Annotated in this window: 53 protein-coding genes and 3 tRNA genes (2 of these 56 only partly in view); 18 read left to right on the forward strand and 38 right to left on the reverse strand. The window is 51.3% G+C overall.

Annotation, left to right across the window (positions count from 1 at the left end; genetic code table 11):
* Positions 1-75: the 3' end of an MBL fold metallo-hydrolase gene (locus tag BQ7489_RS10185; protein ID WP_072530914.1), read on the forward strand. The gene continues 732 nt to the left of window position 1, outside the view; the window shows 75 of its 807 coding nt (coding positions 733-807); its start codon lies beyond the left edge, outside the window; the stop codon is at positions 73-75.
* A gap of 65 nt (positions 76-140) precedes the next feature.
* Entirely contained in the window at positions 141-1,001 is an 861-nt protein-coding gene (gene thiD / locus BQ7489_RS10190; RefSeq protein ID WP_072530915.1) for a bifunctional hydroxymethylpyrimidine kinase/phosphomethylpyrimidine kinase, read from the forward strand.
* A 62-nt stretch (positions 1,002-1,063) separates the two neighbouring features.
* Here thiD and BQ7489_RS10195 read toward each other — a convergent pair.
* Positions 1,064-1,139, reverse strand: a tRNA-Gly gene (locus BQ7489_RS10195).
* Positions 1,140-1,397: 258 nt separating this feature from the next.
* On the opposite strand from BQ7489_RS10195, the gene ndk reads away from it, so the two are divergent.
* The 6 genes from ndk (at position 1,398) to BQ7489_RS10225 (ending at position 5,793) form a co-directional block, all read left to right on the forward strand.
* Positions 1,398-1,871 carry a nucleoside-diphosphate kinase gene (gene ndk / locus BQ7489_RS10200; RefSeq protein ID WP_072530916.1) on the forward strand — a complete coding sequence of 158 codons (474 nt, stop codon included), beginning with the start codon at positions 1,398-1,400 and terminating at the stop codon, positions 1,869-1,871.
* Between the two features lie 120 nt (positions 1,872-1,991).
* Positions 1,992-2,064: transfer RNA gene (locus BQ7489_RS10205), tRNA-Lys, on the forward strand.
* Between the two features lie 42 nt (positions 2,065-2,106).
* Positions 2,107-2,182 (forward strand) — tRNA-Lys (locus BQ7489_RS10210).
* A gap of 397 nt (positions 2,183-2,579) precedes the next feature.
* The gene (locus BQ7489_RS10215; protein ID WP_072530917.1) at positions 2,580-2,969 is read left to right on the forward strand and encodes a hypothetical protein; all 390 of its coding nucleotides are present in this window, start codon (positions 2,580-2,582) and stop codon (positions 2,967-2,969) included.
* Between the two features lie 125 nt (positions 2,970-3,094).
* Positions 3,095-3,442, forward strand: coding sequence for a hypothetical protein (locus BQ7489_RS17585; protein WP_162617800.1), 348 nt, complete (start codon positions 3,095-3,097; stop codon positions 3,440-3,442).
* Positions 3,443-3,489: 47 nt separating this feature from the next.
* Positions 3,490-5,793: a TonB-dependent receptor gene (locus tag BQ7489_RS10225; RefSeq protein ID WP_072532120.1), complete on the forward strand. Its 2,304-nt coding sequence runs from the start codon at positions 3,490-3,492 to the stop codon at positions 5,791-5,793.
* Positions 5,794-5,960: 167 nt separating this feature from the next.
* Here the strand turns inward: BQ7489_RS10225 and BQ7489_RS10230 are convergent, their stop codons facing one another.
* The 5 genes from BQ7489_RS10230 to BQ7489_RS10250 are packed head-to-tail and all read right to left on the reverse strand — an operon-like array spanning position 5,961 to position 11,861.
* On the reverse strand, positions 5,961-7,019 hold the full coding sequence (locus BQ7489_RS10230; RefSeq protein ID WP_072532121.1) for an ABC transporter permease: 1,059 nt from the start codon (positions 7,017-7,019) through the stop codon (positions 5,961-5,963).
* 23 nt (positions 7,020-7,042) lie between these two features.
* A complete protein-coding gene (locus BQ7489_RS10235; RefSeq protein ID WP_072530919.1) occupies positions 7,043-8,164 on the reverse strand; it encodes an ABC transporter permease in 1,122 nt (373 codons plus the stop codon).
* Between the two features lie 39 nt (positions 8,165-8,203).
* The gene (locus tag BQ7489_RS10240) at positions 8,204-9,661 is read right to left on the reverse strand and encodes an ATP-binding cassette domain-containing protein (RefSeq protein WP_072530920.1); all 1,458 of its coding nucleotides are present in this window, start codon (positions 9,659-9,661) and stop codon (positions 8,204-8,206) included.
* An 11-nt stretch (positions 9,662-9,672) separates the two neighbouring features.
* Positions 9,673-10,560, reverse strand: coding sequence for an HlyD family secretion protein (locus tag BQ7489_RS10245; protein ID WP_072532122.1), 888 nt, complete (start codon positions 10,558-10,560; stop codon positions 9,673-9,675).
* A 41-nt stretch (positions 10,561-10,601) separates the two neighbouring features.
* Positions 10,602-11,861 carry a TolC family protein gene (locus BQ7489_RS10250; protein WP_072532123.1) on the reverse strand — a complete coding sequence of 420 codons (1,260 nt, stop codon included), beginning with the start codon at positions 11,859-11,861 and terminating at the stop codon, positions 10,602-10,604.
* Between the two features lie 159 nt (positions 11,862-12,020).
* On the opposite strand from BQ7489_RS10250, the gene BQ7489_RS10255 reads away from it, so the two are divergent.
* Complete coding sequence (locus BQ7489_RS10255; RefSeq protein WP_072532124.1) at positions 12,021-12,956, forward strand: helix-turn-helix domain-containing protein; 936 nt, start codon at positions 12,021-12,023, stop codon at positions 12,954-12,956.
* 38 nt (positions 12,957-12,994) lie between these two features.
* Here BQ7489_RS10255 and lipB read toward each other — a convergent pair whose 3' ends face one another.
* On the reverse strand, positions 12,995-13,687 hold the full coding sequence (lipB, locus tag BQ7489_RS10260; protein WP_072530921.1) for a lipoyl(octanoyl) transferase LipB: 693 nt from the start codon (positions 13,685-13,687) through the stop codon (positions 12,995-12,997).
* Positions 13,688-13,891: 204 nt separating this feature from the next.
* Here lipB and BQ7489_RS10265 point away from each other — a divergent pair, with 204 nt between their 5' ends.
* From BQ7489_RS10265 to gcvP, 4 genes are all read left to right on the forward strand, one after another.
* Positions 13,892-14,743, forward strand: coding sequence for an RsiV family protein (locus tag BQ7489_RS10265; protein WP_072532125.1), 852 nt, complete (start codon positions 13,892-13,894; stop codon positions 14,741-14,743).
* Between the two features lie 24 nt (positions 14,744-14,767).
* Positions 14,768-15,391, forward strand: a complete 624-nt coding sequence (gene rsmG, locus BQ7489_RS10270; protein WP_072530922.1) for a 16S rRNA (guanine(527)-N(7))-methyltransferase RsmG — start codon at positions 14,768-14,770, stop codon at positions 15,389-15,391.
* 49 nt (positions 15,392-15,440) lie between these two features.
* Positions 15,441-16,076, forward strand: coding sequence for an MBL fold metallo-hydrolase (locus tag BQ7489_RS10275; RefSeq protein ID WP_072530923.1), 636 nt, complete (start codon positions 15,441-15,443; stop codon positions 16,074-16,076).
* Between the two features lie 87 nt (positions 16,077-16,163).
* Complete coding sequence (gene gcvP / locus BQ7489_RS10280) at positions 16,164-19,016, forward strand: aminomethyl-transferring glycine dehydrogenase (protein WP_072530924.1); 2,853 nt, start codon at positions 16,164-16,166, stop codon at positions 19,014-19,016.
* Positions 19,017-19,121: 105 nt separating this feature from the next.
* Here gcvP and BQ7489_RS10285 read toward each other — a convergent pair whose 3' ends face one another.
* A complete protein-coding gene (locus tag BQ7489_RS10285; protein ID WP_072530925.1) occupies positions 19,122-20,792 on the reverse strand; it encodes a formate--tetrahydrofolate ligase in 1,671 nt (556 codons plus the stop codon).
* A gap of 90 nt (positions 20,793-20,882) precedes the next feature.
* On the opposite strand from BQ7489_RS10285, the gene BQ7489_RS10290 reads away from it, so the two are divergent.
* The 4 genes from BQ7489_RS10290 to BQ7489_RS10305 all read left to right on the forward strand — a co-directional run bounded on the left by BQ7489_RS10290 (position 20,883) and on the right by BQ7489_RS10305 (position 24,523).
* Entirely contained in the window at positions 20,883-22,058 is a 1,176-nt protein-coding gene (locus BQ7489_RS10290; protein WP_072530926.1) for an iron-containing alcohol dehydrogenase, read from the forward strand.
* A 44-nt stretch (positions 22,059-22,102) separates the two neighbouring features.
* The gene (locus BQ7489_RS10295; RefSeq protein ID WP_072532127.1) at positions 22,103-22,591 is read left to right on the forward strand and encodes a pyridoxamine 5'-phosphate oxidase family protein; all 489 of its coding nucleotides are present in this window, start codon (positions 22,103-22,105) and stop codon (positions 22,589-22,591) included.
* 10 nt (positions 22,592-22,601) lie between these two features.
* Complete coding sequence (locus tag BQ7489_RS10300; protein ID WP_072532126.1) at positions 22,602-23,939, forward strand: MATE family efflux transporter; 1,338 nt, start codon at positions 22,602-22,604, stop codon at positions 23,937-23,939.
* A gap of 164 nt (positions 23,940-24,103) precedes the next feature.
* The gene (locus BQ7489_RS10305) at positions 24,104-24,523 is read left to right on the forward strand and encodes a hypothetical protein (protein WP_072530927.1); all 420 of its coding nucleotides are present in this window, start codon (positions 24,104-24,106) and stop codon (positions 24,521-24,523) included.
* 121 nt (positions 24,524-24,644) lie between these two features.
* Here BQ7489_RS10305 and BQ7489_RS10310 read toward each other — a convergent pair whose 3' ends face one another.
* From BQ7489_RS10310 to BQ7489_RS10385, 16 genes are all read right to left on the reverse strand, one after another.
* A complete protein-coding gene (locus BQ7489_RS10310; protein WP_072530928.1) occupies positions 24,645-25,523 on the reverse strand; it encodes a F0F1 ATP synthase subunit gamma in 879 nt (292 codons plus the stop codon).
* Positions 25,524-25,528: 5 nt separating this feature from the next.
* Complete coding sequence (atpA, locus tag BQ7489_RS10315) at positions 25,529-27,121, reverse strand: F0F1 ATP synthase subunit alpha (RefSeq protein WP_072530929.1); 1,593 nt, start codon at positions 27,119-27,121, stop codon at positions 25,529-25,531.
* A 16-nt stretch (positions 27,122-27,137) separates the two neighbouring features.
* Positions 27,138-27,692, reverse strand: a complete 555-nt coding sequence (locus BQ7489_RS10320) for a F0F1 ATP synthase subunit delta (protein WP_072530930.1) — start codon at positions 27,690-27,692, stop codon at positions 27,138-27,140.
* A gap of 3 nt (positions 27,693-27,695) precedes the next feature.
* Positions 27,696-28,202, reverse strand: coding sequence for a F0F1 ATP synthase subunit B (gene atpF / locus BQ7489_RS10325; RefSeq protein WP_072530931.1), 507 nt, complete (start codon positions 28,200-28,202; stop codon positions 27,696-27,698).
* 18 nt (positions 28,203-28,220) lie between these two features.
* Complete coding sequence (atpE, locus tag BQ7489_RS10330) at positions 28,221-28,475, reverse strand: ATP synthase F0 subunit C (protein ID WP_072530932.1); 255 nt, start codon at positions 28,473-28,475, stop codon at positions 28,221-28,223.
* 48 nt (positions 28,476-28,523) lie between these two features.
* Positions 28,524-29,642: a F0F1 ATP synthase subunit A gene (atpB, locus tag BQ7489_RS10335; RefSeq protein ID WP_083580554.1), complete on the reverse strand. Its 1,119-nt coding sequence runs from the start codon at positions 29,640-29,642 to the stop codon at positions 28,524-28,526.
* On the reverse strand, positions 29,639-30,052 hold the full coding sequence (locus BQ7489_RS10340) for a hypothetical protein (RefSeq protein ID WP_072530933.1): 414 nt from the start codon (positions 30,050-30,052) through the stop codon (positions 29,639-29,641). Before BQ7489_RS10340 ends, atpB begins: the two co-directional genes overlap by 4 nt.
* Before the next feature lie 41 nt (positions 30,053-30,093).
* On the reverse strand, positions 30,094-30,339 hold the full coding sequence (atpC, locus tag BQ7489_RS10345; protein WP_072530934.1) for an ATP synthase F1 subunit epsilon: 246 nt from the start codon (positions 30,337-30,339) through the stop codon (positions 30,094-30,096).
* Between the two features lie 14 nt (positions 30,340-30,353).
* A complete protein-coding gene (gene atpD / locus BQ7489_RS10350) occupies positions 30,354-31,883 on the reverse strand; it encodes a F0F1 ATP synthase subunit beta (RefSeq protein ID WP_072530935.1) in 1,530 nt (509 codons plus the stop codon).
* 259 nt (positions 31,884-32,142) lie between these two features.
* Entirely contained in the window at positions 32,143-32,553 is a 411-nt protein-coding gene (locus BQ7489_RS10355) for a secondary thiamine-phosphate synthase enzyme YjbQ (protein ID WP_072530936.1), read from the reverse strand.
* A 13-nt stretch (positions 32,554-32,566) separates the two neighbouring features.
* Positions 32,567-33,754 (reverse strand): hypothetical protein, encoded by a 1,188-nt coding sequence (locus BQ7489_RS10360; RefSeq protein WP_072530937.1) that lies wholly within the window; start codon positions 33,752-33,754, stop codon positions 32,567-32,569.
* Positions 33,755-33,773: 19 nt separating this feature from the next.
* Entirely contained in the window at positions 33,774-34,418 is a 645-nt protein-coding gene (locus BQ7489_RS10365) for an ATP-binding cassette domain-containing protein (RefSeq protein ID WP_072530938.1), read from the reverse strand.
* An 18-nt stretch (positions 34,419-34,436) separates the two neighbouring features.
* Entirely contained in the window at positions 34,437-35,984 is a 1,548-nt protein-coding gene (locus tag BQ7489_RS10370) for a DUF4836 family protein (RefSeq protein WP_083580556.1), read from the reverse strand.
* Positions 35,985-35,996: 12 nt separating this feature from the next.
* Positions 35,997-36,695 carry a 16S rRNA (uracil(1498)-N(3))-methyltransferase gene (locus tag BQ7489_RS10375; protein ID WP_072532130.1) on the reverse strand — a complete coding sequence of 233 codons (699 nt, stop codon included), beginning with the start codon at positions 36,693-36,695 and terminating at the stop codon, positions 35,997-35,999.
* Between the two features lie 5 nt (positions 36,696-36,700).
* Positions 36,701-37,420, reverse strand: coding sequence for a bifunctional nuclease family protein (locus BQ7489_RS10380; RefSeq protein ID WP_072530939.1), 720 nt, complete (start codon positions 37,418-37,420; stop codon positions 36,701-36,703).
* A 102-nt stretch (positions 37,421-37,522) separates the two neighbouring features.
* Positions 37,523-38,782 (reverse strand): MFS transporter, encoded by a 1,260-nt coding sequence (locus BQ7489_RS10385; RefSeq protein ID WP_072530940.1) that lies wholly within the window; start codon positions 38,780-38,782, stop codon positions 37,523-37,525.
* A gap of 170 nt (positions 38,783-38,952) precedes the next feature.
* Here BQ7489_RS10385 and tmk point away from each other — a divergent pair, with 170 nt between their 5' ends.
* Entirely contained in the window at positions 38,953-39,633 is a 681-nt protein-coding gene (gene tmk, locus BQ7489_RS10390; RefSeq protein ID WP_072530941.1) for a dTMP kinase, read from the forward strand.
* A 392-nt stretch (positions 39,634-40,025) separates the two neighbouring features.
* On the opposite strand, the gene BQ7489_RS10395 is transcribed toward tmk, so the two are convergent.
* From BQ7489_RS10395 to BQ7489_RS10460, 14 genes are all read right to left on the reverse strand, one after another.
* Positions 40,026-40,490: an HU family DNA-binding protein gene (locus BQ7489_RS10395; protein ID WP_072530942.1), complete on the reverse strand. Its 465-nt coding sequence runs from the start codon at positions 40,488-40,490 to the stop codon at positions 40,026-40,028.
* 152 nt (positions 40,491-40,642) lie between these two features.
* Positions 40,643-41,989 (reverse strand): glycoside hydrolase family 43 protein, encoded by a 1,347-nt coding sequence (locus tag BQ7489_RS10400; protein WP_204352769.1) that lies wholly within the window; start codon positions 41,987-41,989, stop codon positions 40,643-40,645.
* A gap of 120 nt (positions 41,990-42,109) precedes the next feature.
* Positions 42,110-44,056 carry a glycoside hydrolase family 97 protein gene (locus BQ7489_RS10405; protein ID WP_072530943.1) on the reverse strand — a complete coding sequence of 649 codons (1,947 nt, stop codon included), beginning with the start codon at positions 44,054-44,056 and terminating at the stop codon, positions 42,110-42,112.
* Positions 44,057-44,077: 21 nt separating this feature from the next.
* On the reverse strand, positions 44,078-46,699 hold the full coding sequence (locus BQ7489_RS10410) for a glycoside hydrolase family 31 protein (protein WP_083580558.1): 2,622 nt from the start codon (positions 46,697-46,699) through the stop codon (positions 44,078-44,080).
* Positions 46,700-46,941: 242 nt separating this feature from the next.
* Positions 46,942-47,595 carry a BACON domain-containing protein gene (locus BQ7489_RS10415; protein WP_162617801.1) on the reverse strand — a complete coding sequence of 218 codons (654 nt, stop codon included), beginning with the start codon at positions 47,593-47,595 and terminating at the stop codon, positions 46,942-46,944.
* A gap of 5 nt (positions 47,596-47,600) precedes the next feature.
* A complete protein-coding gene (locus tag BQ7489_RS10420) occupies positions 47,601-49,025 on the reverse strand; it encodes a serine/threonine protein kinase (RefSeq protein WP_072530945.1) in 1,425 nt (474 codons plus the stop codon).
* Positions 49,026-49,050: 25 nt separating this feature from the next.
* Entirely contained in the window at positions 49,051-50,523 is a 1,473-nt protein-coding gene (locus tag BQ7489_RS10425) for a PP2C family protein-serine/threonine phosphatase (protein ID WP_072530946.1), read from the reverse strand.
* 14 nt (positions 50,524-50,537) lie between these two features.
* Positions 50,538-51,788, reverse strand: a complete 1,251-nt coding sequence (locus BQ7489_RS10430; RefSeq protein WP_072530947.1) for a hypothetical protein — start codon at positions 51,786-51,788, stop codon at positions 50,538-50,540.
* A 21-nt stretch (positions 51,789-51,809) separates the two neighbouring features.
* Positions 51,810-53,342: an FHA domain-containing protein gene (locus BQ7489_RS10435; protein ID WP_072530948.1), complete on the reverse strand. Its 1,533-nt coding sequence runs from the start codon at positions 53,340-53,342 to the stop codon at positions 51,810-51,812.
* 36 nt (positions 53,343-53,378) lie between these two features.
* On the reverse strand, positions 53,379-53,993 hold the full coding sequence (locus tag BQ7489_RS10440; RefSeq protein ID WP_072530949.1) for an FHA domain-containing protein: 615 nt from the start codon (positions 53,991-53,993) through the stop codon (positions 53,379-53,381).
* Positions 53,994-54,004: 11 nt separating this feature from the next.
* Positions 54,005-55,030: a PP2C family protein-serine/threonine phosphatase gene (locus tag BQ7489_RS10445; protein WP_072530950.1), complete on the reverse strand. Its 1,026-nt coding sequence runs from the start codon at positions 55,028-55,030 to the stop codon at positions 54,005-54,007.
* Positions 55,021-55,938: a serine/threonine-protein kinase gene (locus BQ7489_RS10450; RefSeq protein ID WP_083580560.1), complete on the reverse strand. Its 918-nt coding sequence runs from the start codon at positions 55,936-55,938 to the stop codon at positions 55,021-55,023. The genes BQ7489_RS10445 and BQ7489_RS10450 overlap by 10 nt, the downstream gene beginning before the upstream one ends.
* A gap of 28 nt (positions 55,939-55,966) precedes the next feature.
* Entirely contained in the window at positions 55,967-56,794 is an 828-nt protein-coding gene (locus BQ7489_RS10455; RefSeq protein WP_072530952.1) for an FHA domain-containing protein, read from the reverse strand.
* 240 nt (positions 56,795-57,034) lie between these two features.
* Positions 57,035-57,671, reverse strand: partial view of a hypothetical protein gene (locus BQ7489_RS10460; RefSeq protein WP_072530953.1) — the 3' portion only. 3,461 nt of this gene lie beyond the right edge of the window; 637 of the gene's 4,098 nt are visible here — the last part of the coding sequence; its start codon lies off the right edge, out of view; it ends in the stop codon at positions 57,035-57,037.

Here is a 57,671-nt window from a genome sequence, read left to right on the forward strand (position 1 = left end):
ATCATAGCCGGAAAAGATGTGCAGGTCATTCCTTTGAAACGGACAGTTCCGTCAGATATATATTGCTTTGAATAGAGATTTCCGCCTGTGTACAATCGGGCCATACCTGATACCGGCCAGGACATAAAAAAGAAACAGTCATGACTAAAAAGAAACAGTTTTCTAAAGTTTTTCTCATTGCCGGCAGCGAGCCGCTGGGAAGTGCAGGAATTCAAGCAGATATAAAGGCCGTAGCTGCTTGCGGCGGATATGCGGCAGGGGCTATAACCTGCATTGTCGATGAAGATACCATCCGGGTAAAGGAAATACAGACCATCCCGGTCCGCCTGATAGTCAACCAAGCCAATTCCTTTTTGGAAGACGTAGGTGCCAACTGCATCAAGACCGGTATGCTCTACTCTACCGAACTGATTGAAGGTGTTGCGGGGGTACTTACCCATTACAAACATATTCCGCATGTAATAGATCCGGTCATGGTCAGCTCGGCAGGCGACAAGTTGCTGAAAGACGAAGCTATCCAGGCCTACAAAGACAAGCTTTTCCCGCTGGCCGACATCATCACCCCCAATTACCGTGAAGCCAAGCTGCTGCTGGGAAGAGACATCACATTGGAGACTGTCAGAAACGACCTGAAGGAACTGAGCCGATGGGGAAATGCCGTCATCATCAAATCGGTAGAAAAAGACGGCATCCTTTACGACTGCTTCTACAACCCGCACGACGGCCGCTCCCGGATATTCAGGAAAAAGAAGATCGAGACCAAGAATGTGAACGGTACAGGCGACTCGTTCGCTTCGGCCATTGCGGCCTATCTGGCACGAGGATACACCATGGAAGATGCGATAGGGAAAGCCGAAGCCTTCATCAACAAGGCGATATGGAGAGGTTCGGAATACAGTTTCGGCTCCGGATTCGGACCCGTATACCCTTTCCACCGGGCCAGCCGCCTTTTCCTGTGGGAAGATTTCTGCCACAAGTTCAAGAAAATGTTCGGATTCTGATATCCGGATGTAGTGATACAGAAAAAGGTCTTCATCCGATTCCGGTTGAAGACCTTTTTTCATGGAGCGGTAAGCGGGGCTCGAACCCGTGACCTTCGGCTTGGGAAGCCAACGCTCTACCAACTGAGCTATTACCGCGGTTAAGCGACGACAAATATACGACAAATTCTGAAAACAGAAACATCTTGGAGAAATATTTTTTCAGTAACGGCAAAAAAAGCCAGTCTGGCGACAGACTCTCAACAGGTGGAAACAAAAAAGCGGACAAAGGAATGAAAATATTTGTTCGCCTTCCGATATTTTTCTATATTAGGCCGCATCTGTAATCTTTTTCTACTGCAGTTGATCTATATTATGAAGACGTTTTTATTATTAACCTTAAATTGATATAACTTTATGAGTCTTGAACGTACATTGGTTATCCTGAAACCATCTGCCATCCAGCGTGGCCTGGCTGGAGAAATTACCCACCGGTTTGAACGCAAAGGCCTGCGCCTGGCAGGCATAAAGATGATGCAACTCACAGACGACCTGCTGAACGAACATTATGCCCACCTGAAAGACCGTCCGTTCTTCCAGCGGGTAAAAGATTCCATGATGGCCTCTCCCGTCATCGTATGCTGTTATGAAGGAGTGGATGCAGTCCAGATAGTACGCTCCATGACAGGAGCTACCAACGGACGTGTTGCTGTTCCGGGCACCATCCGCGGAGATTATTGCGTCAGTGCACAGGAAAATATCGTCCACACATCCGATTCCCCGAAAACGGCGGCAGAAGAACTGGCAAGATTTTTCAAGCCTGAAGAAATTTTTGACTATAAACTCTGTACACATCCATTCCTCTATTATTCAGACGAATATCAGTTGTAGACACATAATTGAAGCCATATAACGGTGGGAAAAAAGCAGGCAAACCGAAATATTTGTCTGCTTTTTATTTGGTAAATTCAAATAAAGATTATACATTTGCACCCGCAAACGAAAAGAGACGCACTCTTAGCTCAGTTGGTAGAGCAACTGACTCTTAATCAGTGGGTCCAGGGTTCGAATCCCTGAGGGTGTACTTTTCAGAAGCAAACGGGAAATTTGACAATTTATAGTGGATGCACTCTTAGCTCAGTTGGTAGAGCAACTGACTCTTAATCAGTGGGTCCAGGGTTCGAATCCCTGAGGGTGTACCAAGCTGTGAAGCTAAATTGTGATGAGCTCTGAAAATCAACAGATTTTCAGAGCTTTTTTTATTACAGACCCCACCACTTATCATAACATCTAAAGTTCTGGCTACACCTGTGGTCATAAACCACTATTTATCGCCTATTTCTTTTGCACCTCACGCACACATTTTCATATTCATACTTACATATTTTCATTCTTATTCATAGAATAGTTTCCAATCTGTTGTTTACAGAGTTATTTACTTCATCAAAATTTGTGTTTTTAAAGATCATTCCCTACCTTTAGGGCCTTTCTGCATAGAAGATATACTAAATAGTGAAAGCATAGTGCCGGGGCTGTCATTATGATTAAAAATCCGTGATACCCCGATAATTAATAATCAAGCAAACCAATAAGAACAAAATGAAAAAAGTATTTGTATTAGTCGCTGCAGCCATTACATTTTCATCGTGCTGCACATTATTCAGTAGTTCTAAGCAAGCCATCACCTTTACCGGTCCTGAAGGAACAAAAATTTATGATGCAAGCAACAACATGAAGCTTGGAGAAATAGGATCGGATGAAGTAACAACCATCCAAATCAAGAAAAAACGTGAAGATAAAACCCTTCTTGCAAAGAAAGAAGGATATAAGCCTTCACCTCTAGTGCTTGAATCTACTTTTAATAACGCTTGCCTATGGAATATATTATTCTGGCCAGGCTTCTTGATTGATTTAGGAACACAAAAGATGAATAAATGGGATAATACCGCAATAAACATTGAACTTGAAGAAAAGGCAACGGCCGAATGATTAAAAACAAGCTCCCGGACTATTATTCCGGGAGTTATTACCTAAAAATAATCTCCTTCAAATCGCATATCTAAAAATCAGTCAGAATCCGGACTCGAGCCTGAATCAAAAAACAGACGGTAACTGTGCGAAAGACTCAAACAGACAGATACAGGAAAACGGGAATATTCCTGCTGCTGCTTTTTTCCATGTATTGGTGCAGCATTTCCCTGTTTACCCATTTCCATGTGGTGAACGGAGTCGTTGTGGCCCATTCGCACCCATTCAAGTCCGCACATAACCATACAGAGTCTCAGCTTGAGACAATCTTTTTCCTTTCCTTTTTCTACACCTCGGGAGAAACATACACTGAAAGCATACTGCCCCAATGGCTGGTTCCACTGGCTGTAATCCTGTTTGCATATGTATGTAATCTACCCATCCGCCCGTTACAGGGCGTCCGTTCAAGAGCCCCTCCTGTCTTTTGTTTGTAAACCGGTATAAAACTACTTTTTATTTTACAGACAAAACCTATATCAAGATGAAAACAATCTATATCTTTTTATTGGGGGCAATCGGTATGTTGCTCCCCCAATACGCGTCTGCCTATGAACAGAAGGAAACGGACGCCAATATTATCGGACATGTAATAGACAAACATACCCGTGAGCACCTGGCTTATGTTACGGTAGCCTTGAAAGGAACAACTATCGGTACTACCACTGACGCAACCGGACATTATTTCCTGAAGAATCTGCCCGAAGGAGACTTCACACTGGAAGTGGCGTCCGTCGGATACAAGACGGTACGGCAGGAAGTCAGACTGACAAGAGGGAAAAGCCTTGAAATGAACTTCGAGATAGAAGAAGACATGGTGGCCCTGGACGGAGTGGTGGTTTCGGCCAACCGTAACGAGACTACCCGCCGTACTGCCCCTACCCTTGTCAATGTCGTTTCGGTAAAGACTTTCGAAAACACCAATTCCTCGTGCCTGGCGCAAGGCCTGAATTTCCAGCCGGGTGTCCGTGTGGAAAACAACTGTCAGAACTGCGGATTCCAGCAGGTACGTATCAACGGACTGGACGGACCGTATACACAGATTCTGATCGATTCACGCCCTGTATTCAGCGCATTGTCGGGCGTATACGGACTGGAACAGATTCCAGCCAACATGATAGACCGGGTGGAAGTGATGCGCGGAGGAGGTTCTGCCCTCTTTGGATCGTCGGCCATTGCCGGAACCGTCAACATCATCACAAAAGAACCGATACGGAACTCGGCACAGTTTACACATACACTGACCGGTATAGGCGGTTTCAATGATTTCGAAAACAATACCACATTTAACGCTTCACTGGTTACAGACAACCAGAAACTGGGCCTGGCCGTTTTCGGACAGAACCGGGAACGCAGCGGGTACGACCATGACGGCGACGGATATACCGAACTTCCCAAACTGGAGAACCAGACGATAGGATTCCGGTCGTACATCAAGACCGGGAATTACTCGAAACTGACTTTCGAATATCATCATCTGCAGGAATTCCGCCGGGGAGGTGACATGCTGGACCGTCCTGCGCATGAAGCGAACATCGCCGAACAGGTAGAGCACAGCATCAATACGGGAGGCTTGAAATTCGACTACTTCTCACCCGATGAAAAGCACCGTCTAGGCATCTACGCATCGGCACAGCACATCAAGCGCGACAGTTATTACGGAGGGGGACAGGACCTGAACGCCTATGGAGCCACAACCGACCTGACATGGGTAGCAGGAACACAGTACAGCTACCGCTTCGGCCGCTGTCTGTTCATGCCTGCCGATCTGACTGCAGGGATAGAATACAACCAGGACAATCTGAAAGACAACATGTGGGGCTACCAGCGTTACACCCATCAGGAGGTGCGCATCATCAGCGCCTTCGCACAGAACGAGTGGAAGAATGAACAATGGAGCTTCCTCATCGGAGGACGCCTGGACAAACACAACCTGCTGGACCATCCGGTATTCAGTCCCCGTGTCAACCTGCGCTACAACCCTACCGAAAACATCAACCTACGCGCCAGCTACTCGTTCGGGTTCCGGGCTCCCCAGGCCTTCGACGAAGACCTCCACATAGCGAATGTAGGCGGAAACGTATCCATGATACGGCTGGCAGACGACCTGAAAGAAGAGAAGTCACAGAGTTTCAGCCTTTCGGCCGACATGTACCGCAGCTGGGGCGATTGGCAGGGAAATCTGCTGGTTGAGGGCTTCTATACCGACCTGTCGGATGTATTTGCCCTGACCGATCTGGGTGTGGAAAACGGAGTGCTGGTCATCGAACGCGGAAACGAAGAAGGAGCGGCAGTCTACGGGCTCACCCTCGAAGGGAAACTGGCATGGCGCAATGTCTGGCAGTTCCAGGGAGGATTCACATTCCAGAAGGCTGAATACAAGAAAGCCCGTTCCTGGAGTGAAGGCGACCCGAACGTTCCGCTCGAAAAACGTATGTTCCGTACACCGGATGCCTACGGATACTTTACGATGACCTATAACCCGATACGTCCCCTTACATTTGCCCTGTCCGGAACCTATACAGGCAGTATGCTGGTGGAACACCACTCCGGATATATAGCGGAGAACCGTACGGAAACCACTCCCCATTTCATGGATGTGGGGCTTAAAGTAAGCTATGACTTCAAACTCTACAAAAACATAGACCTGCAGATCAACGCCGGAGTGCAGAACCTGTTCAATTCCTACCAGAAGAATTTCGACCAGGGTCCTAAACGGGATTCCGGCTATATCTATGGCCCGGGAATGCCACGCTCCGCCTTTGCAGGAATAAGACTGAGCTATTGAGGGTAAAAAAACTGCGCATTCTGTTCTGAAATCCATGGTAAGAACGGTGAAAGAAGAAGTATTCCGGCCGAAAGATGAAGGCATTTTGTAAAAGGCTTTCATCTTCCGGCCGGAACAGTTTATATTAATATTCGGATGAAGCTTTCAGAAAATATTTCTGAACATTGCTATTTCTGTTTCCGGTAACTGACTATCGCCCAGAAATAGCACACAGCCGCCATACCCGACAATACATACAGACGGACCGCAATATCGGCTATACCGCTTCCTTTCAGGTACACCATCCTCATCGATTCCACAAAATAACGGAGAGGATTCAGGCTGGTTATATACTGTGCCCATCCGGGCATACTTCCTATCGGCGTAAACAGTCCGCTCATCAGAATAAAGATCAGCATGCAGAACCACATCACGAACATGGCCTGCTGCATGGTAGCCGAATAGTTGGATATAACCAGTCCCAAGCCAGACATGACCAGTGAAAATACAACCGTTATCAGATAAATGAGCAGCAGGTTGCCCTGTGGCCAGAAGCCGTATATGAAGCCTGTCAGTACCAGACAAAGGTTCAATACCAAAAAACCGACAATCCAATAAGGGATCAGCTTGGCCAGTGTAAACTGGAAGCGGCTCACAGGGGTTACGTTAAGTTGCTCGATGGTTCCCTTTTCCTTCTCTCCCACTACATTCAGCGATGGCAGGAACCCGCAAAACATCACAATCAGAATTGTCATCAATGCCGGTATCATGAAAATCTTGTAATCGAGATACGGGTTATAGAGGTATCTCAGCGATATGTCCGGCTGGTCCTGCCTGATAATCTGCTGCAGGTAATTGCTTCCCAGCCCTCCTTTAGTACCGTTGACTGCATTGACGGCCACCAAAGTCTGTACCCTACGACCGTTTGTCACTTCTTTCTCGAATCCATAAGGAATTTCCAGCAGCAGATCGGCTTCATCCTTTTCTATCGACTCCAATCCCTGACGGTAGGAATCGGGCCACGAGGTCAGCTTGAAATACGGTGATGCCTCTATCCGGTGCACCAGTCTTTCCGATAAGGCCGAACGGTCATGGTCTATTACGGCAATGCGCAGATCATCAATCTCAAGCGTAGCCGCCCATGGCATGACCAGAATCATTACAATGGGATATATCACAATGAGCCGGGGAAGAAAACCGTTCCTCCAGATTTGCCTGAACTCCTTTTCCAACAGATATCGCAACAGCATAGCCTTATCCTCCTTTTACATTACTCCAACTTATTCTTGAACTTTACAACCGTCAGCACCATAAACGCCACAGCCATAGCCAGAAGAACGGCAGCTTCATTCCATACGTAGACAAACGGAACCCCTTCTATCATCAGCTTACGCACGATATCAATGTACCAACGGGCCGGTATCAGGCAGGAAACAGCCTGCAGGATACCCGGCATACTTTCTACCGGAAAGATCAGTCCCGACAGGAGCATGGTAGGAATCAGCAGTCCCATGGCCGAAATGAGAAGGGCAGCCACCTGTGTACGTGTGATGCACGATATGAAAAGTCCGAAAGCCAGAGAGACGAAAATAAACAGAAATGAAATTCCCAACAGGGCAGCCAGATTTCCGGCTATCGGAACATCCATCACATAAACAGACAGAAGCAGGATAGACGTCAGATTGACCAGTGAAAGGAACAGATACGGAACTGTTTTTGCAATGACCATCAGAAACGGATGTACCGGAGAGATCAGAAGCACTTCCATCGTACCCGTCTCCTTTTCACGCACAATGGAAACAGACGTCATCATGGCACAGATCATCATCAGTATCAACCCCATGACACCCGGCACAAAATTATAGGAGCTCCTCATCTGAGGATTATACAGCAGCTTGTTCGATACGACTACAGCATCCAATCCGCCTGTGTCCGGAACATTATGACTGCCGGTTCCACGGATTTCTGAAAAGACAGCCGACAATACATTTCCCGCATAGGCCGCACGTGTAACCGCCAGATTGGGATCGGTAGCATCTGCTATCAGCTGGATCTGTTCCGAGCCGTAACGCCGGAGGTTCCAGTCGGCAGCGCAGACTACCGCGAGCTCTATCCTGTTCTGCCGGAACAGCCGGTCTATCTCTTTTGGCGTACGGACTATGGCCCTGACTGTAAAGTATTCGCTCGCATCCAGGCGGTCAACCAGTTTCCGGGTATCCATATCCATAGACGGGGCCAGTACGGCTGTGTTTACATCCTTCACCTCGGTCGAAATGGCAAAGCCGAACATAATAATCTGTATGACAGGCATTGCTACCAATATCAGCAGCGTCCTTCTGTCACGCAGGATATGTAAAAACTCTTTCTTTATGAATACAACAAAGGACTTCATCTTTCCAGATTCCTTTCCATTTTTCTTTACTATTTTCTTTTATCCTTTCCGTCGGGCTCCGGCCGCCAGTCTACGGAACACTTCATCCATATTTTCCGCCTGATAACGCCGCTTCAGGGCTTCAAGAGTATCAAGTGCTGCAATACGTCCGTCTACCATCATGGAAATACGGTCGCAATACTCCGCTTCATCCATATAGTGTGTAGTCACGAAAACAGTTATCCCTTCCCGCGCTGCTTCATAGATCAGTTTCCAGAACTGCCGGCGGGTCACAGGATCGACACCTCCGGTAGGTTCATCCAGAAACACCAGTTTCGGACGGTGGAAGATAGCCACCGAAAAAGCCAGACGTTGTTTCCATCCCAACGGCAGGTCGGCTACCAGTGTATCTCGTTCCCCATACAGTCCGATCCGTTCCAGCATGGTTTCGGTCCGTAAAGCGATTTCCGATTCGGGAACCCGGTAGATACCTGCAAACAGCCGGACATTCTCACGCACGGTCAGATCTTCATACAAGGAGAACTTCTGGCTCATATACCCGATGCACCGTTTTATCTCTTCACTCTGCGTACGGACATCGAAACCGCAAACAGTCGCTTCCCCTTCCGTGGGCAGACTCAAACCGCACAGAATCCGCATGGCGGTAGTCTTACCGGCTCCGTTGGCTCCCAGGAAACCGAATATTTCACCTTTCCGCACCTCAAAGGAGATATGGTCTACTGCCGTAAAGCTGCCGAAACGCTTCACCAGGTCCTTCACTTGCACCAATACCTCAGATGCAACTTCCTTTCCCTCATGCTCCAAAGGAGGCGGACACAGGATATCTCTGAACCTCTCCAGAATATCTCTCGGAGCTCCTATACCCAATATACTGCCTTCCTGAAGCAAGGCTATACGGTCACACCGGCTGGCTTCATCCATAAAGGGAGTGGAGACCACCAGTGTCATTCCTTCTTCCTTCAGCATCTGCAGAATATCCCAGAACTCTTTCCTCGAAACCGGATCGACCCCGGTAGTGGGTTCATCTAGAAACAATATCCGGGGAGCGTGAATCAAGGAGCAGCATAAGGCCAGTTTCTGTTTCATACCTCCCGACAGAGCCCCAGCCCTACGGGTAGCGAAAGGAGCTATCTGTTCATAAATCTCACGGATGTATTCATAGTGTTCTGATATAGACGTACCGAAAACGGTGGCAAAGAACTGCAGGTTCTCTTCTACAGAAAGATCCTGATAAAGCGAAAAGCGGCCAGGCATGTATCCTATCCGGGCCCGGATTTTCCGGAATTCTTTCCGGGTATCGAAGCCGAGTACAGAAACGTTCCCTTTGTCGGCATCCAGCAAGGTAGCCATTATACGGAAAAGTGTACTTTTCCCCGAGCCGTCGGGACCGACAAACCCGAAAAGTTCCCCTTTACCGATAGAAAACGAAACATCCTTTAAGGCTGCCACCTTTCCATAACTCCGGTATAACCCGCCTACTTCTATCACTGTATCCATAAGACTCACACTTAAAAGACTACACCGCCATACATTCCCAGTTTGATGAAGCCGTCATTCTCTACGGCAATCTTGACCGCATAGACCTGATTGGCCCGTTCGTCGGCTGTCAGAATTGTCTTGGGGGTGAATTCCGCCTTGTCGGCTATCCAGGTTATCTTCCCCGCATACTCTCTCCGGGTATCATCACCGAAATCGGCCATCACCTTTACCTGCTGGCCCAGCTTCACGTCGGCCAGCTGTTCCGAAGTGACATAGGCACGCAGAAAAAGATGTTCCATATCCGCTACCTTAAACAGCGGCTTACCTACCGATGTCATCTCACCCTGTTCTGTATATTTGGCCAGAACCGTACCGCCGATGGGAGAAGCAATGTGGCACTTGGCCAGCTGGTCTTCCACCTGGGCTATCTGAATGGCGACCGACGAACTTTGTCCGTCCAGACTTGAGGTGCTGTTGGCCAGTGAAGACAATTGGGCATCCCGCTCACGCTCCAGCACTTCCAGCCGTGAATTCCAGTCGTCCAACTGCTGCCTGTTGGCTGCATTGGCCTCCAGCAGCCTGGCCACACGATCCCGCTCCCGTACCGCTGCATCAATCTGGGCCTTGGTCGCGGCAATCTGCTTGCCTATATCCGGCCGCCGGCTGTCCACCGATTTCATCGTCGATTCCAGCTCCAGCTTCTTCAGGTAAAGCTGTACCGTATCGATCACACCTATTCCTTCCCCCTGCCTGAGCAGGTCTCCTTCCTCCAGACGGAAACCGACCAGCCGCCCGTTCGCTTCTGCCGACACAATCACTTCCGTCGACTCAAACGTACCTGTAGCGTCATAGTCACTGTTCGGGCTGCAAGCCGGTAATGTCAATGCAGCCGCTATCAACCAATAATCCAATTTCATATAGCCGATCATTTCATTATTAATTCCATGTATAATCACCGTTACTCACCGCTGTTTGTCAGATGCCGTTGCCGGTACAGATGCATCAGCCACTCAATCCGGTGGGCTGCCTTCGACTGCATCGCCAGACTCTCGGCCGTCACTTCACGAAGCATCTCGGTAACCGATATCGTACCGTTTACTGCCTTCACTTCGGCAGCCTTCCGTATATTCGTACGTAAACGGATAATCTCATCATCTTCCTTCATCTGCTGTTCCAATGCCTGGATCGTCCCGTCCTGTTCGGTCAGTTGCAACCGTGTATTGAACAGAAACACATCACGGTCTGTCTCTATCTGCCGCTGCTCTGCATCAATTTTCCTGCGGTCGTTTCCCAACGTATACAATGACCCGAAGTTCCAGTTCAGCCTGACTCCGGCCAAATAAAAGAAAGAGGCTTTGTTTTCCAGCATATTCAATCCGGGATTTCCGAAACCTCCTTGTACGAAAAAGCTGAACTTGGGAAGGTATCCGGTCTTCAGTCCGGCTCTGCGGATATCCAGCTGATGCTGCCGGGCTTCATACCACGAAAGTTCCGGACGCCGTATGAGCAGCGGGTCGGATTCCAGTTCGGGCGGACAGACAAAAGAGGTCTGTTCGTTCCACTCCTTTCCTGCAAGTAAAGACAGCATCCTGATGTATGCCTTCCGCATCGTCTGTATCTGTACGGCCTCTTGCCGGGTATGCAGAATCTCTACCCGTACGGCATCCACATCGGCGTCGCTGGCTGTCCCGTTCAACCTACAAGCATCAATGGCCGCCAGGTTACGTTCCAGGTTTTCCATGAGCAAACGGTTCTGGCGCAACTGCTCATCCATCAGCAGGATACTGAAGAAAAGCTGGTCTACCCGCTCATTGACAGCATACATGTCCACCTCAACCTGTTTCTGCCTTTCCATGGTAGAAGCCTGTACCTGTTTCTTCTGCTGGCTGGTCTCTCCACCGTCCCAGATTCGCTGGTCCAGTTCCAGAACCGTCTGGTACTGGGTATTCGGTACTCCGTCAAAATCAATGCCGGGTATATCAAACGGAATATGGGTCACTTCACTCTGGTAAGTCGCCTTTGCCGACAAAGACAACTGTGGCAGATACTTCTTCATTGTATTCTCCAACGTATATTGTCCGGACAGTTCAATCCACCGGTACTGTCTCGCCAACGGATAGTTGAGCTGTGCTGCAGTCCTACATTCATCCAAGGTCACTTGCCCGGACAGGTCAAAAGCCAGCAACAGCCAGAAAGCAGTCAGAAAGAAATGTTTCATAAAACAAGGATATATAAATGATATATGCAAATATACGGTATCACATACCTACATCCACGTTCCAACATGAGAAAAAAATGTTCTGATATTCCGGAAACAACCGCCAGGTATCATTCCATATGGATATTTTATTATCTTTGCGGGAAGAAACAATCCGTTATGAAACATTCCACCATTCCATTTTTCGCCATTGACCAGATCCAGCAGATGCCTATCATCAAATGCAATGGATCACGCTTCATCTCACCCCAGCTGGCTGTACTGAAATCGGTACAGGGCATGAAGGAGATCATACGCCTTGCCAACATGAAGAACGCCTTCAACCAGCCTTACCGTATGAAGGAAGGACGTATCGCCATAGTCCTTTCCGGTACAGGGAAAATACGCATAAACCTGATAGAACACATATTGAAAAGAAATGACCTGGTAATCGTTTCGTCGGGAGTCATAGGAGAATTCACCAACCTCTCTCCCGACTTCGACTGGTGTCTGATAGCCTGTAGCGACCAGCTCCTGCAGGAACTTCCCCGTCAGGGAATGGTACAGAGATACCTGCAGGGAAGAATGATTGTCCATCTCCCGCTCAAAGAAAAAGAATGCAGACGGATCCTCCAGATATTCGACCTTTTATGGGAAATCCTGCACGATGAAGACAGATCCCTCGATCTGGCGGTAAGCGTTATACATACACTATTCAAACAGACTGAAATCTATGAACTGCACAATACCATCGACAGAGAAACATCACCCAGACTGCGGCAGGAAGAAGTGTTCGACCGTTTCATCGAACTGGTCAACAACCATGCTGTCCATGAAAGGAACATCGGGTTTTATGCCGACAAGCTCTGTATCACGCCCCGCTACATGAGTACCCTTATCCGTCAGGCAAGCGGACGGACTATCATGGAATGGATCAACGAAGCTGTTATCCAGGAGGCGAAAATCCAACTGCGGTACAGTGACAAACCGATCTATCAGCTTGCCGAAGAGCTCCATTTCGCCAATGTATCCTTTTTCTGCAAATTCTTCCGGCAAAAGACAGGCTATACCCCGACAGGATACCGCCAGGCCCGACACGGACACACATCCGGATAATTTCCAGGCAGCAGAAATTCCGCTGTACAGATATGTTTTCAGGAAACAGACTTACGCCCGTCTGCCTTCTCGTCCAGCAGCTCACGGAGATACATTTCCAGACGGTCGGTAACCTCCCGCATCGGAATCTGGCGGCCGGTTTCCTTTGCCAGGGAAGTGACTCCCTTGTCGATAAAGCCGCAAGGATGGATATAGCTGAAATACCGGAGATCGGTATTCACATTCAGCGCCAGGCCGTGCATCGTGATGAAATGGGTGCTGCGCACTCCGATCGCACAGATCTTGCGCTCGTCGGGAGTCCCTTCATCCAGCCATACGCCGGTAGCCTTCTCTACTCTCCCCGCCTTCACGCCGTATGAGGCGCATACGCGGATTACAGCTTCTTCCAGGATGTGGATATATTCTTTCAGTCCCAGATGGAAATCTTCCAGATTCAGGATCGGATAGCACACCAACTGCCCCGGTCCGTGATAAGTGATATCACCCCCGCGGTCAACATGGAACAGTTCGGCTCCTACCGCCGCCAGCTGCCGTTCGTCGAGCAGCATATTCGCATCCTTCCCGTGTCTGCCTAATGTGTATACATGCGGATGTTCACAAAATATCAAGCGGTTCTTGCAGCTTTGTCCGGCTGCACGTGTCGAAATCATGCTGTTGAAATATTCTATCTGTTTTCCCCAAGCCTCCTTGTAAGGAGTAACCCCCCAATGTTCACATTTCAAGTGTTTCATAGTTCTATTCAGTCAGGTTGTAATTTGTACGGATGCAAAGATAGGTATTTTTTGTTCCCGATGTTCTTCCGGTTCCGTATTTTCAACAAGATAAACAAACAAAAAGGCAGAAAGCTTTCTTTTTTTATCCGTAATTCAGGAACTTATACTATATTTGTCACTACAACTATAACTATTTTACTAGAACTGATAAAAATTAGCGACATGAAGGCACAGAAATTACTGATTCCGGCTTTACTGTTCAGCCTGACAGCCGGCACCGCATTTACGGGATGCTCAATGAAAGAACATGACAACACTTCATCTACCGACAGTCTGGATATAGATACTGTAGTATATCTCAACCCAGGCAGTGAAAAGCCTTCATGCAAGATCAACATAGCCTATACATTCCTGAAACCTGCATCCGACAAGGATTCCATTTCCCGAAGGATCAATTCCCAGATCCAGTCTGTCATATTCGGAGAGCAATATGCGAAGCTCTCCCCTCAGGATTTCATCAGGACCATCTCGACCGATATGATCGACAACTATAATACCGACGTGAAGAGCCTGTTTGTAGCCGATCAAAAAAACGGGATGGAAGAAAAAGACATTCCTGCATGGTATAATTATGAGTATCAGATATCAACCGTCATGGAAGAGGGACTTAACGGCATATGGAACTATACCGTTACGAATTTCGCCTATACCGGCGGAGCACATCCCAATACATTGATCAGGATGCTGAATTTCGATAAGAATGACAGCCGTCTGCTTACCGCCAGAGACATCATCCTGGCCGGAAAGGAAGATGACGTCTGCAAGGAAATACTCAAGTCGCTTATCCAGACAGCCAACACCAAACTGGAGACCGATACCATTACCTGCCTGGCAGGACTGCAGGAAAACGGGATTCTGCAGGACGGCAACCTGTACATTCCTGAGAACTTCCAACTGGGAAAAGACGCTGTCACTTTCCTTTACAACCAGTATGACATCGCCCCGTATTACCTCGGTTCATTCATACTTCCGGTTCCGTACGAAAGCATCAAAGATTATTTAAAGATCAAATAACTTCCAGCAAGATATAGAAGAGATATGGATATTATATTGAAATATTTTCCGGGACTGACCGATATGCAGAAAGAACAGTTTGGTGCCCTATACGACCTGTACACCGACTGGAACAGCAAGATAAATGTCATTTCACGCAAAGATATAGCCAACCTCTACGAGCACCATGTACTCCATTCGTTGGGAATAGCCAAGATTATCAACTTCAAGCCCGGAACCGGTGTCATGGACCTGGGTACGGGAGGCGGATTCCCTGGAATCCCTCTGGCTATCCTTTTCCCGGAAGTGACATTCCACCTGGTCGACAGCATCGGCAAGAAGGTAAAGGTGGCTACCGAGGTTGCAAACGCCATCGGACTGAAGAACGTCACCACCCGTCATTGCCGCGCCGAAGAAGAGAAACAGCAGTTCGACTTTGTTGTGAGCCGCGCCGTGATGCCTCTGGCCGACCTGCTGAAGATTATCCGTAAGAATATCAGGAAAGAACAGCACAACGCATTGCCCAACGGACTTATCTGCCTCAAGGGAGGCGAACTGGACAAAGAAGTGATGCCGGTAAGAAACCAGGCTCTCATTACAGACCTGAAGGATTTCTTCAATGAAGAATATTTCGAGACAAAGAAAGTGGTCTATGTACCCGTCCATTGATAGTTATAGATAAAATCCAAATAGCCGAATCAAAAGAATTGATCAGAATATGAATATCAAACGCTTCGAATTTAATATGTTTCCGGTGAACTGTTACGTACTTTGTGACAACGGGGAAGCGGTCATCATCGATGCCGGATGCTATTATCCGGAAGAACAGCAGAAGCTGAAAAGTTACATAACCGACAATCAGCTTACCGTCAAGTATCTGCTTGACACCCACGCCCATCTCGACCACATATTCGGTAATCCGTTCCTGCTCCGTGAATTCGGACTCCGTGCCTGCGCTTCACATAAGGATGAATTCTGGATTCCCAGAACCGGTGAAATGGCCAGGATGTTCGGCTTCCAGCTGAATGAAGAACCGGTTGCCCTGGGCGATTCCATCAATGACGGCGACGAGTTCTGTTTCGGGAACTCCTGCCTGAAAGCCATCGCCACTCCCGGACATTCGCCCGGAAGCATGACCTTCTATTGTGAAAAGGACAAATGCCTTTTCTGCGGAGACGCCCTCTTCAAGGGAAGCATCGGAAGAACCGACCTGCCGGGCGGCGATTTCGACGAGCTGCGTGAAAGTATCTGCAGCCGCCTGTTCACCCTGCCCGAAGATACGGTTGTCTATCCAGGACATGGCGACCCCACTACCATCGGCCGTGAAAAGATGAACAACCCTTATTTCAGATAACGATTAAGTAGAAGTTCCGGTAGACGGAGGAACTTCAATGAAGCTCTCTGTCTGGTGGGGCTTCACTAGCTTTAAATAACATTTTATATGAAAACTGACCTTTTTGAAAACCGCCACATTGGCATCAATGAAACCGATCTTCCTGAGATGCTGGAAAAGATCGGCGTAAAAAGTCTTGATGAGCTTATCCAGAAGACGATACCTGAAAAGATACGTCTGAAAGCTCCGCTGGCACTGGCTCCTGCCATGACAGAACATGAGTTTGCCGTACATATCGCAAAACTGGCAGCCAAGAACCAGATATTCAAATCCTACATCGGTACAGGATGGTATGACACCGTCACTCCGGCTGTCATCCAGCGCAATGTATTCGAGAATCCGGTATGGTATACTTCCTATACGCCGTACCAGACAGAAATTTCCCAGGGACGTCTGGAGGCCCTGTTGAATTTCCAGACTGTCATCAGTGACCTGACTGCCATGCCGCTGGCCAACTGCTCCCTGCTCGACGAGGCTACCGCCGCTGCCGAAGCCGCTACCATGATGCACAACCTGCGTACCCGGGCCCAGCAGAAAGCCGGAGCAAACACCCTGTTTGTCGATGCAGAGATCTTCCCGCAGAACCTGGCTGTGCTGCAGACACGTACAGCCCCGCAAGGCATTGAAATCAAGCTGGGAAGCTACAAGGACGTGGAACTTACTCCCGACATCTTCGGATGCATCCTGCAGTACCCGAACAACAGCGGAAACATTGAAGACTACCGCGACTTCACCGCACGGGCACATGCCGCAGGCTGCAAGGTAGCTGTAGACGCCGACATCATGAGTCTGGTCATGCTTGTACCTCCCGGCGAATGGGATGCCGACATCGTATTCGGAAGCACCCAACGGCTGGGTATCCCTATGTTCTACGGAGGACCGTCGGCCGCTTACTTCGCTACACGCGACGAATACAAGCGTAACATGCCGGGACGTATCATCGGCCTGTCCAAAGACAAGTACGGACATGTTTGTTACCGTATGGCCCTGCAGACCCGCGAACAGCACATCAAACGTGAGAAGGCTACATCAAACATCTGTACCGCACAGGCCCTGCTGGCTACCATGGCAGGATTCTATGCCGTATACCACGGACCCGAAGGGATCAAGGATATAGCCAAACGGATCCACAGCATTGCCAACTGGCTCAACAAGCAGATGCTCAAGCTGGGATATGTCCAGAAAAACGAACTTTATTTCGATACACTGCGTTTCGGACTGCCGGACAACGTAAGTGCACAGCAGATTCGTACCATTGCATTGAGCAAGAAAACCAACCTCCGCTATTTCGATAATGGAGACGTAGGGTTCAGCATCGATGAAACCACTACCGTAGCCGATGCCAACCACCTGCTGCAAATCTTTGCCATCGCCGCCGAAACTACGGTCAGTGAAGTCGATGATATCCCCGAAAGCTCTACCATCAGCCGGGAACTGCGCCGCCGCTCTTCTTTCCTGACACACGAAGTGTTCAACCGCTACCACACGGAAACGGAAATGATGCGTTACATCAAACGGCTCGACCGCAAGGATATTTCACTGGCACACTCCATGATTTCACTGGGTTCATGTACCATGAAGCTGAACGCCGCATCCGAAATGCTTCCGCTCAGCAACGCCCAATGGATGAATATCCACCCGCTGGTTCCCGAAGACCAGGCACAGGGTTATCAGGAACTGATCCATAACCTGGGACAGCAGCTGTTGACCATCACCGGATTCGACGGCATCACTTTCCAGCCCAACTCCGGAGCGGCAGGCGAATATACCGGTCTGCGCATTATCCGCAGTTACCTGGAAAGCATCGGACAGGGACACCGTAACATCGTACTGATTCCTGCTTCCGCACACGGAACGAATCCGGCATCGGCGGTCCAGGCCGGCTATGAGCCGCTTACCTGCGCCTGCAACGAACAGGGCGACGTAGATATAGAAGATCTCCGCGCAAAGGCTGAAGCCAACAAAGACAACCTGGCTGCCCTGATGATCACTTATCCTTCTACCCACGGAATATTCGAATCGGACATAGCCGAAATATGCGATATTATCCATAAGTGTGGTGCACAGGTATACATGGACGGCGCCAACATGAACGCTCAGGTAGGACTGACCAACCCGGCTACCATCGGGGCCGACCTGTGCCACCTGAACCTGCACAAGACCTTCGCCAGCCCTCACGGAGGAGGTGGTCCGGGTGTTGGTCCGGTATGTGTAAGCAAGCACCTGCTACCCTTCCTGCCGGGACATGACATCTTCGGAAACAGCCGGAATGAAGTGGCTGCCGCTCCCTACGGAAGCGCCGGTATCCTGCCCATTACCTATGCCTATATCTGCATGATGGGTGAACCGGGCCTGAAACGTGCCACCATGACGGCTATCCTGAACGCCAACTACCTGGCTGCATGCCTGAAAGATACTTACGGAACCGTCTACAAAGGCGACAACGGATTTGTAGGCCATGAAATGATTCTGGAATGCCGCAAGATCCATGAAGAAAGCGGAATCACTGAAAACGATATCGCAAAACGTCTGATGGATTACGGATACCATGCACCTACGCTGTCCTTCCCTGTTCACGGAACCCTGATGGTGGAACCTACCGAAAGTGAAAGTAAGTATGAGCTCGACAATTTCGTGGAGACCATGCAGACTATCTACAAGGAGATTGAGGAAGTCAGGACCGGTGATGCCGACAAGAACGACAATGTCCTGATAAACGCACCGCATCCTGAATATGAAGCGATCGATTCCAACTGGAACCACTCCTATTCACGTGAGAAGGCATATTATCCTATCGAAAGTGTACGTGAGAATAAGTTCTGGATCAATGTAGCCCGCGTAGACAATACATTGGGCGACCGTAAACTGATTCCTACCCGCTACGGAAACTTCGACGAATGATAAATGCACAACCGCATAAACAAGAAAGGGATGCCCCAACGGGTATCCCTTTCTCTTTTTTATATCATTTATGTTATAGATCTACTACAAGTCTTTCCGCTTTTATCAGGACAGACCTTCTATCTCACCGTTCACGATATCAATGTGCAATGCCTGCGGTTCTTTCGGCAGTCCCGGCATACGCATGATATCACCGGCTACGGCCACTACCATTTCGGCACCTCCGTTCAACACGATGTCACGCACATTGACCGTAAAGCCGTTCTCGGCTGCACCGTACAGTTTCGGATCGGTAGAGAATGAATATTGGGTCTTGGCTATGCACACCGGGAACTTGTCGTATCCCAGCTCTTCGGCCATCTTGATCTTCTTCTTGGCTACGGCACTGAAAGTGACGGAAGTGGCGCCATACAGGTTGCACGCTATCTTGGTGACCTTCTCTTCAATGCTGTCGTTGTCGTCGTAGGCCATACGGAGCGGAGCCGACGGCCGCTTCTCGATGGTATCTACCACCAGATTAGCCAGTTCTACGGCACCGGCACCTCCTTCGGCAAAGGCGTTGTTAACGGCGAAACCGACTCCCATTTCCTCACAGTGGCGACGTACCATTTCAATTTCCTCGTCCACATCGTTCGCATAACGGTTGAAAGCCACCACAACCGTCTGCCCGAACGAACGCATGTTGCGGATGTGCTTGTCAAGATTGGCCAGACCGTGTTTCAGACCTTCCATATTCGGTTCCTTGATGGCATCCACACTCACGCCACCGTGCATCTTCAGTCCCTGGGCGGTGGCCACAATCACTGTAAGCTTCGGCTGCAGACCGGCCTTACGGCATTTGATGTCAAAGAATTTCTCGGCTCCCAGATCGGCACCGAATCCGGCTTCCGTAATGACGTAATCACCGAAGGTCATCGCCATCTTGGTGGCCAGGATGGAATTACAGCCGTGTGCGATGTTGGCAAACGGACCTCCATGCACAAATGCCGGAGTATGTTCCGTAGTCTGCACCAGATTAGGAGCAATCGCATCTTTCAGGAGCACCGTAATGGCTCCCGCAACACCCAGGTCCTTGACCGTGAAAGGTTTGTTGTCTATGGTATACCCCAGCAGGATATTCTCGATACGGCGGCGCAGGTCGTTCTCGTCGGTAGCCAGACAAAGGATTGCCATGATTTCGGAAGCCGGCGTAATGTCGAAGGCCGATTCACGGGTAATGCCGTTCGTCTTGCCGCCCAGACCGGTCACGATGTAACGCAGGCCGCGGTCGTTCACGTCCATCACACGGTTCCACAAGACTTCTTTCATGGCGAAGCCTTTATCCTGGTTCTGGTACATGTAATTGTCCAGCAGTGCTGTAATCATGTTATGTGCAGACGTGATGGCATGGAAGTCGCCGGTAAAATGGAGGTTGATCTTGTCCATCGGAAGGACTTGGGCGTAACCTCCTCCTGCCGCTCCGCCCTTCATTCCGAAACAGGGGCCCAGCGAAGGTTCACGGAGGGCACATATCGCGTTCTTGCCTATCTTGTTCAACCCTAAAGCCAGTCCCACCGATACCGTGGTCTTTCCGATGCCGGCCTTCGTCGGGGTAATGGCGGTTACCAGGATCAGGTTGCTCTTGTCCACTTTTGTACGGTCAATGAGCTTAACAGGTACTTTGGCTATGTAATGCCCGTAATGTTCCAATTCGGACGTCGGCATGCCGCATTTGGCTGCCACCTCGTCAATCTCTGCAAGCTTGATGCTGCGCGCAATTTCAATATCAGATTTCATAATCGTTTTTATAATTGAGGCACAAAGATACTATTTTTTTATAACTTTGTATTTGTCTAACTATGTTAATATAAATAACGGAATTCTACCATGAACAATTTTACATTTTACAGTCCGACCGAATTCGTTTTCGGTAAAGAAACCGAACAGAAAGTAGGTGAACTGGTCAAGGAATATCACGGAAACAAGGTTTTGATTGTATACGGAGGAGGTTCGGTCATCCGGAGCGGACTCCTGGCACGGGTCATGGAAGCCCTCGACAAGGAAGGTATCAAACACGTGGAGATGGGTGGGGTACAACCTAATCCTACCGACCCGAAGGTATACGAAGGTATCGCGCTGGGACGCCGGGAGCAGGTCGACTTCATTCTTCCCGTAGGCGGCGGATCGGTCATCGATACGGCCAAGGCCATTGCCGCCGGAATCCTGTACGACGGCGATTTCTGGGATTTCTACATCGGAAAGGCTGTCGTACAGAAAGCGCTTCCTGTAGGCGTGGTGCTCACCATCCCGGCAGCCGGCAGTGAAGGGTCGGGCAACTCTGTCATCACCCGTCTCGACGGACTGAAGAAACTCAGTCTCCGCACCCCGAAGGCACTCCGCCCTGTATTCGCTGTCATGAACCCGGAAATTACCTATACGCTTCCGGCCTGGCAGACCGCTGCCGGCATTACCGACATGATGGCGCATATCATGGAACGTTATTTCACCAATACCGAAAATGTGGAGATTGCCGACCGCCTATGCGAAGGGGTACTGAAGGCCATCATCACGGAAGCGCCGAAGGTCATGGCCGACCCTCACGACTATGGGGCACGCGCCAACATCATGTGGTCGGGTATGGTGGCACATAACGGCACATGCGGTGTCGGCTGTGAAGAGGACTGGGCCTCTCATTTCATGGAACATGAGGTCAGCGCCATCTATGACGTCACTCACGGAGCGGGACTGGCGGTTATCTTCCCGGCATGGCTCACCTACATGGCTTCCCATCATGTAGAGAAGGTGGCACAGTGGGCCGAACGGGTATGGGATGTACCGGCCGGCAGCGACAGGAAAGCGGTCGCCACCGAAGGGATCGAACGCTTCAAGAAATTCCTCAAGGGCATCGGCATGCCCGTCACCTTCAAGGAACTTGGTATCGAAAACCCGGACATCGACCTGCTGGTAAAGAAACTGCACGAAAACAAGGGTGAGTTCGTGGGCAACTATGTCCGGCTCGACAGGAACGCTACCCGTGAAATATTCGAAATAGCCAACCGATGATTCTGACACAAGACATTTTTACACAGACTTTTTTATACAGATATATGGAATTCAACAACAGCAAGATAAGAAGACAGGACAGGACTCTCGACAGGCAGCGGGCCTTCGAGATCCTCAAGGAGGGGGAATACGGAATCCTCTCCATGCAGGCCGAAGACGGTAACGGTGCCTACGGAATCCCGCTGAGCTATGTATGGGACCGTGGCAACTCCATCTACATCCATTGCGCTCCCGTAGGGCGCAAACTGGACTGCATAGACCGCTGCCACAACGTCTCGTTCTGTGTGGTGGGACGCACCAAGGTGATTCCCGACCATTTCACTACTGCATACGAAAGCATCGTACTCCGCTGTACGGCACACCGCAGTCTGCATGAAGCCGAACGCATGTCGGCCCTCTCCCTCTTCCTGAGCAAATACTGCCCTAACGACAAGATAGTGGGCCTGAAGTATGCCGAGAAATCGTTCACCCGTACCGAAATCATCCGCCTGGACATTGAAGAGGTAAGCGGAAAGACAAAGAATGTTTTCTGACAGGCGGCCCATGGAACAGAAGAATCCTTATACATACCGGCAGATAGTGCATATCGCCTTCCCCATCATGGTCAGCCTGATCATGGAGCAGCTCATAGGAATAACCGATACGGCCTTCCTCGGACGGGTGGGCGAAGTGGAACTGGGGGCATCGGCCATCGCCGGCGTATATTACCTGGCCATCTTCATGATCGGCTTCGGGTTTACGGTAGGTTCCCAGATCCTCATGGCACGGCGCAACGGCGAAGGGAACTACAAAGCCATCGGAAATATCTTCTACCAGGGTACGTATTTCCTGCTGGTCATGAGCCTGGTCATCTTTACGCTCTCGCAGTTCTTCTCGGAAAAGATCCTGGGTTTCCTGGTCTCTTCCGACCATATTGTTGCAGCGGCCGACGACTATATCCGCTGGCGGGTATACGGATTCTTCTTTTCTTTCGTAGGGGCCATGTTCCGCGCCTTTTATGTAGGGACTACACAGACCCGCACACTTACCCTGAACTCCATCGTCATGGTTCTGTCCAATGTGGTGTTCAACTATACCCTGATTTTCGGGAAGTTCGGATTCCCCGCCCTGGGCATTGCCGGAGCGGCCATCGGCTCTTCCCTGGCCGAACTGGTGTCTGTACTGTTCTTCATCGGATATACGCTCAAACGGATCGATTACCGTAAATACGGACTGAACCGTGTACCGGGATTCCGGTGGAAGGAACTGCACCAGATCATGGACCTCTCCCTGTGGACCATGATACAGAACTTCATCTCGCTCTCCACATGGTTCCTGTTCTTCATCTTCATCGAACACCTGGGAGAACGGCCGCTGGCCATCTCCAACATCATCCGAAGCGTCTCCAGCGCTCCGTTCATGATTGTCATGGCTTTCGCCTCTACCTGCAGTTCTCTGGTAAGCAACCAGATAGGTGCCGGAAACATCGGGTGTGTACAGGCATTGGTCAACAAGCACATAAAGCTGTGCGCATGCATCGTGCTGCCCATCATCGCACTCATCGCCCTGTTCCCGGTTCCGGTTCTCCGCATCTACACCGATATCCCCCAGCTCGTTACGGCCAGCATACCGGCCCTGCTGGTGCTCTGCTCGCACTACGTCGTGTCCATCCCCGGAAACATCTATTTCCAGTCGGTTTCGGCCACCGGAAATACCCGGGCCGCCTTTACCCTCGAACTGGGAGCGCTGGCCGCCTATATCGTCTATGTATTTGTACTCATCATCGTCTTCAAGGCCGATGTGGCCGTGTGCTGGACGGCCGAACACCTCTATGCCCTGTACATCGGAGTGGCAAGCTATATCTACCTGCGGAAGGGGAAGTGGCGGGAAAAACGGATCTGACGTCTCCCTTCCTCCCTGCGGCCGGGGATTTTCCCTACCGCCCGTAGGATAAATCCCCCCGAACCTTAGGAATAATCATTGGTTTGTATGATATTCCCGGCCTATCTTTGTGGCATAAGAAAAGAAAAAGAAAGACAAACTGAAAAAGATAAGGAGGAACGGTTATGAAGACAACAAGAAAATTCTACGGCATATTTCTGGTACTGCTTGTTTCGGCACTGACATTCAGTTCATGCGACGGACTGGAGGTCTATTGGGATAACGGCAACCATTACGAATATTCGGAACGGCTCTGCAGCCGTACCTGGACCGACAGCTGGTACGACGGCTACGACGGCACCAGCTATTACCAGGAACTCCGGTTCTACGGCGACTATACCGGTTGCGACTACCTCGAATCAGTAGACCGTTACGGAAACCGCCGTACCTCCACCCTCTACTTCAACTGGGACTGGAGATCGTATGACAGCCTTGTACTCGACTACGGGAACAGCCGCAGCTACATCGACGATATTTCCTGGAGCGGATGGGACCGTATGGACTGTGTCTTCGACGGAGAATGGGTCAGCTTCACGGCTTACTGACGTTTTTCATTAGGTGTCAATATATAAAAAATCCGGTACGGCTGGAGTCTCACCTCCCGGCCCTACCGGATTTCTATCTGTAAAAGCTTTATGCTTCAATGCTTCACTTCTGCTCTTTCTGCTATGCCATCGTACCGCCGATGATATCCAGCAACTCGTTGGTAATGGCCTGCTGACGGCTCTTGTTGTATAACAAGGTCAGTTCCTGTATCAGGTCATTCGCATTGTCGGTCGCTATCTGCATTGCCATGGTACGTGCAGCGTGTTCAGCCGCATTCGAATCAAGCAATACCGTATAGATCTTCATCCGCAATACCTTGGGAAGCAGTTCCTGCATCACTTTCTGTGCCGACGGCTCTATGATATAGTCGGCTTCCATTCCGCCTTTCCCTCCTTCGGCGCTCTCCTCTTTCGAAAGGTCGATAGGCAGATAGGTTTCATGGGTCAGTATCTGGGTAGATGTCGATTTGAAATGGTTGTAAAGCAGGTCTACCTTCTGGATCTCACCTTTCACGAAACGGTCCATCAGTTCGGCGGCCAGGTCGGCTGCTTCCTGATAGTTCGGTTTCCCGCTCATGTGTACATAGTCTCCCATCGGGGTAAATCCCAGCTTCTTCACCGCATCGGCCACCTTACGGCCTACCGGATACACCAGAATGTTATCCTTGCCGTAGTCGTGGGTATACTTATCGAGCAACTCCTGCAGATGACGTATCACGTTCGAATTGAAACCGCCGCACAGACTGCTGTTCGACGCAAAAACAACTATCGCAATCTTCGTCACATCACGATTCACAATGAAAGGTGACTCCACACTAAGCTCCGTACTCAAGAAGTTGGTAAGCATGTGGTGCAGTCTTCGTTCATAAGGAAGCATGTTCTCTATAGCCTCCTGAGCCTTATGCAGCTTTGAAGAGGCTACCATCTTCATAGCCGAAGTGATCTTCAGCGTTCCGTTAATGGAATTGATTCTTCCTTTTATTTCTTTCAGTGATGCCATGACGATTATTTTGCTTTAAACTGTCTTGCTGTTTCTGCCGCTATTTTTTCGATGATACCTGTCACTTCGTCGTTGATCTGTCCGCTTGCCAGCACATCGAGCACATCCTTCTGGTGGTTGGCGCGCATGGTTGTCAGGAATGCATCCTGGAACGCACGTACCTTGCTGATAGGAATATCACGCATCAGGCTGTGTGTACCGCAATACAGGATGGCGATCTGTTCACCTACCGGCATCGGAGAATACTGGGGCTGGATAAGCAGCTGGTTGTTCTTACGTCCGCGGTCGATGGCCATCGCCGTTACAGGGTCCATATCGCTAGAGAACTTGGAGAAAGCCTCCAGTTCACGGTACTGTGCCTGGTCGATCTTCAACGTACCGGCCACCTTCTTCATACTCTTCACCTGTGCACTACCACCTACACGTGATACCGAAATACCTACGTTGATGGCAGGACGGAAACCTTGGTTGAACAGGTCGGTCTCCAGGAAGATCTGACCGTCGGTGATGGAGATCACGTTGGTCGGGATGTAGGCTGATACGTCACCTGCCTGGGTCTCGATGATAGGCAGGGCTGTCAGTGAACCGCCTGCCTTTACCTTGCCTTTCAGACTGGGTGGAAGGTCGTTCATCTGTTCGGCCACTTCCTGCTGGCTGATGATCTTTGCGGCACGTTCAAGCAGACGTGAATGCAGGTAGAAGATATCACCCGGATAAGCTTCACGTCCGGAAGGACGACGCAGAATCAGAGATACCTCACGGTAGGCTACCGCCTGCTTTGACAGGTCGTCGTATACCACCAGGGCATGACGGCCGGTATCACGGAAGTATTCACCGATAGCGGCACCCGCAAACGGAGCGAAATACTGCAGGGCGGCAGGGTCGGAAGCCGTAGCGGCTACCACGATGGTATAGTCCATCGCACCCTTTTCACGCAATGCGTTTACCAGGCTGGCTACCGTAGAACCTTTCTGTCCTACAGCTACATAAATACAGTATACCGGATTACCGGCTTCATAATTCGCACGCTGGTTGATGATCGTATCGATTGCAATGGCAGTCTTACCGGTCTGACGGTCGCCGATAATCAGCTCACGCTGTCCGCGGCCGATAGGGATCATGGCGTCGATTGCCTTCAGACCTGTCTGCAACGGTTCGGTTACCGGCTGACGGAAGATGACTCCCGGCGCCTTGCGTTCCAGCGGCATTTCGCAAAGTTCACCACCTATTGCGCCTTTTCCGTCAAGAGGATTGCCCAGCGGGTCGATTACACGTCCCAGCATGCTCTCGCTCACACGGATGGAAGCGATACGCTTGGTACGCTTTACAATCATACCCTCCTTGATCTGGTCGGTAGGACCCAACAATACGGCTCCCACATTGTCCTCTTCCAGATTCATCACGGTACCCATGATACCGTTCTCAAATTCCAGAAGCTCGTTGGCTTCTGCATTGCGCAAGCCATAGATACGGGCCACACCATCACTCACCTGTAGCACGGTACCCACTTCATCGAATTTCAGTGAGGTATCGATGCCCTGCAACTGTTGGAGCAGCACTTCAGAGACTTCGCTGGGTTTTATTGTATTTTCTGGCATAATTACTTTTTTTCAATTAAACTATTCTTCTGTTTCTCGCAATGAACTGATCCTTGATGCTCTTGAGCTGGGTAACCACGCTGGCATCCAGCCGGTTGCCCGCCAGTTCAATGATATAGCCGCCTATCAGGGAAGGGTCGATCTTCTGTTCCAGCTCTACGGTGCCGTGAGTCAGCAGATGCGCCATTCTCTCCAGGTAGCTCACCAGTTTGGGAGAAGGAACTGCAGTTGTCAGGCGTCCCATCAGAATCTTCTTGTCGTCCCTGTACAAGTCTATGTACGACCAAGCCATGAATTGCAAGAAATCTTCACGTTTGTCTTCCAGCACCAGTTCGAAGAAACGCCTGGTTTCCTTGCTCACACCGTCCCCGCCGGCAGCTTCCTGAAGCAATGTCAGCTTCTTGGATCTCGCCAGTACCGGGTTGCCGATGGCCTGACGCAGGGCAGGCACTTCGGCATAGTGTGCACTCAGAGTCTTCATCTCCTCATACACCTTGTCTTCGACCTTGTCTGCCTTCGCGTATTCCAGCAGTGCCTTGGCAAAACGTCTAGAAACAACACCTGTATTCATAACTTATTGTTTTTTAGCAGATTCCAACATGTCATCAAGCATATGGTCGATCAGTTCCTCCTGAACCTTTTCATCGGCAAGCTTGCTGCGCAATACCTTTTCGGCTATGCCCACAGAAAGTACGGCCACCTGACGGCGGATGTCGCGGATGGCACATTCCTTCTCCACTTCCACCTGGCGCTTCATCTCTTCCATCAGACGGGCACCTTCGGCCAGTGCCTTGTCCTGGGCGTCCTTGATGATGCGGTCACGGGTAGCGGCTGCCTCGTTCAGGATACGGGCCTGCTCTTCATGAGCCTCTGTCAGAATCTTCTCACTTTCGGCCTTGATGTTGGCCAACTGCTCGTTGGCTGCACGTGCCGATTTAAGCGATTCGTCAATATATGCTTTCCGGTCCTCTACCATCTTGATGACCACCGGAAAGCCGTACTTCGCCAACACGAAGAAAACGACTGCAAAGACGACGATCATCCAGAACAGCAGACCCGGATCCGGAGTTAATAATCCCATATCTTAAATTTAAATTTATTACAAGAACAATGTCAACAAACAAACTACGATGGCAATCAGCGCAACACCTTCAACCAGTGCGGCTGCGATAATCATGTTCATACGCAGGTCGCCTGTTGCTTCCGGCTGGCGTGCCATAGCTTCCATAGCAGAACCACCGATCTTACCGATACCGATACCTGCACCCAAAACTGCGATACCTGCGCCGATAGCAGCGCCTAATTTACTAATACCTACACCTGCAGCAGCCTGCAATAAAACTGACAATAACATAATCTTTAAATTTTAAATGGTTATACTTTTTGTTTTTTCTCTTTTTGTTTATTTGGCTTCATGTCCCTTTACACGCGACAGACCGATGAATACGGCCGACAACATGGTGAACACATAGGCCTGGATGAATGCCACCAGTACTTCCAGGGCATCCATGAATATACCGAACAGCACGGCAACTACCGTCATGGAGCCGTTTATCACTGCACCGGCCTTCACTGTAATGAAGATAATGGCTATCAGACTCAATACAGCGGCATGGCCTGCCATGATATTGGCGAAAAGACGGATCATCAATGCGAACGGTTTTGTGAATATACCGAAGAATTCTATCAACGGCATCATAGGTATCGGAGCCTTCAGCCAGGTAGGAACCTCAGGCCAGAAAATCTCCTTCCAGTATTCCTTTGTACCGAACAGGTTGGTGAGCACGAAGGTACAGATGGCCAGTACCATGGTAATGGCTATGTTACCTGTAACGTTGGCACCACCCGGGAAGATAGGGATCAGCCCCATCAGGTTGTTTACCAGTACAAAGAAGAACGCGGTCAGCAGGTAAGGGGCGTAACGCTTGTAGTCCTCGCCGATACAGCCTTTGATCACATCGTCGTAGATCATCAGGATCAGCGCTTCCATCATCCCCACTCCCCCTTTCGGGGCACCTTGCTCTACCGGGTGTTTCTTGTACCAGCGCACGCAGCTCATCATGATGACCAGCAGCACGGCGCTGTTGATGAACAGTCCCAGTACGTTCTTGGTGATGGAGATGTCCAGCGGACGTACCTCCTCGCCGGCAGCATTGCGCTCTACTATCTTGCCGTCGTAAGTGCCGCCCTTGGCGATATACAGGCCTTCATACTCCTGCCCTTCGGTTATCTTCGAGGAGCAGAACACATGCCAGCCTGTACTGCTGTGGACAATGACAGGCAACGGAATGCTCACGCGTGTGTCACCCAGCGTGGCGATATGCCATTCGTACGAGTCGCCGATGTGTCCGAACACCAGTTCGTTCACATTCACCTCGCCTTCCCCGCCGTTTCCGGCAGCGGTCGAATCGGCAGGTACCGCTCCGCCCGGGACGGCTGTCGTATCAGCCTCCTGCGCATACATCCCTGCCGCGCTTACCAGCAGTAGCAGAAATAGTGCTATGTACCGTAATCTTTTCATTTCTTATTCTTTTTCTGTAATTTCAGTTTCGTCTCAAAACGAAGGAAAAATTGGGTCTCGAAAATCAGGAACGCAAAGAAGAAAAATACGAAGGTAAGCATGAACGCCACAATCTCATGTCCCACTATGAAGGCGTAGGCTGTGATCATGAGCACACTCAGCACGAACTTCACCACTTTGCAGATCATGTAACAGATAACCAGCTTCTCCAGTCCCATGCGGTAGTAGAACGAGAACAACGCTATGTAGAACAGACCGACCAGATAAAAGAATACCGGAATCGACGGATACCACAGGAAATACCTCTCCGGAATGAACAGGTGAAACACTATGGCTACCAGAGCCGTCAATACAATCCCCACTACTGTGAGTTCCTTGATAAACTTTTTTCTTACGGTTAACAAAAACATAGTATTATACAGTTATTTACTACCACTGTACGTCACTTTTCTCAAAGTTCGGCACAGACTGAAACCTGGTTATTGTTGACATCCACGAAACCACCCTTGATTTCCAGTGTGGTCTCTTCTTTTCCTGCCTTGTACCTCACCTTTCCCGCCACGAGCGACGAAATGATCGGAGCGTGGTCCGGAAGTACCTGGAATTCTCCCAGCTCTCCCGGCAGGGTCACTGACACCGCCTTTCCGTCGAACACCATGCGTTCGGGTGAAACGATAACTAAATGCAATTCTTTCATAATCGTTGAGTTTATTATCCTTTGGCCGCTTCAAGCAGCTTCTTTCCCTTCTCGATTGCATCCTCAATCGTACCTACGTTCAGGAAGGCCTGTTCCGGAAGGTAATCCACTTCACCGTCCAGAATCATCTTGAAGCCCTTGATGGTGTCTTCGATGGATACCATCACACCCGGAACGCCCGTAAACTGTTCGGCTACGGCGAACGGCTGGGAAAGGAAACGCTGTACACGACGGGCACGGTTCACGGTCAGACGGTCTTCATCCGACAGTTCGTCCATACCCAGAATGGAGATAATATCCTGCAACTCCTTGTTACGCTGGAGGATCTGCTTTACGCGCTGGGCTGTCTCGTAGTGTTCCTTACCTACAATCAGCGGATCCAGAATACGTGAAGTGGATTCCAACGGGTCTACGGCCGGATAGATACCGAGCTCGGTAATCTTACGGCTCAATACGGTGGTCGCATCCAGGTGGGTGAATGTGGTGGCCGGAGCCGGGTCGGTCAAGTCGTCGGCAGGCACATATACGGCCTGTACTGACGTGATGGAACCGTTCTTCGTAGAAGTGATTCGTTCCTGCATCTGACCCATTTCCGTTGCCAGTGTAGGCTGGTAACCTACGGCCGACGGCATACGTCCCAACAAGGCCGAAACCTCGGAACCTGCCTGGGTGAAACGGAAGATATTATCAATAAAGAAAAGGATATCACGCGGACCGTTCTCGCCGCTCTGGCGGTCACGGAAGGATTCGGCAAGGGTCAGTCCTGAAAGGGCTACCGACTGACGTGCGCCGGGAGGCTCGTTCATCTGCCCGAACACCATGGCTACCTGCGATTTCTCCACTTCGTTGTAATCCACCTTCGACAAATCCCACTTGCCTTCTTCCATGCTCTTGAGGAATTCGTCGCCGTAACGGATAACACCCGATTCAATCATTTCACGGAGCAGGTCGTTACCTTCACGGGTACGCTCACCTACACCGGCAAACACAGAGAAACCGTTGTGCTTCTTGGCGATGTTGTTGATCAACTCCTTGATAAGTACGGTCTTTCCTACACCCGCACCACCAAACAATCCGATTTTACCTCCCTTCAGATAAGGCTCCAGAAGGTCGATAACCTTAATACCTGTAAACAGGACTTCCTGAGTAGTGGCCAAGTCTTCAAACTTCGGCGGCTCGCGGTGGATAGGGAAACCTCCCTTCTTGTCCAGCGGTTTCATGCCGTCGATGGTTTCACCGACTACGTTCATTACCCGTCCCTTAATCTGCGCTCCGACAGGCATTGTAATGGCCTGACCGGTCGGCACGACTTCCATTCCGCGCTGTAATCCGTCCGTACTGTCCATAGCTACGGTACGTACAGTGTCTTCACCGATGTGCTGCTGCACTTCCACAACCAGCGTACGGCCATCATTTCTCAGGATGGTCAACGCATCGTGGATCTTCGGCAAAGCCTGCTCTACGTCCTGCCCCTCTTCAAACTTGAAGTGGACATCGACAACCGGACCGATGACTTGCGAAATGTGTCCAACGATTTTTGACATAAGCTCTAATCTTTTATAATGAAATAAATAAAAGTATTCTATTTTTATATATACCGTCCCCTTGGATTCCGGTTACGCAAAATTAAACCATAATGCCGCTAAAGTGTACTCTGAAATAACATTTTTTAGCCCGGAAATGTAAAAATGAGACATAAATCAACTAAAATAGGCTAAGGATGTTTAACCTTCATTACATAAATAAACAATAATTCACAGAACAACTGTTACATATGCACCGGGTACGTACACAAAATATACTTTATCCTATCACGGTGGCCACAATTCTACGCGGACCGCCGTAATCGCGGAACTCGCACAGGTAGATCCCCTGCCATGTACCCAGGTTCAGCCGCCCTCCCGTAACCGGAATGGTCACCGACACGCCTGTCAGGCTCGACTTTGCGTGGCTGGGCATGTCGTCGGCCCCCTCTTCGGTATGCATGTAATAGGGCTCGTTCTCCTTCACCAGCCGGTTATAGATCTGCTCCATGTCGCTACGCACGCTGGGGTCGTAGTTCTCGTTGATGCTCAAGGCGCAGCTGGTGTGCTTCACGAAAAGGTTCAGCAGTCCTTTTTCGGGAAGCTCCGGCAAATGCGACTTCACTTCTTCCGTTATCAGATGGAAGCCTCTGCGACGGGGCTTCAAGGTAAATTCCACTTGTTCTGTCATATCTTTCCTTTCCTTATTTTCTCAGCCAGATGGCATTGATTTTCCTGCGTATCACAATCATGTTGAGTGCCGATACTACGGCAAAGATGAGGAAGCCTGTAAGCAGTGCTCCCAGCAGGGTGGCTCCTTCAGCCGCCGGATAGAGGTTGCCTATCACTTCCATATACGAACCGCGCACCGCTACCACGGCCAGCATGCCCAGGGCATAGACCAGCAGGTTCAGGACAACGGTCAGCAGCTGGTACGGACGGGCTACCCTGGCGGGACTGTACCCTATCAGCAGCAGGTTCTCCAGCTTGGTGGTGTTCTTCTGCAGCAGCAGGTAGATGCTCAGCATCAGGATGTAGAATGAAAGGGCGCTTATCAGCAGACCTACCGAAAGCACGATGCCGGTTATCACTTTCAGGAACCAGGCGGTCTTGCCCGCATCCAGCTGGTTGCCTTCGGTCTCATACCCCTTGCTGTCGAAATACCGGGCTATGCGGTCGTCGGTCGGGTTGTTCACCTCCACGATCAGCCGCGAAGGCTCTACCCGCTCTCCTGTCCCGTACTTGCCGTTGGCCCATTCTATAAACGATTCGGGCACCAGGATGGTGTTCAGACGGTTCGAGAAGCCCACAATGTTTCCCCGCATCCGGGCTGCCTGCCCGTTCCCCATGATGCGGATGTCCAGATTGACCATCCCCATCACACCTTCCGACAGCTGCGGAAGGTTACGGCTCTGGGCGAACCCGAAGTTGTACAGGTTCAGGTAGTTTCTCGGGATGATGATCGGTATCTCGCCCGATGCCGGATCGAAATGCCACTTGTCGAGCTTCACGTCTACATAGGCGTCGGGAACCGATTCGAAGAACATGTCGGTCGACATGTTGATGCCCTGCATACCCATTCCCGCCGATACCTTGAACTGTGAGGGCAGGAAACGTCCCACGCTCTTCGTGAACGGCTGGTCTTCGATGTCGGCTATGTCGCCCTCACTGAAGGTGCTGCTCTTGCCCACAAACGAGCCCAGGGTACTCACCTTCTTGCTCACTATCACAAAGTCTTTCTTGATGAAGCTGTCGCCTTGCGTGAATACCGGCAGGACGTCACGGTAGAACTGCACGCTCAACAGCACAATGACCATACCGCACAGGTTGGCGAAGAAGAACCCCGCCAGCTGTGCCACACTGATATGTTGTCTCAATAGTTTCCAGATCATAACTTCTTTCTTTTTTAGGTTACAGTGACAGTACCCGGTCGTAGTCCAGACCGAGGTGCCTGCCTATCGAGGTGACTATCACTCCGGCTCCCTGCCTGCCGGCCTCTTCCTTCAGGATCTCCGACATGACACGCCCGTTGCCTTCGTCCAGGTGGCTCACCGGCTCGTCCAGGAAGATGAAGTCGAACGGCTGGCATAACGCACGGATAAACGCCACACGCTGCTGCTGCCCGAACGACATGCGCCCTGTCTTCTGGTCCCACTTGTCGGCTATTCCCAGCCGCTCGAACCATTCCTTCACCTGGCTTTTCCGGCAGTGGCCGGTCAGCTGGTTCTTCAGCTGGATGTTCTCCCACGAGGTCAGCTCCGGAAACAGGCGGAGTTCCTGGAACAGCATGCTCAGTGAACGCTTCCTGAGCTCAACCCAGCGGGCTACCGTATAGTTGCGTATGTTCTCACCGTCGAAGCTGATGATCCCCTGGTAATCTTTCCTGTACCCGTATATATAGCTGCAAAGAGAAGACTTGCCCGTGCCCGAAGCGGCCTCTATCAGGTAAGTCTTCCCTTTCTGGAACGCCACCTGCCTGTGCCATACATCCGAGGTGACGCTGTCCCTTCCCGCAAATACTTCGGGAAGGGTCTGCTGTAATTCAATCGTATCCACTGTTGTCTGCTTTATTTTTTAGTTGGACGGAGCGGTCAGCGAGCGGAGCACATTCCGGTTCCGGTCCTTCATCACCAGCTCTATCCGTCCTTTTTTCTCGTCAAATGTCTCGACTGTCAGGTAGTCGAATCCCCCCAGTACGGCCATTACCGGTGCCAGCTGGCTGCTGCCTCTCATGAAGGTACCGGCTACAGCCACCGCCGGAGCGAAATTCACGCCCATGAAGAAACGCTTGCCTTTCACCTGTCCGGCCCAGGGCGTACTTTCCAGCGTGGTCCCTTTCGGGGCTTCCAACAGCGCCACATCGTTGGTCAGGTAAAAACGGTTGTCCTTTACCCCGAACCACAGCGAAGCCGGACCCGGACGCATGCCCAGAATCCGTCCGTCCAGCATCTGGAAACGGTAGGCGTCCTTGCCCTCGTTTCTCAGTACCATCTGTCCGCCTGTCAGCGCCAGCAAGGGTTTCAGTCCCTCGAAGGTCTGCAAGAAACCGGCGTCCGTCACATCGGCATAAGCCACGAAACCGCCCGTCAGCGGATTGGGCGAAACCACGGCCACATCGCCTTTCACGGCATTGAATATCGCCTCGAAGTCGATCGGCATCATGGAGTTCTCCAGTTCCTGACTGATGGTGGCGTTCCCGTTCAGCAGGCTGTACAGCTTGCTACCGTCCACATTGGCGCTCATCCACACCACGGTGTTCTCCGCGAAGGTAGGCAGATAGCTGCCCTTCACCGGCGAAGTAGCCTGATAAAGCTGTTTCGAAAGTTCATTGAAGGTCTTGTCAGTGCTCAGGTTCTCGATGTCGGCCACCACCTTGCCGTTCTCGAAGTTCACGGTGGCCATCATCTTCACGTCCTGAAGCTTCATGTCGGCCGAACCTCCCATGGTCAGCATGGCCGAATACTGCATCGGTAGCATGTCGAGCGAAGTCATCGCCACGATGTCTCCCTTCGCTTCCTTCATCCGCTTGAACCCGTCGGTGCCGCAGAAGCCCTCGTTTTCTTTCTGGCGGAGTATCATGGCCGCCGTATGCTGCATGTCGGATGCCGCCCCGCCCTTCGGGTCGGCTATGGCCAGGAAGGTATCCCCGTTATAGGCCACCAGCACCCTGCCCATCACAGTCCACGTGCAGCCTTCGCTCTCGCGGGGCTCCTCACACAACTGCTGTTTCCGCAGCTCGTCCAGCAGGTCTTCCACCTTCCCGTCGTCACGCACGGAAGCCACCAGTCCCGCCGACGTACTCTGCGACTCCACGAAGAAATAGACATTCTTGCGCAGGTCCAGTCCGCTTTCCGACGGATCCTTTACTATCTTATCTATCAGTTGTTCAGAACCTTTCATGCCGCTCTTTAAAGCATCGCTCAACCTGTTGAGGGCATCTTTCCCCTCATCGCCTCCCAGGCCGCTCTTGTCGGCCATCGAAGCCAGGTCTGCCGAAACCACCACGGCAGCGTCCTTCGGCAACGCCTGTTCATACTCGTTACCCTTCTGGCAGGAGGTAACGAACAAGGCAGCCACCACCAGGTAGCCGCCCCATTTTGTCAGTTTATTATCCGGTCTCATATCTTTCTCTTATCAGGAATTTAACAGATTCATAATGTGCACAGCCACCAGGGCAGCCGTTTCCGTACGCAGGCGCGACTTTCCCAGACTCACGGGGCGGAATCCCAGCGACTCGGCCTTCTCCACCTCTTCCCGGCTGAAATCCCCTTCCGGACCTATCAGCACCAGAGCGTCTTCACCGGGCACCAGCACATCCTTCAGCAAGGGCTTCTCCCCTTCGTAGCAATGGGCTATGAACTTCTGTCCCGTAAAGCCGCGCTCCATGAACCGGCCGAAATCCGTCATTTCATTCACCACAGGCTTACGTGCCTTGAGCGACTGCTTGACGGCCGACACCACAATCTTCTCGATCCGTTCGGTCTTGAGGACCTTCCGCTCCGAGAAACGGCAGTTCAGGAAACTCAGCTCGTCGAAACCTATTTCGGTAGCCTTTTCGGCAAACCATTCCGTCCGGTCCATGTTCTTGGTGGGGGCCATCGCCAGATGCAGATGCCCCGTCCAGAACGGTTCCTGCCTGATGGTTTCCGTCACCTTCACCTGGCAGCGCTTGCCGGTAGCCGCACTGATCACCGCCTTGTAGAAACAGCCTTTCCCGTCGGTCAGCATCACCTCGTCACCCACAGTCAGACGCAGCACACGCAGACAATGCCCCGCTTCCTCTTCCGGAAGTTCGGGGTCTGTCTCTATGTCAGGAGTATAAAACACATGCATAGGCGTCATTTTTTGAAAAGGTCCTTCAGGAAATCGTCCAGATCATCCAGATTGTCCAGATCATCGTCCGGAAAATCCTGCCCCGGAGTGTTTCCGCCACCTGCTTCTCCAGCCTTCCGGCCTGTAACCTCATTGCCCGGAGCGTCGTCCGCATTCCCCAGACTCTCACGGTAACGTATCTCGTCACGCAGTTCCGAAGCCCTTTCATAATTCTCGCAGTCGATGGCCTGCTGCAGGGCAATCCGTAAGGTAGGAAGGTCTACCGAATTTACCGGCATCGTGAACTTGGACCCGTCTTCCGATACATTGCGGATCTTTTCGTCTTCCAGCAGATTCTCGTAAATGTAGAGCGGGAATCCGGCCCGCAGCGACAGTGCCAGTGCATCCGACGTGCGTGAGTCCACTTCATATTCCCGGCCCGTCTTGTCGGTAAAATGGATCATTGACGAATAGATCCCATCCGTCACGTCATAAATCAGCGCCTTTACAGGAGTCAGTCCAGCCTTCTTCATCATGTCCAGCATCAGGTCGTGTGTAAACGGACGCGGCGGCGTATACTGGATACGCGCCATCTGTATCACCTGCGCTTCCATAGGCCCTATAATCACGGCCAATTTTCTTTTTCCTCCACCAACTTCTTCCAGTACCAGTGCATGTGAGGTCGAAGGTTTAAGAACAGCCGACATGTCTAAAAGTTTCAATTCTATCTCTTTCGGAATTCTCATAGTTCATTTATTTTATGTTTAGTCTAATCTATAAAAACAATGACTGTTGTTTTTTATCTACTATATAAACGCAGAGTTTCCGCTTTTTTTTCATAAAAAATATTATTTCTTTTCATGTTTGTATTTGAAGACCACGGCAAACACCAGCGCCACCACCAGGGCATAAGCGGAAAAGATGAACCAGGCATGGCTCCATCCGGCCACCTGCGGCTCTGTGCTTCCGAAATCCACGAAACGGTTCACGATGGCCTGGGCCGACAGGGTACCGATGGTGGCACCCAGACCGTTGGTCATGATAATGAAAAGTCCCTGCGCACTTGAACGTACCGATATGTCGGTCTCCTTGTCGACAAACAATGACCCCGACACATTGAAAAAATCGAACGCCACACCATATACCAGCATGGAGAGCACAAACATCCACACGCCGCTTCCCGGATTGCCCAGACCGAACAGGCCGAAACGCAGCACCCACGCGAACATGGCTATCAGCATCACCTTCTTGATTCCGAAACGTCCCAGGAAAAACGGGATGAGCAGGATACAGCAGGTCTCGCTGATCTGCGACAGTGAAATCAGCAGGTTGGCGTGCTGCACGCCGAAGGTGCCGGCGTATTCCGGTATGGCCTCGAAACTGGTGATGAACGGATTGGCGAATCCGTTGGTAATCTGGAGGGAAACGCCCAGCAGCATCGAAAAGATGAAGAAGATGCACATCTTCCGCTGGCGGAAAAGCAGGAAGGCCTTCAGGCCCAGGGCTTCTACCAGCGATTTCTTTCCGCCTCCACTCTTGTTTACCGGGCACTTGGGCAACGTGTTGGCATATACGGCCAGCAGCAGCCCGATCACGGCACACACAAAGAACTGCATGTAGCTGGCCTGGAATCCCAGCAGGTCTACCAGCCACATCGAACAGATAAACCCGATGGTCCCGAATGTCCGGATGGGAGGAAAGGCCTTGATCGTATCCAGCTTGGCCTGGTCAAGTGCATTGTAGGCCACCGAGTTCGACAGCGCCAGGGTAGGCATATAGAAGGCCACGCTCAGCGAATAGAAGGTGAACAGCACCGGGAAAGACACTGCCTCGCCCGCCGTCATGCCGTAATACCCTGCCCCCGCAATGAAGAGTGCGGCCAGCAGATGGCTCATCCCCAACAGGCGTTGGGCCGGAATCCACCGGTCGGCTATGATACCCAGAATGGCGGGCATGAAAAGTGAAACGATTCCCTGCATCGCATAGAATATGCCGATATGGCTTCCTAATCCGTTGCTTGCCAGATAGGTACCCATCGAGGTCAGGTAAGCTCCCCACACACCGAACTGCAGGAAGTTCATGATGATCAGCCGGAATTTGATGTTCATAGGTTCTTTCTGTTTGCTTTATGAAAAGCAAATATAGGTAAAATACTTGGAATAATCCAACAAATAAACTTCATTATTCCCGACAAAATTGACTAAGTTTGCAGGTGAATCGCATGATTCGGTCGGATAACGACCCACCGTTTAATTTACATTTAACAGAAAGGAACAAGATGAAAGGCCGATTTTGGGTAATCGAAGGACTGGACGGATGCGGAAAATCCACCCAGCTCGAACTGCTGAAAGAGAAACTTGACCGCAAGGGTATCACACATAAGTACATTCATTTCCCCATGCTCAACCAGGGGATATACGGCACGCTCGTGGCCGAATTCCTGAGGGGCGAATACGGACCGGTGGGAGCGGTACACCCCAAACTGGTGGCGCTGCTCTTCGCCAATGACCGCATGGAACACATCGCTACCATCAACCGGTGGCTCGATGAGGGGTATGACGTGCTGGCCGACCGCTATGTGTACTCCAACATAGCTTTCCAGTGTGCCAAACTCAAGGATGAAGAAGAGAAGAAAAGGCTCAAGGAGTGGATCCTCGATTTCGAATTCAATACCAACCGCCTGCCACGGCCCGACCGCTGCTTCTTCCTGAACGTACCTTTCGAAGCGGTACGGAGGTCGCTCACGACCAAAAGGGAAGGCGACGACCGCAATTACCTCAACGGGAAGGAGGATATCCATGAGCAGTCGCTCGAACTCCAGCGGAACGTGTACGCGGAATACCTCAAGCTGGTGAAGGAACAGCCCGACTTCCGCTGCATCGAATGTGCCGGCAGTGACGGAAGCTTCCTCTCCAGAGAGGCCATCCATGAACGGATTGTGGAGCAGATGGGGATGTAAACGCCGGAATGGCGGGCCCCAGGGGCCTAAAACGAAAAAAGGGAATCTTCCCAGATTCCCAATCTCATTAACCTTAAATCTAATACCATGAAAAACACAGTGCAAAGGTAAGGATTTTATGTTATGTAACATGCTTCTATATAAAAAATTTGCTTGCTATTAACATTATTTAAGCATAAGGAAGCCGGATCGGATAAACGGTACGTTGCGTACCGGCTTCCGTCCGGCTTTATTGTCTGGGTACAGTCTTCATTACATTACCCCGATAACCTTTCGTTATCACCTGGTGTGTTCCGGTCCTCTTTACCGCCGCTGCCCTTGAGCAGGCAGAACAGGCATTTCAGGAGCCGGAAAAGAAAAAGTTTCCACCTTACTTTCATCCCTCACAGAGATTAGTTGCCCTGTACACCGGTTTCATCCTCTCCGCTTCCGGCCGTATCCACCGTATCTTCCTCTTCGCCCGACTTGGCTGCCACACGCTGGTACGACAGGCCGCTGATGGCGGCTATCAGGTCGGCTCCCGGACGGAAGTTGATGCGCACCTTTTCTATCTGGCTGGCGCTGTACTCGTCCTTCGTCACCGCTCCTGTCCCGCTCAGACCTATCTGGAACGAGCCCAGATCGCCCAGACGGACAATCTCGCCGTTCTGCAGCCCTTCGGTCACCACTTCACTCAGGGCTACCAGCACCGCCATGATGTCGGCGCGGGTCACTGTACACGATTTCTGGATACGTTCCGCCATCATGCGGATGCTCATCACGCCGCGGGCCTGTGCCTGTGCGTAATATTTCACTTCACCTTCAGGGTCTCTGGGGTTCTTTCTCGGTACTACCGAGTAGGTCACTGCTCTGTCCATAATAAAACTCTACTTTTTAAACGTTAAACATCTGTCGAAGACCTGGGGGTTGCAACCTTTCATCTTACACTGCAAAGGTAACATCCCCCGCATGGTCCATGTAGAGTTTTGTCGGATAGGCCTGTGTTAGGTAGAAATTATTTTTCAGCCGTTCATTCGGCAGCCGTAAATTTCCACCAGTCCAGCATGAACAGGTTACGCTGCTGCTTCTTGCAGCCGTGGAACACCAGGTACAGGTCGTGCACTCCCTTCACCGGCTGTACGTCGGTCTTGAAGGTCTTGAGCTGGGTCTTGGTGTTCGCAATCTGTACGGTACCTATCTTTGTTCCGTCTTCCGCGTCCAGCACGATGTCTATTGATCCTCCGTACAGATGGCACGAAGCCGAAATCTCGAAGCTTCCGGCACCGTTGCCGAAGTCCACGCCTTTCACCAGGATGTATTCGCCGTCGTCAACACCGGTCACCAGCTGGTTCCAGCGGTCGCGTGCCCATTCGTTCTTCGGGGTGGTCTTGAGTCCGTATCCCCACGCCATGGTCTCGGCTTCCACCTGGCGGTACGGATTGAAATTCTCTATCTGGTTCAGCGTACAGTCATGGAAGTACGGAAGTTCCTGGATGGTTCCGTCGGGGTTGTAGGTCATCTCGGCGGCCGATACGGAACGGCGTTCGGCATGGCGGCTGGTCTCCAGGCGGAAAATGTCGTAGTTCAGGCCGAAGCAGTACGACTTGCCCTTGTAGTCGATGATGCCCGGGTGGTTACCGCGGGTACGCACCGTATGGTCCATGATGTGTCCCTTGTATTCCCACGGTCCCAGCGGCTTGTCGCTCATGGCGTAGCCGATGCCTTCCGGACAACAGGTCGAAGCGAAGGCCAGGTAATAATGTCCGTTGCGCTTGTAGAACCACGGCCCTTCCTGGTAGTCTTCTATGTGGGGCATCTTCATGATCTCGCCCGAATAGGATATCATGTCTTTATTCAGCTTCACGCAGTAGATGTTCGGGTTTCCCCAGTACATGTAGGCCTGGCCGTCATCGTCTATGAATACGGTCGGGTCGATGTCGTCCCAGTGTTCCTTCTGCCATACCAGCGGCTTGCCCAGCGGGTCCTTGAACGGACCGTAAGGCGAGTCGGCCACCAGCACTCCTATTCCGTGGCCGTGTATCGGGCAGTACATGTACCACTTGCCGTCACGTTCCACCACGCACTCGGCCCATGCGCCGTTGTCGCCCTTGTACCATTCGAAATCTTTCAGTGAGGCCACCGCACCGCGGTCCTGCCAGTTCACCATGTCGGTCGAGGTATACAGCAGCCAGTCGCGCATCTTGAATCCTTCGGCATCGTCCTCGTCGTGGGTGGTATACAGATATACGGTATCGTTATATACCATCGGAGCCGGGTCGGCCGTGTATTTGGTCTGTATGATAGGCATGTTCAGTTTCACGTCGTCGGCGGTATTCTGTCCGAAAGCCGCACCTGGAACCAGAATGGCCAGTGCCATGGAGGCGGCGCAGGTTCCGATTGTCTTTTTCAGGTTTTCCATAATGCTAACAAATTATCATTTATATATTATAAAGGTATATTCTTTCCTGTTGCCATAGGGCATCGCTCCGTCCGGCACTCATTCGGGCTGTACCACAGCCACGAATCCGCCGCGGGGCTGTCCGTCCAGCGTGCCGGGCAGCGAACCCTTGTCGACCGTCACTTCCGTTATCTTCCACGGACTGGCCTTGTCGCCGCTGTCCTCGAACAGGGTAAGGCGGTAACGGCCCTCCTTCAGGAACGACCAGTCCATCTGGAAGCTGCAGGCCGTATCTTTCCCGTTCAGCGCCCCCACATACCATTGCTTCCCGCTTCTGCGGGCCATGATCACGTGGTCGCCCGGATAGCCCGATACCAGCCGTGTCTCATCCCACGCCACAGGCAGCTGTCCCATGAATGTCTTCACCGCTTCCGGCTGTGCCAGGTAGCTCTCGGGCTTGTCGGCCCAGTGCTGCAGTCCCGATTCGAACACCACCGGAAGGGCCAGCTCGTGCGCATGACTGGTGATATGCGGATGCTGGGAGTCGGAGAAGGTACACGGCGTATAGTCCATCGGACCCACCACGTTACGGGTAAACGGCAGGGTGGCGTTATGCGCGGCGGCCTTGTCGGTCAGCACCGGAGCGTTGTTGTACCATTCGGCCCCGTACACGGCTTCCACACTCATCAGGTTCGGATAGGTACGTTGCCATCCGCGCGGAATGGTAGCCCCGTGGAAGTTCACCATCAGCTTGTGGCGTGCGGCCGATTCCAGCAAATCCTGGCAGTATTCCATGGTAGGCTCGGTATCGCCCTCAAAGAAATCGATCTTCACGCCGGCCACTCCGTGCTCTTCCAGCCAGGCGAATTCCTTCTCGCGGTTCTCGGGAGCATTCAGCTTGAACAGCGGTCCCCCCGCCCCGTTGGTAGTCCACGCCGTAGAAGAATTGTACCACAGCAGGGTACGCACATTCCGTTCGGCGGCATACTTCAGGGCATCTTCTATGGTACCTCCGTTGCCCATGATGTCCCATTCCCAGTCTATCAACACATAAGGCAGCTTCAGCTCGGCTGCCATGTCAATGTACTGCTTTACCAGCTGGTAGTCTCTCGAACCCCGGTTATAGGCCCAGTATATCCACGATACACTTCCCGGACGGATCCAGGAGGTATCCTTCAGGCGGTTCGGACGGCTCACGTCGGTAACCAGCGTCGATTCCGTCACATCCTTCAACGATCCTACGATGGCCACCCGCCACGGCGTGTGCCAGTCGCCGGTTATCTCCCGGTCATTTTCGGCCGGAACCACCCGGTAGTCGGTAGCCAGCACGTCGTTCATCAGTGACGAAGCGCTCTGCATCCGGTCTATGTCGGCTTCCGAGAGCAGGGCCCACACATCTTCTCCGGCCTGTATCAGCGCCGGATAGCCCCAGTGACGGTTCTCGCCCTCACCGGTTTCGCTCATCGGGAAGAAATCTTCATAAGAAAGGTTGAACTTCTGCATCCAGCGTCGGGTGCCCTCCGCAATCCGGTAGGTGGTCAGTTCACTGGCCGGTGTATCCTTGTCCAGTCCCGGCAGTTCATAGCGAAAAGCGATCCCGTCGTCATACAGGCGCACCCGCATGTCGAAAGGCTTGCCCAGCGAATCGGTGAAATGGAAAAGATACTCTTCCGCCTCGCTGCTGCACACCTTCCGCTTGCCGGTCAGCATGGTATAGTTTTCCGAAATATGTACGGGTTTGTCCACACGCTCCAGCCTGAGCCCCGCCCCTCTTCCCTTGCGGGTCTGCATGCCGGTATACGGCAGGGTCATCACTTCCGTCTGTCCCTGTTTACCGGTATAGCTGAGGTTGAAGGAAATTCCGTTCCCCTGTACTTCACTGTATGTAAGGCATATCCTGCCGTCGGGCGACAGGAGTTTTTCTGCGGCGGCTCCCGGCTGCAGGCAGGCTGTTGTCATCACAGTACCTTCCATCCCTGCAGCCTGCATGGGCACCAGGCCCAGCAGCGGCAGGAATGCGATGGGTACAATCCATCGGTTCTTCATAACATTTCTATTTTATCAAATTTATTTCAAGGTTAAAAAATCAAGTGTCATCTTCTTTCCGTCGTATACCACTTCCTTCATCTCTTTCCGGAGGCTTGTACGACCGGATACCACAACCACCTTCATCCGGCGTTTCTCAGGCATTCCGTCATAACTGCCCTTACGTCCTTCTATGGTGAGCTGTTTCCGGGCGTCATCCCATACCATGCGTGTCTCCGCGCAGGCTCCTTTTTCGTAGTTGTAGTTGTCGCCTTCGTCTTCATAGAGGCGGAACGTACCGTCGCTTCCCGCATAGATACGTATCTCGAGGTCCGATGCCAGGGCTTCGGCCACACCGCCGGTCTTCGAAGCCATCGGGACGATGCTTCCGGCCTTCACGTACACAGGAATGGTCTCCATCGATACACCGGCACTGATACGGCCTCCGTTTCCGGCATAGCGGCCGCTGTTGAAGTCATACCATCCGCCTTGTGTCTGCGGCAGGTACACTTCCATCGACTTGATTCCCGGTTCCACTACCGGCGCAATCAGGAGCGACGGCCCGAACATGTACTGGTACTTCAGGGCCAGGGCTGCGGTATCGGCAGGGAAATCCATCACCAGCGGACGCATCAGCGTACCTCCGTCCATCGTCACTCCGGCAGCTCCGGAATAGATGTAGGGCAGCAGGCGGTAACGCTGTTCGAGCGACTTGCGGGCCAGGCGGGTCACCTCTTCCCCGTAGTTCCAGAATTCGGTATCGGTCATGTATCCGTGCACACGCATCAGCGGCAGGTAGACCGATGTCTGCAGCCATCTCAGGAAACGTTCGTGGTAAGCCTTGTCGGTATACTGGCCGTTGCCCGGACGGAAGAAACCTCCGGCGTCATAGGTCCACCAGGGTATACCGCATACGGAAATTCCCAGACCGGCCACAATCTGGCGGCGGAAAGTCTCCCAGTCGTTACCTACGTCGCCCGACCATGTGGCGAATCCGTAACGCTGCATGCCGGTGTAGGCGCACCGGGTAAGAATCATCGCGCGGCGGTCGCCCAGGTCTTTCCTCAGCCCGTCAGATACGGTACGGTTCACCACCATCGGGTAGATGTTGCGGAACACCTCGCCTGGATAGCGGCCCGCGTCCACACGGCGTCCCAGCAGGTCGTCGTTCTCGGGTTCGGTGGCATCCAGCCACAGGGCGTCTATGCCGCAAGGCTTCAGCAGACTGTCGCGCATGTTCTGCCAGTAGTAGGCTGCCGCATCACGGTTGAAGAAGTCAATCCATTGGGTATCCTTTATATAATAGGAACGGGCGGCCATCCGCTTGCCCAGTTCCGAGTTGGGATCAACCTTCGACCATACCGAAAGCATGAACTTCATGTCCATGGCATGGAGGCTGTCGGTCATCGCCTTGGGCGACGGGTAGAACTCCTCGTCGAACTTCATGGCATTCCAGCCGTACTTGCCCCAGTACTGCCAGTCCTGAACAATCATGTCTACAGGCAGCTTTTCGCTTCTGAACCGTGCGGCAGTACCCAGCAGCTCGTCCTGCGAGTGGAAGCGCTCCCGGCAGTGGATGTATCCCAGGGCCCAGGCAGGCATCAGGGGACATCCGCCCGTCACCTGGCGGTAGGAAGCGATCACGTCATCGGCCTTGCCCGCAAAGAAGGTATAGTCGATGCCGTCCGATACCGGCGAACGGAACACCGTGGTGTCGTCCACCTTCCGGTAATATACGGTAGGGTTGTCGTCCTTGGTCAGTTCCGATTCCAGCCGGTGCTTCCCCGCGCTCAGGTCTACGATGACCGAAGCTGTAGGCGGCAGCCACAGATTGTTCATCTCGATCACGGTCTTCCCGTCCACCTTCAGGTTGTGGCGGCGTGCCATCCGGCTGCCCACATCCAGCAGCAGGGCGTACTGTCCGCCCGTAGGCACGTCAATCTCGGCCGTGAACACATTGCTCTGGCGCACTTCGGTCACCCCGCCCGTAGTGGAAGTCACGTTCACCGTCGTCGTGCTCCCGCCTGCGGCGCTCCGCTGCATGGCCACCTTGTCCGATGCCGGATTGAACTCCGTCATGCCGTAGTTGTTCCACAGCACCCCGTATCCCTTGCTCGAGATCACGAAGGGGATGGATATCTGGGTGTTCACCTGCGTCAGCCGGCGGCTCAGTCCCCGCACGTTCAGGTAATTGTCCTGGAACTGTCCCAGTCCGTACAGGTACTCGTCCTTATCGGTGTGAAATCCCTGTTCGGCAATGCAGGTCTTCTCGCCCTGCACCTCCGACGGGGTGATGCTGCACCCCTCTTCGGCCAGCAGCAGCCTGCCGTCGGGCGACAGGAAGCGGATACCTCCGGCCGATACTTCCACGCTCAGCCCTTTCAGTTCCACCACATCCTTCCCGTCGGCCTTCCTTACCTTGTACTTCGGATGTTCCGTTTCCACATATACCATTTCGGGGAGGTCATGTCCGCCTTCTCCCGGCTTGATGATCCGTACGGCGTTATCGGCCAGCGGCACGATCCGTGTGGTCTGTCCGCCCGCAGTGTAGCGGTATCCGTAGTCCCCGTCCTGCTGGGGAAGACCCCGGTCTGCAGCCGCTACATCAGCAACCGACATGCCGCAACCCAATAAAAAAGAAAATAACAGCAATTGCTTTTTCATAGTTCAAATTATTTTGTGTTTTTCATTATTAATATCTATGTGTAATAAAAGTATCTTCAAAAAGCTTCCTATCTCACAAAATTATCCACATATACAGAACGGAAGAAAAAATCATGTTACATGTATCACCCACGCATGTTACATAGATAAGAAAAAAGCCCCCGGGAATTCCTCCCGGGGGCTTTTCCATCTATCATTTTTCATTTTGTCCTGATCACCGGACGACAGGAACCGGCATGCCGTCATTTCTTTTTCTTGAAGAAACCGCCTACTTTGTCCATCACCTTTTCAACATTTTTTCTCTTGTCCTGGTTCACCACGAGATTCACTTCCTTGTCACCGCATTTCACCACAATGACTCCCGAACGGTCTTCCTCCCCGGTATTCTCTTCGGCTTCTACCGTAAACTTCTTCTCGCTCAGGTAAACCGTAACCCACTCCGGATTGGAAGCGATTTCCCAGTCGTCATAGTTACACTCCACCTCCACACTCTGGGTAGCCCCTTCCTTGGGCTTCGACTTGAAGTCCAGACGGGTTTCCGACAGACTCAGTTCCACATTCTTATGAGTTTTCTTTTTTGAAGTCACAGCTGGTTCCGACTGTGTGGTATTCTGGGATTTACTTCCTGAACTGTTTTTCGCACGGATTGCCCTGATATTATTGTTACAAATCGCAATCTGATTGTCACATATCTTCTTTTTTTCCGCCGTAGTATAAACAACCTTTGCTGCACGGAATTTCTTGATGGCGGCATTCTGCGATGCTATTGTCTGCACCTGTTGCAACTGCTGCCCTTCCATAAACAGTTTGTCCCCGTTCGACTGTGCCACCATACCTGCCGGCACGCAAAGCATCAGGACAAAAACCAACATTCTGCAAAATTTCACTAAACTCATAACCTTCATCTATTTTTTTTAAATTCACCTATTGATTCGGCACGCTGGCGGCACGAACCCGCCATTTCACTTTCACCCAATACTTCAAGTTGGTCGGCCTGATCCAGCAAATCCAACCGGATGGTATCCAACGCCAGTGAAACCGACGTCATCTTCTCTTCCAGATCGGGATATGACACTCCGTACACCGAATCCTGCTCCAGCTTCTGGCGGATGGACTCATAAATGGTATAGGCACTCATCAGTATCTGTTCATAATCGTCCGTTTCCTTCTTCAGCCCCAGCACCAGCTTCTTGTCGGCTTCATCCTTCAATTCGTTGATGTCAGCCTCGAATTGGGTCTTCTGCTGTTCGAATTCAGCCTGTCGCGCCAGCTGCTCGGCCTCGTCCTGCCTGCTGTTTACGGCTACCAGGACACCTGCTATCACTACCACCACCACAACGGCCGCCGCCAGTAATATTTTTTTCTTCTTTGCCGGCATACCCATGCCTCCCGCATTCATGGTTTCCAGCGCCACACGCATCTGGGCACAGGTCTGATAACGCTGCTCCTGCTTCTTCGCACAGGCTATGCCTATAATCTCACGCAGGTTCTTGTCTTTGATTACCTTCAGGGGCAGCTTTTCCTTCAGCTGTTTTTCCAGAATCTCATGGCAGGCTCCCTCAAACGGCGTATGCCCTACAATACACTGGTACAGCAGGATTCCCACGGCATAAATGTCGGTTGTCTGGTTCTGAGCCTTCACATCCCCTATCGCCAGTTCGGGAGCGGCATATTCAGGCTTTCCCATAAAGCGGCCCGAAACGGTAAGCGGCCTGTCGTTTGTAGTCAGGTTGTTCATCTGCTTGCATATACCGAAATCTATCAGTTTGATGTGCCCGTCGGCAGTCACCATGATATTCGACGGATCTATGTCACGATGAATGTATCCGGCGTCATGCAAGGCCATCAGTCCCGAAAGCACGTTCACCACCACAATCTTGGCAAAATGTTCCGGATCGTTCCTGAAATCCTGCAGTAACTTCACGGCATAAGCCACCTCTTCACCGTTCCGGTCCTTGGTCTTCCCTTCCAGTATATCCGAAAGCGAAACGCCGGTAAGCAGTTCACTCACCACATGATAATGTTTCACCACCGCACCGTTCTGAATGGTTTCAGATATCTCGATAAAGCCCAGCATTTCCACCAGATTATCGTTCCGCAGACGGATGGAAGCCTCTCTCCGCGCCCGTTCGATGGCCTGCGGCGGCAGGTCGTCATACAGGAATTTAATAGCTACCGGACGCGTGGAACCAGTCTTCTCGTTCACACAGATACCTTTGAACACCTGCCCCATACCGCCCACACCTATCGGCTGGTCGTCCGAATCCACCTGATAGCAGATCCCGTTACGTCTTTCCGTCTCTCCTTGTATTCTTATCAAAGACATAATACTCCTCTCTTTAATTTATATGTTATAACTTTTCCTTTATCTTCTTTAATGTCGCCTGAATTTCCGTCAATACCTCCTGAGCCTTCCGGGTACTTCTGTACAGGCCGTCAGAACCGGGACGGTCTACCAGCATGGCCATACCCTCATCGCCAAGCTGATTCCTTATCTTTGCCGTCTCGGAGGCGTATTGCCCTCCGGTCCGTTCATCAAACTGTTCCAACAGCTCCAGAATCTTGTTACGGCACTGAAGCTTGGCTTTCGAAATATCCTGCTGTGACGAACGGGCTATTGTCTTCATCTGTTCCAGATGTCCCAGAATCTTATCCAGTATCACGGCGGGTGTTTCGGCATCCACCTTTCCTTTGTCCTTAACCTGTTGCTCTTCCGCAACGTCTCTTTTTCCCGATTGTCCAAGTGCTTCCAGTTCTGCCTTCAATGCTTCCAGCTCATTGCGTAAAGAGTCATTTTCCCGGTCAAGCATTCTTATCAGCCTTTCCGAATCCAGTGTTCCCCCTTCCATCAGTTGGGTATAGCGCAGTTCATACGGCTGCAGATGCTCTACCTTACTCACCAGGTCCTTTACCCTATCACGCAATTCACCGTTCTCTTTCCCGTTTCGGATAAAGAGAAAGACATTCAACACAATGCTTGCCAGCAGAAATACCGACAAGGCACCAAGTATAATCCGAATCTGTCTGTCCATCTTGTCTTTAAGTCTTGAATCCATCATCGTTTCAATTACCGCTATCGTATGGTTGTCATGATGCCCCCCCTGAGACATTCCTATACGGTCTGTCTCCATATCCAGGTTAGACACCAGCGACTGCATGTCGGGATAGCCTGTAAAACGCATCTCAAGTTCCTCAGCCGGCATCACTCCCCATATACCGTCGGTACACAATACGAACCTGTCACCTTTTCTGAAAGGCTGTTCATCGAATTCCGGCGTATGGTTACTGGTACTTCCCAAAGCACGCATAATGACATTCGACTGTGGAGAAGTACGTGCCTCCTCTTCTGTCATCGCCTTGTTGCGCACCAGTTCGTTCACCAGCGAATGGTCGGACGTACGGAATACAACCTGTCTGCCGCCCCGTATCCGGTAACAGCGGCTGTCGCCCAAATGGGCTATTATCGCCGATTCCCCGTTGATAAGGATAGCCACCAGCGTAGAGCCCATACCTCTGAGCTGGGGAACCTCCTCCATCTTGCTGTACAAGGCATCATTGGCTATGGTAACAGCCTTCTGCAGGGCTTGCCTGCGCGACATCTGCGGACTGCATGATCCGAGCACCCGCATCAGTTCGTTTTTCACGATATAGGATGCGGTCTTTCCGCCGGGACCTCCGCCCATTCCGTCGCACACCACAACCAGAAAACCCAGCGGAGTATCCATATACCCCCAATCATCCTGGTTCTCCGCCCGGCCTCCTATCATGGAACTGCCGACACCACGGACAGGGAATCTTTCCGAAATAATCTGAACGGCCGACATAGGTTAAAAAACAATTACTTTTTTATCACAAAGGGGATAGCCGTACGGCTCTTGGCGTCATATAACGCGAACATTCCGACCCCGTCTATCTTATACTCAACCTTCGTTGTATTGTTCACACTCGTTTCCAGACTTACAGGACGGTAGGACGCATTCACCAGATCCTTGTAGCTGAAACTATGGACTGTTTTCTTTTTCACTACCGATGTGGTCACCTTCACCAGTTGGAAAACTTCTGTACCAGCCCCGTCAGCACAATTATATTCAACCGTAACCAATGTGGTATTGCCGTCGCCCTTTTGAATGTCCGGATTCTTTCCGGCCGATGCCAATACCAGTAAATCATCATCTTCAGTAACATTGACGGCAGTCACTTTCTGGCGGTTAACCATGACTTCCCCTGCGGCCAGCAGGACATCATACTTCGGACTGTAGCGAGGATTGATCTCCTTCCTCACCTCATCAATGTCCGAAACCTTGACGCTCTGGATGGCACCGTCTGCCTGCTGCAGCAGAAAATAATTTTCCGAATCATTCTTTCCACCGTAATTCTGCTCGATAATGATTCCCTTCATTTCGGTCATACCCTTCTTCAGACGGATTACATCCAACAACTCACTCTGTTCAAACAGGGTCTGTTCCGGATTGACCGGACGGAACGTATACTTGACCACGTCACCTATCTTGAACGACTGCACCACACCGTTGTCGAGATACAGGCTCAGGGTCGTATCGGTTTCCCCGGCATACTCTCCTTCCACTTCCTGACCCGTCTTCAGCTTGTAGATACGGTTGATACCCGAAAGTGCAGTCTTCGGACGTTTTTCGCCCCGGATGGCTTCCACGTCCTTCCATTGCAGGAAATACGTGCCCGGAGCCATCTCCAGGTATTTCACTGTAGCACCCCGTTCCAGAATCCGTACCTTCATGACCGTCTTGTCTTTTGTCACGATGTCATGGAGAACAAGCTTGCGTCCATCTCCGGTACCCTCAAAAGCGTCATGCTTCTCTGCCCAGTCAATCCAGGCTTTGTCGAGCGACTTGATATCATAGGCTCTTCCGTCTGAAATACGCTTCACGTCATCCGCTTTCAGACAGATCAGTGCAAAATCCGACTGGAAAGTAAGGTTTCCCTTGTCATCCTGTTTCTGTATGTAACCGTTCAGTTCGGAACCATTCTTCAGAATGATCTTCTGGACAACCACTGCCTCTGCCACCTGACAGCAGGCAAGGAACATCCCGAACAAAATTGCCAGTTTCTTCATAATTGCCTCCCGATTTTAGAATTACTTTTTGTAAGGAGTCTCCAAAAGTTCCTTTACATATTTGGCCTTGATCCCGTAATTGAATCCCTGGGTAATCTCCACACCCGAGTTCAATACACCTATCAGCATACCTTTGTCGTCAAAGATAGGAGAACCGCTTGCACCATGAAACGATGCGGCGTCAAAGCCGAACCGATACTCTGTATCTGCCTGAATGATGTTACCGCCACGTCCAAGTACCTGAAGACCTTTCTCCGACTTGTCGTCCTGCAGACCGGTTCCGAACGGGAAACCGATGGTATATACATGTTTGCCCACATGCAGCTGTTTGTCATTTACATCCATTGAATCAGTCACGTTGATATAACGGCAGCCCGAAGGAATCTCTGCCCGGTTCGACTGTACCAAAGCCACGTCATTGTCTATATTGTCACCGGCCGAAAGGACTCTGCAGGTCACGGCATTGTCTGATGACAGATACCTGCCCTGAGGTATCAACAGGATATTGTCCAGTACACCCTTCACCTTGATCAATGAAGTATAGGCCGAATACGGAGTGGCCCCGTCACTTGCCAGGATTCCAAAGAAATCCTTCTGAGCGGCCCATTGGGCGTATTTTTCCTTCAGGGCGGCTTCAAGCCCCTTGATCTGGTCATTTCCCAGCCATGGCTTTACCACGTGCAGGTTCGTAACCAGCTTACCGTCCTTGGAAATGAAGAAGCCTGTACCCGAATACTGGCCGAAATGCGAAATGATCTCACTGGAATACTGCTCCGGTACCGACAGGAATTCATTGTTGACACGTACAAATTTCAACGGCAACGGAAAATCTACAGGCAGTTTACTCATATCGACGCCTTCAATAGTCAATTCATAATGGTATACCCCGATAAGTAACACCACAGAATTGTTATAACGCGCGTATAGTTGCGAATCATCCAGCTTCGACGAACCGCCGACCCATTTCCAGATACCCAGCCCCAGACCGGCCAGAACCACTATGACAGCTGCCACAATCCCGACCGACTTCCAATTGAAACCCGGCCAGTCAAGGCGGTTCATATCCAGCGGTACTCCGCCGCAAACCACTACGCTTTTCCGCGTAATCGGGCAGGCCGTATTCGGCGCAATCTTACGCCCGTCTACTGTCGTACCGTTCTTGCTGTGGTCAAATATATAGGTCTTGTTGTTCTTTTCCCGCTTTATGGTGGCATGGTAACGGCTCACGGTAGGCCCCGACAACTGTATGTCATTGTTGAAGTGTGAACCTACACCCCATATAGCCTTGTAACGTGAATTGTCTTCCGGCATCGGCACCTGCATCCACTGCAGTTCCACGTCGGCAAAAGTGATGGTATCACCACGCATGACCTTCACCGGTTTTCCCGGCTTCACCTGCTGCCCCATTACAAACGTACCGTTGAAACTGCCCTTATCCTCCAGCAGTATGTCTCCGTTATCCAATAAGGTCAGTTCGGCGTGCAATGCACTAACCTTGTCACTATGCAATACGATATCACAACTTACGTCGCGACCAATCTTTAACAGTCTCATAAGCTTAATATAATTTAGTTGTTTTTCATAATATCCTTATCCACGGCGGCGGAAAGTTCCATTCTCTTTTGCAGGTTGCTCTTCTTTCTGCCCATCCACTTTTTTCTGTTCGTCTGCCCGTTTTTGCTGTACGGCGGCCTTTCTCTTCCGTTCAGCTTCCGCCTTCCGGGCACGGTCGATGGAATCGGCACGGGCTTGCCGGATAGAATCCTGCTCTTTCTTCTCCCGCTCTTCCTGTTCCAGCCTCTTGGCTGCGGCATTGACCGAAATACTGTCAACCTGCATTCCGGCCGGCTGCGGATCATCTCCTCCTGTCATCGCCCTTATTCCGAAAAAGGCTCCAACCACCACAATCAGTCCCAGCACGGCAAAAGCTACATAACGCAAGACCCCTACCGGATTGGGTACCACCCCCCAGTCCAGACGGGCCACATGCGCAAACGAAACGTTGTCCTTACGGGTCACCGGAACCGCCACGTTCGGATTGATCCGGATGCCGTTCACATACGTACCGTTATGGCTCTGGTCTGTAATGGTCATCTTCCCCGACGGATATACATGGAGGACTGCGTGACGACGGCTCACCACATCCGTACTGTCATTTATCACAATATCACAATTGGTATCTCTACCGATAGAATATACTTTCATAGCAATCAGTTTTATTCGTTAGATTTGTTCAGTTTCATTTTCTTCAGTACGGCAATGGAATCTTTCAGCTGTCTGACAGAATCTTTATATACCGAAACCTTCTGCTCCAGGGTGCAGACGCTGTCGGCGGGAACGGGCGCCCCGAATGTTCCTCCCCGGCCTGCCTGTGCCACATTCAGCACAATACTGGCAGCACAAACGACCGACAGGGCCCCCACTATCAATTTCGTTTTCTTTGACATCTTTGATTTAAGTATAGAATTCTTTTTAGTTTCAACTACAGCAAGTGTCAGGTTATCATGGCCGCCACCCGAATTACGGCCCAGGTTATCTACAACGGTGGCCATATCATCTACCAGCGCTCCCAGTACACAGTTGGTCCGTGTAACCAGTTTCAGAAGTTCCTTTTCGGGCATCGACCCGTGTACACCGTCGGTGCACAGCATGAAACGGTCACCTTTTTCATAAGGAAGCACTGCGGTATCCACCTCCACGTCGGGACGTATGCCCAGTGCCCTTGTAATGATATTCGACTGGGCCGATAAACGAGCCTGCTCCTCGGTGATTACCTTCGAACGTACCAGTTGCGCCACTACCGAATGGTCGCCCGTACGGAAAACCCTCGAATGTCCACGCAACTGGTATATCCGGCTGTCACCCACATGTGCCACATAGGCCGCCTGTCTGGAAAGGAGAAGCACCGTAGCGGTGGTACCCATTCCGCGCAGTTCAGGATATTCCTGCCCCTGTTGCCAGATAGCCCGGTTCGCCCGCTGTACTGCGCCGGCTATAAGGGCAGTCATATCTTCCTCCCCGTCGGCTTCCTCCACTCCGGCCATGATTTCCCGCACAGCCATAGACGAGGCCGTTTTCCCTGCAGGACCGCCTCCCATACCGTCGCACACCGTTACAAGAAAACCGTGGCGTGTCTGCAGTGCCCCATACGAATCCTGGTTTTCTGTCCGTCCTCCTATCCTCGATTCGGCAAAGCCGACGGCCAGCTCATTATCTTCCGTATGTAATTGTTCTAGTTCCATAACTTGTTCATTATTTTCTGAAGCAAAGACAGCTCAGGCTGCAGTGCCTCCTGAATCGCGCGTTTGAACTCCTGTGCGGTCTGATAACGTTTCTTCTGGTCTTTTTCCGTAGCCTTCCAGATTACCTGCATCAGCCTTTTCGGAACCGCCGTACTGTCGGGAAGCTTCATTTTCATCTGACGGGTCAGCGTCTCCGCTTCCGAAGCGCATGCCATCGGATTTTTCCCCGTAAGCAGCTCATAAAAGGTAAGTCCCAGCGCATAGATGTCGGTCGTAGCGTTGATGTCTGCCTCCTCCCCGTTCTGCCCCCTCAGCAACTGTTCGGGAGCCGCATACTCGGGGGTTCCTATAAACCCGAACGAAGAGAACTTGTTGCCGCCGTTCATCCGGGCAATCCCCAGATCCATCAAACGCACGTTGGTCCCGTTCTCCACCATGATGTTCGACGGCTTCACGTCACGGTGTACCACCCCCCGCGAATGGACATATGCCAGGGCGTCCAACACATAGGCCACCACCTTACAGATCTTATCCACCCGCCCGGGCGACTGCGCGAAACGTCTCACGTAAACGTCCGAATCCTCTCCCTGTACATAATGGCTTAGGATAAAGATCGGGCCCACATCCGGAGCGTATTCACAATAGCCTACCATCTCTACCAGGTTGGGATGACGGAAAGTCAGTGAGGCTTCCTGGCGGGCGCGTTCCCTGATCTGCCTGTTGTTGGCATAGAAATCCTTTACACGCTTTACGGCCACCAGTTCACCGGTACGGCAGCGGTAACCCAGATAGACATCGCCCATGGCACCACTGCCCAGCGGCTCTTCCATCGGATTATAACAATACCATTCCCCCCTTACCCAAAGATAAAGGTATGGATCGTTCGCTCTTTGCACTACTGTACGCATATCACTGTCCTCATACCCGCCATTTCAGTCAGAATCCCATGGTTCCGCCTTTGTTTCCTCCCGAGAATGATCCATCCATACCAACCGTACCACGGCCGGCACCACCCGGCTCACTGCCTGTTGTGCTGCCTCCGTTGAAATGCGGAGGGACAGGCCCGAAATTCCCCGGACGGGTATAACCGCTCCGGGCCGGCCCGTATGGTTCTTCTTCCTCTTCAGGCTCAGTTTCTACCGGTATGAAGTTGGGAGCAACCGACAAGCCCAATGTATGCGGATCTACCAGAATCAGGTAAAGCTCGTAATTGTCGCCTATGGTAATGACATCACCGTTGAAACATTCCTCGGCCGAGAAACCCAGGCTGTGCCCGTTCAGCATCGTCCCGTTTGTAGAACGGGCGTCACTGATGGATGCAATCACCTTGTCGGGATTCTTCATCTTGCGTACCACCAGTACCGCATGATCGGCCGAAACAGTGCCTTCCAGCAGCTGGATGTCGCACGACGGATCCTTACCTATCGTGTTCTGCCCCATCTGCAAAGGCCAGAACTCACCGGCCAATGTACGTGACACTGAATAAAGGAAACCCACTACAGGCTTTCCCGAATTCTTGAACTTGCGTACCGGATCATTCGGCTGGGCAGAAACACTACCCCCTTGTTGTCCGGCATAGCCGGAATCATTACGTGAATTCGGAGCCGGACTCCCCATTCCCGGCACATAAGTACCACGTCCGTTTCCGGCCGGACGCTCCCTCCGTGAATAAAAGCCGGAATTTCCACCTCCGTTGTTCTGATTGCCGTATTGAGGCGAATCATCAGGCTCCAAGCCCTGAATTACAGTTCGTTTCTGAGACATAGCATTACGATATTTATGGTTAAACTCTTATTTGCCCTTTAAAAAAATAAATATATGCAACAAAATTATAAAAAAATCCATATATCAAATATCTTTTACTATAAAATTTGTCGCTAACATATAGTTTTATCCTTTTTTATTTACATGACAAAAAAGCTACAAAAACAGAGCATTTATATCAACATATGTACAGAAACGAATGTCAACCTGCACAAACAGGACCTTTACAGCACCTGGTTCCTACCGGCATTTCCCGTATGCTTCCTTCAGCTCATTGACATAATCCTTATAGGGAATATGATGGCTGCTCAGGCGGATTCCCAGCATACCGGCCGGATAACGCAGGTCCAGAACCTCACCGTAACGGTTCGGATTTCCCCAGTATTCTACAGGAAGGAGAACTATATGTTTCTTCTTGTCTTTCTTTTTCTCCTGCTCTTCGAAAAATCCGTTTACCGGCATGGTATAGTCCCAGTCACACCACCTCAACACAATGTAGTTGCCTGTATAACCGTCTTTGGCCAACATTCCATCAGGAACTTCCACATTCCCTATCACGACAGCCTTGTCGGCAGCCAGGTCCTCGAAATTCCGGCCGGAAGCCTCTACATTCATGAACCGTACTCCTCCGAATGTAAATCCGTCATCGGTAATATCCTCAACCTTCTGCGCCTTAAAGTCCGAAACCTCCCCAATCATCGAACCTGCCATTTCAACATGATTGATATTGCGATATAGGCCAGACTTATATCTTTCGGCCGCCTTTTCATCTTCGAAACCCTTCACGTCAAAGCTGACGTACGGTTCCAATGTCGTATAATCAAAAGTTACATTCAGGTATCTGTCATAGTACTCCCAGTGACCGCCTAACCTGTAG

The organism is Bacteroides ilei (genome assembly GCF_900128495.1).
Lineage (GTDB): Bacteria > Bacteroidota > Bacteroidia > Bacteroidales > Bacteroidaceae > Phocaeicola > Phocaeicola ilei.

Excerpts from the sequence above, each read along its gene's own strand:
- thiD (WP_072530915.1), top strand. The coding sequence starts at position 141 with ATGACTAAAAAGAAACAGTTTTCTAAAGTTTTTCTCATTGCCGGCAGC.
- ndk (WP_072530916.1), top strand. The coding sequence starts at position 1,398 with ATGAGTCTTGAACGTACATTGGTTATCCTGAAACCATCTGCCATCCAG.
- BQ7489_RS10215 (WP_072530917.1), top strand. The coding sequence starts at position 2,580 with ATGAAAAAAGTATTTGTATTAGTCGCTGCAGCCATTACATTTTCATCG.
- BQ7489_RS10225 (WP_072532120.1), top strand. The coding sequence starts at position 3,490 with ATGAAAACAATCTATATCTTTTTATTGGGGGCAATCGGTATGTTGCTC.
- BQ7489_RS10235 (WP_072530919.1), bottom strand. The coding sequence starts at position 8,164 with ATGAAGTCCTTTGTTGTATTCATAAAGAAAGAGTTTTTACATATCCTG.
- BQ7489_RS10240 (WP_072530920.1), bottom strand. The coding sequence starts at position 9,661 with ATGGATACAGTGATAGAAGTAGGCGGGTTATACCGGAGTTATGGAAAG.
- BQ7489_RS10245 (WP_072532122.1), bottom strand. The coding sequence starts at position 10,560 with ATGAAATTGGATTATTGGTTGATAGCGGCTGCATTGACATTACCGGCT.
- BQ7489_RS10250 (WP_072532123.1), bottom strand. The coding sequence starts at position 11,861 with ATGAAACATTTCTTTCTGACTGCTTTCTGGCTGTTGCTGGCTTTTGAC.
- BQ7489_RS10255 (WP_072532124.1), top strand. The coding sequence starts at position 12,021 with ATGAAACATTCCACCATTCCATTTTTCGCCATTGACCAGATCCAGCAG.
- lipB (WP_072530921.1), bottom strand. The coding sequence starts at position 13,687 with ATGAAACACTTGAAATGTGAACATTGGGGGGTTACTCCTTACAAGGAG.
- BQ7489_RS10265 (WP_072532125.1), top strand. The coding sequence starts at position 13,892 with ATGAAGGCACAGAAATTACTGATTCCGGCTTTACTGTTCAGCCTGACA.
- rsmG (WP_072530922.1), top strand. The coding sequence starts at position 14,768 with ATGGATATTATATTGAAATATTTTCCGGGACTGACCGATATGCAGAAA.
- BQ7489_RS10275 (WP_072530923.1), top strand. The coding sequence starts at position 15,441 with ATGAATATCAAACGCTTCGAATTTAATATGTTTCCGGTGAACTGTTAC.
- gcvP (WP_072530924.1), top strand. The coding sequence starts at position 16,164 with ATGAAAACTGACCTTTTTGAAAACCGCCACATTGGCATCAATGAAACC.
- BQ7489_RS10285 (WP_072530925.1), bottom strand. The coding sequence starts at position 20,792 with ATGAAATCTGATATTGAAATTGCGCGCAGCATCAAGCTTGCAGAGATT.
- BQ7489_RS10290 (WP_072530926.1), top strand. The coding sequence starts at position 20,883 with ATGAACAATTTTACATTTTACAGTCCGACCGAATTCGTTTTCGGTAAA.
- BQ7489_RS10295 (WP_072532127.1), top strand. The coding sequence starts at position 22,103 with ATGGAATTCAACAACAGCAAGATAAGAAGACAGGACAGGACTCTCGAC.
- BQ7489_RS10300 (WP_072532126.1), top strand. The coding sequence starts at position 22,602 with ATGGAACAGAAGAATCCTTATACATACCGGCAGATAGTGCATATCGCC.
- BQ7489_RS10305 (WP_072530927.1), top strand. The coding sequence starts at position 24,104 with ATGAAGACAACAAGAAAATTCTACGGCATATTTCTGGTACTGCTTGTT.
- BQ7489_RS10310 (WP_072530928.1), bottom strand. The coding sequence starts at position 25,523 with ATGGCATCACTGAAAGAAATAAAAGGAAGAATCAATTCCATTAACGGA.
- atpA (WP_072530929.1), bottom strand. The coding sequence starts at position 27,121 with ATGCCAGAAAATACAATAAAACCCAGCGAAGTCTCTGAAGTGCTGCTC.
- BQ7489_RS10320 (WP_072530930.1), bottom strand. The coding sequence starts at position 27,692 with ATGAATACAGGTGTTGTTTCTAGACGTTTTGCCAAGGCACTGCTGGAA.
- atpF (WP_072530931.1), bottom strand. The coding sequence starts at position 28,202 with ATGGGATTATTAACTCCGGATCCGGGTCTGCTGTTCTGGATGATCGTC.
- atpE (WP_072530932.1), bottom strand. The coding sequence starts at position 28,475 with ATGTTATTGTCAGTTTTATTGCAGGCTGCTGCAGGTGTAGGTATTAGT.
- atpB (WP_083580554.1), bottom strand. The coding sequence starts at position 29,642 with ATGAAAAGATTACGGTACATAGCACTATTTCTGCTACTGCTGGTAAGC.
- BQ7489_RS10340 (WP_072530933.1), bottom strand. The coding sequence starts at position 30,052 with ATGTTTTTGTTAACCGTAAGAAAAAAGTTTATCAAGGAACTCACAGTA.
- atpC (WP_072530934.1), bottom strand. The coding sequence starts at position 30,339 with ATGAAAGAATTGCATTTAGTTATCGTTTCACCCGAACGCATGGTGTTC.
- atpD (WP_072530935.1), bottom strand. The coding sequence starts at position 31,883 with ATGTCAAAAATCGTTGGACACATTTCGCAAGTCATCGGTCCGGTTGTC.
- BQ7489_RS10355 (WP_072530936.1), bottom strand. The coding sequence starts at position 32,553 with ATGACAGAACAAGTGGAATTTACCTTGAAGCCCCGTCGCAGAGGCTTC.
- BQ7489_RS10360 (WP_072530937.1), bottom strand. The coding sequence starts at position 33,754 with ATGATCTGGAAACTATTGAGACAACATATCAGTGTGGCACAGCTGGCG.
- BQ7489_RS10370 (WP_083580556.1), bottom strand. The coding sequence starts at position 35,984 with ATGAGACCGGATAATAAACTGACAAAATGGGGCGGCTACCTGGTGGTG.
- BQ7489_RS10375 (WP_072532130.1), bottom strand. The coding sequence starts at position 36,695 with ATGCATGTGTTTTATACTCCTGACATAGAGACAGACCCCGAACTTCCG.
- BQ7489_RS10380 (WP_072530939.1), bottom strand. The coding sequence starts at position 37,420 with ATGAGAATTCCGAAAGAGATAGAATTGAAACTTTTAGACATGTCGGCT.
- BQ7489_RS10385 (WP_072530940.1), bottom strand. The coding sequence starts at position 38,782 with ATGAACATCAAATTCCGGCTGATCATCATGAACTTCCTGCAGTTCGGT.
- tmk (WP_072530941.1), top strand. The coding sequence starts at position 38,953 with ATGAAAGGCCGATTTTGGGTAATCGAAGGACTGGACGGATGCGGAAAA.
- BQ7489_RS10395 (WP_072530942.1), bottom strand. The coding sequence starts at position 40,490 with ATGGACAGAGCAGTGACCTACTCGGTAGTACCGAGAAAGAACCCCAGA.
- BQ7489_RS10400 (WP_204352769.1), bottom strand. The coding sequence starts at position 41,989 with ATGGCACTGGCCATTCTGGTTCCAGGTGCGGCTTTCGGACAGAATACC.
- BQ7489_RS10405 (WP_072530943.1), bottom strand. The coding sequence starts at position 44,056 with ATGAAGAACCGATGGATTGTACCCATCGCATTCCTGCCGCTGCTGGGC.
- BQ7489_RS10410 (WP_083580558.1), bottom strand. The coding sequence starts at position 46,699 with ATGAAAAAGCAATTGCTGTTATTTTCTTTTTTATTGGGTTGCGGCATG.
- BQ7489_RS10415 (WP_162617801.1), bottom strand. The coding sequence starts at position 47,595 with ATGAGTTTAGTGAAATTTTGCAGAATGTTGGTTTTTGTCCTGATGCTT.
- BQ7489_RS10420 (WP_072530945.1), bottom strand. The coding sequence starts at position 49,025 with ATGTCTTTGATAAGAATACAAGGAGAGACGGAAAGACGTAACGGGATC.
- BQ7489_RS10425 (WP_072530946.1), bottom strand. The coding sequence starts at position 50,523 with ATGTCGGCCGTTCAGATTATTTCGGAAAGATTCCCTGTCCGTGGTGTC.
- BQ7489_RS10430 (WP_072530947.1), bottom strand. The coding sequence starts at position 51,788 with ATGAAGAAACTGGCAATTTTGTTCGGGATGTTCCTTGCCTGCTGTCAG.
- BQ7489_RS10435 (WP_072530948.1), bottom strand. The coding sequence starts at position 53,342 with ATGAGACTGTTAAAGATTGGTCGCGACGTAAGTTGTGATATCGTATTG.
- BQ7489_RS10440 (WP_072530949.1), bottom strand. The coding sequence starts at position 53,993 with ATGAAAGTATATTCTATCGGTAGAGATACCAATTGTGATATTGTGATA.
- BQ7489_RS10445 (WP_072530950.1), bottom strand. The coding sequence starts at position 55,030 with ATGGAACTAGAACAATTACATACGGAAGATAATGAGCTGGCCGTCGGC.
- BQ7489_RS10450 (WP_083580560.1), bottom strand. The coding sequence starts at position 55,938 with ATGCGTACAGTAGTGCAAAGAGCGAACGATCCATACCTTTATCTTTGG.
- BQ7489_RS10455 (WP_072530952.1), bottom strand. The coding sequence starts at position 56,794 with ATGTCTCAGAAACGAACTGTAATTCAGGGCTTGGAGCCTGATGATTCG.